Source organism: Pantoea sp. DY-17, assembly GCF_019795975.1.
Lineage (GTDB): Bacteria > Pseudomonadota > Gammaproteobacteria > Enterobacterales > Enterobacteriaceae > Pantoea > Pantoea leporis.
In genome coordinates this window covers 1830869-1888539 of sequence record NZ_JAIMIG010000001.1, presented here as the reverse complement: position 1 = coordinate 1888539, position 57671 = coordinate 1830869, and the positions used below count along the sequence as shown (strand labels likewise).

At 54.8% G+C, this 57671-nt stretch carries 50 protein-coding genes and 1 tRNA gene (2 of these 51 running past the window's edge); 25 read left to right on the top strand and 26 right to left on the bottom strand.

What is annotated here, in order from left to right; all coding sequences use genetic code 11:
* A protein-coding gene (rcsD, locus tag K5Y33_RS08855; protein WP_222233870.1) for a phosphotransferase RcsD crosses the window boundary here: on the bottom strand, nt 1–486 show its 5' portion. 2181 nt of this gene lie to the left of the window's left edge; only the first 486 of its 2667 coding nucleotides appear in the window; its start codon is at nt 484–486; the stop codon falls past the left edge of the window.
* A 23-nt stretch (nt 487–509) separates the two neighbouring features.
* The gene (locus K5Y33_RS08850) at nt 510–1664 is read right to left on the bottom strand and encodes an MFS transporter (protein ID WP_110866581.1); all 1155 of its coding nucleotides are present in this window, start codon (nt 1662–1664) and stop codon (nt 510–512) included.
* 562 nt (nt 1665–2226) lie between these two features.
* On the opposite strand from K5Y33_RS08850, the gene K5Y33_RS08845 reads away from it, so the two are divergent.
* From K5Y33_RS08845 to ompC, 4 genes are all read left to right on the top strand, one after another.
* Nucleotides 2227–4011, top strand: coding sequence for an Ig-like domain-containing protein (locus K5Y33_RS08845; RefSeq protein WP_222233730.1), 1785 nt, complete (start codon nt 2227–2229; stop codon nt 4009–4011).
* Between the two features lie 72 nt (nt 4012–4083).
* Nucleotides 4084–6216 carry a type I secretion system permease/ATPase gene (locus tag K5Y33_RS08840; RefSeq protein ID WP_222233729.1) on the top strand — a complete coding sequence of 711 codons (2133 nt, stop codon included), beginning with the start codon at nt 4084–4086 and terminating at the stop codon, nt 6214–6216.
* Entirely contained in the window at nt 6213–7382 is a 1170-nt protein-coding gene (locus K5Y33_RS08835; protein ID WP_222233728.1) for an HlyD family efflux transporter periplasmic adaptor subunit, read from the top strand. The genes K5Y33_RS08840 and K5Y33_RS08835 overlap by 4 nt, the downstream gene beginning before the upstream one ends.
* A gap of 598 nt (nt 7383–7980) precedes the next feature.
* Nucleotides 7981–9105, top strand: a complete 1125-nt coding sequence (ompC, locus tag K5Y33_RS08830; protein WP_101763675.1) for a porin OmpC — start codon at nt 7981–7983, stop codon at nt 9103–9105.
* Between the two features lie 24 nt (nt 9106–9129).
* Here the strand turns inward: ompC and K5Y33_RS08825 are convergent, their stop codons facing one another.
* Nucleotides 9130–9693 carry a TetR/AcrR family transcriptional regulator gene (locus K5Y33_RS08825; RefSeq protein WP_222233727.1) on the bottom strand — a complete coding sequence of 188 codons (564 nt, stop codon included), beginning with the start codon at nt 9691–9693 and terminating at the stop codon, nt 9130–9132.
* A gap of 93 nt (nt 9694–9786) precedes the next feature.
* Between K5Y33_RS08825 and K5Y33_RS08820 the strand changes: the two genes are divergently transcribed.
* Nucleotides 9787–10242: a nuclear transport factor 2 family protein gene (locus K5Y33_RS08820; RefSeq protein ID WP_217548719.1), complete on the top strand. Its 456-nt coding sequence runs from the start codon at nt 9787–9789 to the stop codon at nt 10240–10242.
* 3 nt (nt 10243–10245) lie between these two features.
* On the opposite strand, the gene K5Y33_RS08815 is transcribed toward K5Y33_RS08820, so the two are convergent.
* Entirely contained in the window at nt 10246–10404 is a 159-nt protein-coding gene (locus K5Y33_RS08815; RefSeq protein WP_168197464.1) for a hypothetical protein, read from the bottom strand.
* 402 nt (nt 10405–10806) lie between these two features.
* Here K5Y33_RS08815 and apbE point away from each other — a divergent pair, with 402 nt between their 5' ends.
* From apbE to K5Y33_RS08795, 3 genes are all read left to right on the top strand, one after another.
* On the top strand, nt 10807–11844 hold the full coding sequence (gene apbE / locus K5Y33_RS08805) for an FAD:protein FMN transferase ApbE (protein ID WP_222233726.1): 1038 nt from the start codon (nt 10807–10809) through the stop codon (nt 11842–11844).
* Nucleotides 11845–11855: 11 nt separating this feature from the next.
* Nucleotides 11856–12497 carry a DNA oxidative demethylase AlkB gene (gene alkB / locus K5Y33_RS08800; protein ID WP_110866590.1) on the top strand — a complete coding sequence of 214 codons (642 nt, stop codon included), beginning with the start codon at nt 11856–11858 and terminating at the stop codon, nt 12495–12497.
* Nucleotides 12498–13011: 514 nt separating this feature from the next.
* Nucleotides 13012–14664, top strand: coding sequence for a multidrug ABC transporter permease/ATP-binding protein (locus K5Y33_RS08795; RefSeq protein ID WP_110866591.1), 1653 nt, complete (start codon nt 13012–13014; stop codon nt 14662–14664).
* 156 nt (nt 14665–14820) lie between these two features.
* Here the strand turns inward: K5Y33_RS08795 and K5Y33_RS08790 are convergent, their stop codons facing one another.
* On the bottom strand, nt 14821–15546 hold the full coding sequence (locus K5Y33_RS08790; protein WP_192233300.1) for a 4'-phosphopantetheinyl transferase: 726 nt from the start codon (nt 15544–15546) through the stop codon (nt 14821–14823).
* 77 nt (nt 15547–15623) lie between these two features.
* Nucleotides 15624–15827: a hypothetical protein gene (locus K5Y33_RS08785; protein ID WP_008105079.1), complete on the bottom strand. Its 204-nt coding sequence runs from the start codon at nt 15825–15827 to the stop codon at nt 15624–15626.
* Nucleotides 15828–16118: 291 nt separating this feature from the next.
* On the opposite strand from K5Y33_RS08785, the gene K5Y33_RS08780 reads away from it, so the two are divergent.
* The 3 genes from K5Y33_RS08780 to arsC are packed head-to-tail and all read left to right on the top strand — an operon-like array spanning nt 16119 to nt 18208.
* Nucleotides 16119–16439, top strand: coding sequence for a metalloregulator ArsR/SmtB family transcription factor (locus K5Y33_RS08780; protein ID WP_101763682.1), 321 nt, complete (start codon nt 16119–16121; stop codon nt 16437–16439).
* A gap of 41 nt (nt 16440–16480) precedes the next feature.
* Nucleotides 16481–17770, top strand: a complete 1290-nt coding sequence (locus K5Y33_RS08775) for an arsenic transporter (RefSeq protein WP_101763683.1) — start codon at nt 16481–16483, stop codon at nt 17768–17770.
* A gap of 12 nt (nt 17771–17782) precedes the next feature.
* A complete protein-coding gene (gene arsC / locus K5Y33_RS08770; RefSeq protein WP_222233725.1) occupies nt 17783–18208 on the top strand; it encodes a glutaredoxin-dependent arsenate reductase in 426 nt (141 codons plus the stop codon).
* 51 nt (nt 18209–18259) lie between these two features.
* Here arsC and K5Y33_RS08765 read toward each other — a convergent pair.
* From K5Y33_RS08765 to K5Y33_RS08755, 3 genes are all read right to left on the bottom strand, one after another.
* Nucleotides 18260–18336: transfer RNA gene (locus K5Y33_RS08765), tRNA-Pro, on the bottom strand.
* Nucleotides 18337–18406: 70 nt separating this feature from the next.
* Nucleotides 18407–20161 carry an LPS biosynthesis-modulating metalloenzyme YejM gene (yejM, locus tag K5Y33_RS08760; protein WP_222233724.1) on the bottom strand — a complete coding sequence of 585 codons (1755 nt, stop codon included), beginning with the start codon at nt 20159–20161 and terminating at the stop codon, nt 18407–18409.
* Between the two features lie 22 nt (nt 20162–20183).
* Nucleotides 20184–20411 carry a YejL family protein gene (locus K5Y33_RS08755; protein ID WP_036648480.1) on the bottom strand — a complete coding sequence of 76 codons (228 nt, stop codon included), beginning with the start codon at nt 20409–20411 and terminating at the stop codon, nt 20184–20186.
* 158 nt (nt 20412–20569) lie between these two features.
* On the opposite strand from K5Y33_RS08755, the gene yejK reads away from it, so the two are divergent.
* Nucleotides 20570–21574 (top strand): nucleoid-associated protein YejK, encoded by a 1005-nt coding sequence (yejK, locus tag K5Y33_RS08750; RefSeq protein WP_101763686.1) that lies wholly within the window; start codon nt 20570–20572, stop codon nt 21572–21574.
* A 35-nt stretch (nt 21575–21609) separates the two neighbouring features.
* Here yejK and K5Y33_RS08745 read toward each other — a convergent pair whose 3' ends face one another.
* The 3 genes from K5Y33_RS08745 to K5Y33_RS08735 all read right to left on the bottom strand — a co-directional run bounded on the left by K5Y33_RS08745 (nt 21610) and on the right by K5Y33_RS08735 (nt 27810).
* Nucleotides 21610–25422 (bottom strand): S6 family peptidase, encoded by a 3813-nt coding sequence (locus K5Y33_RS08745; protein ID WP_222233723.1) that lies wholly within the window; start codon nt 25420–25422, stop codon nt 21610–21612.
* Between the two features lie 217 nt (nt 25423–25639).
* Complete coding sequence (gene rplY / locus K5Y33_RS08740; RefSeq protein ID WP_101763688.1) at nt 25640–25924, bottom strand: 50S ribosomal protein L25; 285 nt, start codon at nt 25922–25924, stop codon at nt 25640–25642.
* A 131-nt stretch (nt 25925–26055) separates the two neighbouring features.
* Nucleotides 26056–27810 carry a DEAD/DEAH box helicase gene (locus tag K5Y33_RS08735; RefSeq protein WP_222233722.1) on the bottom strand — a complete coding sequence of 585 codons (1755 nt, stop codon included), beginning with the start codon at nt 27808–27810 and terminating at the stop codon, nt 26056–26058.
* Nucleotides 27811–27976: 166 nt separating this feature from the next.
* Here K5Y33_RS08735 and rsuA point away from each other — a divergent pair, with 166 nt between their 5' ends.
* The 3 genes from rsuA (at nt 27977) to K5Y33_RS08720 (ending at nt 30569) form a co-directional block, all read left to right on the top strand.
* Nucleotides 27977–28699 carry a 16S rRNA pseudouridine(516) synthase RsuA gene (rsuA, locus tag K5Y33_RS08730; RefSeq protein WP_101763690.1) on the top strand — a complete coding sequence of 241 codons (723 nt, stop codon included), beginning with the start codon at nt 27977–27979 and terminating at the stop codon, nt 28697–28699.
* A 12-nt stretch (nt 28700–28711) separates the two neighbouring features.
* Complete coding sequence (locus K5Y33_RS08725) at nt 28712–29905, top strand: Bcr/CflA family multidrug efflux MFS transporter (protein WP_137386172.1); 1194 nt, start codon at nt 28712–28714, stop codon at nt 29903–29905.
* Nucleotides 29906–30242: 337 nt separating this feature from the next.
* Complete coding sequence (locus K5Y33_RS08720; RefSeq protein ID WP_101763692.1) at nt 30243–30569, top strand: hypothetical protein; 327 nt, start codon at nt 30243–30245, stop codon at nt 30567–30569.
* Here the strand turns inward: K5Y33_RS08720 and yejF are convergent.
* From yejF to yeiP, 9 genes are all read right to left on the bottom strand, one after another.
* Nucleotides 30563–32152, bottom strand: a complete 1590-nt coding sequence (gene yejF, locus K5Y33_RS08715) for a microcin C ABC transporter ATP-binding protein YejF (protein WP_222233721.1) — start codon at nt 32150–32152, stop codon at nt 30563–30565. The genes K5Y33_RS08720 and yejF overlap by 7 nt on opposite strands.
* The gene (locus K5Y33_RS08710) at nt 32153–33175 is read right to left on the bottom strand and encodes an ABC transporter permease (RefSeq protein WP_222233720.1); all 1023 of its coding nucleotides are present in this window, start codon (nt 33173–33175) and stop codon (nt 32153–32155) included. It lies immediately after the preceding gene.
* Nucleotides 33175–34266 carry a microcin C ABC transporter permease YejB gene (locus tag K5Y33_RS08705; RefSeq protein WP_137386169.1) on the bottom strand — a complete coding sequence of 364 codons (1092 nt, stop codon included), beginning with the start codon at nt 34264–34266 and terminating at the stop codon, nt 33175–33177. The genes K5Y33_RS08710 and K5Y33_RS08705 overlap by 1 nt, the downstream gene beginning before the upstream one ends.
* A 10-nt stretch (nt 34267–34276) precedes the next feature.
* Nucleotides 34277–36085, bottom strand: coding sequence for an extracellular solute-binding protein (locus K5Y33_RS08700; RefSeq protein WP_222233719.1), 1809 nt, complete (start codon nt 36083–36085; stop codon nt 34277–34279).
* A gap of 65 nt (nt 36086–36150) precedes the next feature.
* Complete coding sequence (locus tag K5Y33_RS08695; RefSeq protein ID WP_222233718.1) at nt 36151–37716, bottom strand: cyclic di-GMP phosphodiesterase; 1566 nt, start codon at nt 37714–37716, stop codon at nt 36151–36153.
* A gap of 280 nt (nt 37717–37996) precedes the next feature.
* Nucleotides 37997–38572 carry a bifunctional murein DD-endopeptidase/murein LD-carboxypeptidase gene (mepS, locus tag K5Y33_RS08690; RefSeq protein WP_222233717.1) on the bottom strand — a complete coding sequence of 192 codons (576 nt, stop codon included), beginning with the start codon at nt 38570–38572 and terminating at the stop codon, nt 37997–37999.
* 514 nt (nt 38573–39086) lie between these two features.
* Complete coding sequence (locus tag K5Y33_RS08685) at nt 39087–39794, bottom strand: phosphatase PAP2 family protein (protein WP_222233716.1); 708 nt, start codon at nt 39792–39794, stop codon at nt 39087–39089.
* Nucleotides 39795–39838: 44 nt separating this feature from the next.
* Nucleotides 39839–40813, bottom strand: a complete 975-nt coding sequence (locus tag K5Y33_RS08680) for a GTP-binding protein (protein ID WP_222233715.1) — start codon at nt 40811–40813, stop codon at nt 39839–39841.
* 106 nt (nt 40814–40919) lie between these two features.
* On the bottom strand, nt 40920–41495 hold the full coding sequence (gene yeiP / locus K5Y33_RS08675) for an elongation factor P-like protein YeiP (RefSeq protein WP_008105009.1): 576 nt from the start codon (nt 41493–41495) through the stop codon (nt 40920–40922).
* Nucleotides 41496–41647: 152 nt separating this feature from the next.
* Between yeiP and K5Y33_RS08670 the strand changes: the two genes are divergently transcribed.
* From K5Y33_RS08670 to fruA, 4 genes are all read left to right on the top strand, one after another.
* Complete coding sequence (locus K5Y33_RS08670) at nt 41648–41902, top strand: YkgJ family cysteine cluster protein (protein WP_008105007.1); 255 nt, start codon at nt 41648–41650, stop codon at nt 41900–41902.
* 278 nt (nt 41903–42180) lie between these two features.
* Complete coding sequence (fruB, locus tag K5Y33_RS08665; RefSeq protein ID WP_101763701.1) at nt 42181–43311, top strand: fused PTS fructose transporter subunit IIA/HPr protein; 1131 nt, start codon at nt 42181–42183, stop codon at nt 43309–43311.
* Complete coding sequence (fruK, locus tag K5Y33_RS08660) at nt 43308–44246, top strand: 1-phosphofructokinase (protein ID WP_101763702.1); 939 nt, start codon at nt 43308–43310, stop codon at nt 44244–44246. The genes fruB and fruK overlap by 4 nt, the downstream gene beginning before the upstream one ends.
* Before the next feature lie 16 nt (nt 44247–44262).
* Nucleotides 44263–45960: a PTS fructose transporter subunit IIBC gene (fruA, locus tag K5Y33_RS08655; protein ID WP_101763703.1), complete on the top strand. Its 1698-nt coding sequence runs from the start codon at nt 44263–44265 to the stop codon at nt 45958–45960.
* Between the two features lie 54 nt (nt 45961–46014).
* Here the strand turns inward: fruA and nfo are convergent, their stop codons facing one another.
* Nucleotides 46015–46860, bottom strand: a complete 846-nt coding sequence (gene nfo / locus K5Y33_RS08650) for a deoxyribonuclease IV (RefSeq protein WP_101763704.1) — start codon at nt 46858–46860, stop codon at nt 46015–46017.
* Between the two features lie 57 nt (nt 46861–46917).
* The gene (locus tag K5Y33_RS08645; RefSeq protein ID WP_222233714.1) at nt 46918–47961 is read right to left on the bottom strand and encodes a YeiH family putative sulfate export transporter; all 1044 of its coding nucleotides are present in this window, start codon (nt 47959–47961) and stop codon (nt 46918–46920) included.
* Between the two features lie 139 nt (nt 47962–48100).
* Here K5Y33_RS08645 and yieE point away from each other — a divergent pair, with 139 nt between their 5' ends.
* The 4 genes from yieE (at nt 48101) to K5Y33_RS08625 (ending at nt 52604) form a co-directional block, all read left to right on the top strand.
* Nucleotides 48101–48967, top strand: a complete 867-nt coding sequence (gene yieE, locus K5Y33_RS08640) for a DNA-binding transcriptional regulator YeiE (protein WP_101763706.1) — start codon at nt 48101–48103, stop codon at nt 48965–48967.
* Between the two features lie 136 nt (nt 48968–49103).
* On the top strand, nt 49104–50570 hold the full coding sequence (locus tag K5Y33_RS08635) for an amino acid permease (RefSeq protein WP_101763707.1): 1467 nt from the start codon (nt 49104–49106) through the stop codon (nt 50568–50570).
* 166 nt (nt 50571–50736) lie between these two features.
* On the top strand, nt 50737–51819 hold the full coding sequence (locus K5Y33_RS08630; protein WP_370634110.1) for a FecCD family ABC transporter permease: 1083 nt from the start codon (nt 50737–50739) through the stop codon (nt 51817–51819).
* Nucleotides 51819–52604 (top strand): ABC transporter ATP-binding protein, encoded by a 786-nt coding sequence (locus tag K5Y33_RS08625; protein ID WP_222233713.1) that lies wholly within the window; start codon nt 51819–51821, stop codon nt 52602–52604. The genes K5Y33_RS08630 and K5Y33_RS08625 overlap by 1 nt, the downstream gene beginning before the upstream one ends.
* Nucleotides 52605–52771: 167 nt before the next feature.
* On the opposite strand, the gene fghA is transcribed toward K5Y33_RS08625, so the two are convergent.
* The 3 genes from fghA to K5Y33_RS08610 all read right to left on the bottom strand — a co-directional run bounded on the left by fghA (nt 52772) and on the right by K5Y33_RS08610 (nt 55730).
* On the bottom strand, nt 52772–53614 hold the full coding sequence (gene fghA, locus K5Y33_RS08620; RefSeq protein WP_222233712.1) for an S-formylglutathione hydrolase: 843 nt from the start codon (nt 53612–53614) through the stop codon (nt 52772–52774).
* A 12-nt stretch (nt 53615–53626) separates the two neighbouring features.
* Nucleotides 53627–54751, bottom strand: a complete 1125-nt coding sequence (locus tag K5Y33_RS08615; RefSeq protein WP_064739274.1) for an S-(hydroxymethyl)glutathione dehydrogenase/class III alcohol dehydrogenase — start codon at nt 54749–54751, stop codon at nt 53627–53629.
* 67 nt (nt 54752–54818) lie between these two features.
* A complete protein-coding gene (locus K5Y33_RS08610) occupies nt 54819–55730 on the bottom strand; it encodes a LysR family transcriptional regulator (protein ID WP_101763711.1) in 912 nt (303 codons plus the stop codon).
* Nucleotides 55731–55829: 99 nt separating this feature from the next.
* Here K5Y33_RS08610 and K5Y33_RS08605 point away from each other — a divergent pair, with 99 nt between their 5' ends.
* Both K5Y33_RS08605 and folE read left to right on the top strand, forming a co-directional pair.
* Entirely contained in the window at nt 55830–56957 is a 1128-nt protein-coding gene (locus K5Y33_RS08605) for a YbfB/YjiJ family MFS transporter (RefSeq protein ID WP_192411503.1), read from the top strand.
* Nucleotides 56958–57074: 117 nt separating this feature from the next.
* Nucleotides 57075–57671, top strand: the 5' portion of a protein-coding gene (folE, locus tag K5Y33_RS08600; RefSeq protein ID WP_049852430.1) for a GTP cyclohydrolase I FolE. 69 nt of this gene lie beyond the right edge of the window; the window shows 597 of its 666 coding nt (coding positions 1–597); its start codon is at nt 57075–57077; the stop codon falls past the right edge of the window.

The window sequence follows — 57671 nt, the reverse complement described above, 5'->3', positions numbered from 1 at the left end:
TGTCGCCATGTCTTTCAGCGGCAGCGTGGAGATCATAATCAGGCTGTTATCCTGACCATTGAGGAAATACATCGACCAGGTCGGATTTTCCGCGCCCCATAGCGTATCGAGATAGTTGGACATGCGCATGGTCATATCCAGCGTGCTGCTATCGTGCGAACCGAAAATCAGTGCTTCGGTTTTGCGGCGGGTTTTTTCCAGATAATAGACATCCGGGCGCAGGCGGGTTTCCTGAAGATTACTGTTCGGCGACGAACCGGCGGCGCTGGTGGCCAGGTTCTCATAGATCTGCCACGTAGCGAAGCGCGACGCATCGATGCGTTTCTGCATCGCACGCGCCAAATCGGTCATCGCATAGCGCTTCTCTGTCATCCAGGCATTCACGCTGTTGTGCACCATCGCGCCCAGCGCCAGAAAAAGCACCAGGTTAAACACCACGAAAAAGCGCGTTACATTGCCGGATGTCAGAGGAAATTTATAAGGCAGCATAGTGTCTCAGGATCATGGAATTAGCGCGCAACCCGTCGGGCACTGGCAGCGACGGCCAGCAGCAGCAGAGCGATAAGCAAAAATGCACCACTCAGGCTGATCCACTGGGAAATTAATCCGATTAAAGCCGGACCTGAAAGAATACCTGCATAGCCTAACGTTGTCATGGCCGAAATCGCCAGATTCGACGGCATATCGTGTTGATTCCCGGCAGCATTGAACAACATCGGCACCGTATTGGCGAGGCCAAAACCCACCAGCAGGAAAGCCAGCAGCGCAATTTGCGGCCACGGCAGCAACACCGCCAGCGTCATGCCTGCGGCAGCGGCTAACGCACCGGTCAACATCACCGGATAACGGCCGAAGCGCTGAATCACTTTATCGCCGGTCAGACGACCAATGGTCATTGCCACCGAGAACACCGCATAACCTAAACCGGCGTGCGCCGGGCTCATCTCCGGGCTTTGCAGCAGCAATAGCGCGCCCCAATCCAGCACCGCACCTTCGGCAAGAAACAGAATAAAGCAGAGTAAACCGAGGAATGCCACCCAACCGCGCGGAATAACCAGCCACGGCTGATCGGGCTGATGCAGGCGTTCGGTCATCAGCGTCGGCAGGCTCCACACCAGCAGCAGCACAATCAGCACCATCACCGCGCCAACGGCTTGTAACGGCGTCAGGCCGCTGCCGAGTAACAGGCTGACGGAGCCGGCGCCGATAATCCCGCCGAGGCTAAAGAAACCGTGGAAACCGGACATCATCGGCTTGCGTGCGGCTTTTTCCACTTCGACCGCCTGCACGTTCATCGCGACATCCAGCATGCCGAGTCCGGCACCAAACACCATTAAAGTGGCGGCCATCAGCCACATCACATCAAGCGTCGCCAGCAGCGGTAACATCGCCAGCACCACCAGCGTGGAGCACAACATCACCCGACGACCACCGAAGCGCGCAATCAAACCGCCGGTAATCGGCATCGCCGCCAGCGAGCCAATTCCCAGACACAGCAGCAAACCACCCAATGATGCGCCGCTCAATGCCAGACGCTGGCTGGCGAACGGCACCAGCGGTGCCCATGCGGACATGCCCAATCCAGCAATGAGGAAAACGATACGTGTCCCAAGATTGACACGGTGATGCAATTTATTTTGCGGCGCGGCGTCCAGTGCTGTCATAAAGAGTAGTTTTCATTAGCGGGTGAAGCGACGAAGTTTAGCATCAAAGCGCATGTCACACCGCGCATCAGACCCTATCAGATGGCAGCGATTAAACGCCAGAAACAGGCATATTACCGATTTTTTACGCATCGCTGCGCTTTTCCAGAACTTTCCTGGCATGTGCCAATCATTACTGGAGTGACTTAAGTAAAATTTTTTCTGCCGAATGATGCAGTATACTGATGAAAGATTCCGCGCCACATGCGGCCTGGACGTCAATTTTTTGGCGCTGTCGCAAAGCATGCATTTCCGGATTTTCGCCAATAGGCAGCGACCACGTAAAACCGATATGTTAGTCATCCCATCAGCTCCCGATGCGGAATATAGCGAGATCGAGATTATTTCTCCCCCTTTGGGAGAATTTTGCTGTGCCTTATTTTAGTCCTTGTTACCTGCGGGTAACCCGTTTTCATCAGGCGAAGCGGGCCATTGATTAATGGCCTGTATGGCGCACCGGTACGCTTAAAACATTAATAAGCTTAATGACCGTTGCAATACCTTCCCTGTAACGAGGTTACCTATGTCTTCACGTCAATCCGAACAACAATTAGCGGCGATTCTGCACTCTGCGGTCACTCTTTATCCGCTGGCAGACGACACATCATCTTTGCAAACGCGCAGCGTGGATACTACGCCGCCCGCGCCGTTACGTCCTTATGAACCTATTGCACAAGATGGCGTGATTGCCGCATGGGAATCCGGCAGGAATATTCACCTGCGCGGTCGCGCCGAATCTGAGCCAGGCGCCACCGTAACGCTGACCTTTAACGGCGAAGTCTGGCACAGCACGGTAAATAAATGGGGTTACTGGAATGCTTCGATGCCGCCGTCGGTGCTCAACGGATTGTCCGACGGTGCTTATTCGCTGACGCTAACCCTCACCGACAAAGCCGGTAATAGCACCGATACGCAGGTGGGCTTTGGGGTTTACGTGGATAAAACCATCAAGCCTACGCTGACGGTGGATCCGATCAGCGGTGATAACGCGGTCAGCGTGGCAGAAGGCATTTACGGCGTGGAGGTGCACGGCAGCGTTACGCACATGCCGGCGAACAGCCATATCACGGTGATTTTAGCCGGGAAAAAATACTCTGGCGGCGTTAACGATAAAGGCGAATGGACCGCCGCTATTCCTTCACAGGATCTTCAGGCGTTACAGGATGGCGTCTACAGCCTGAAAGTCAGCGCTACCGATCCCAACGGCAAAACCACCGCTTATCTACAGGATGTCACCTTAATTACCCACGTTAGCAGCCTGCCGCACATCAGTTTCGATAAGGTCACGGCAGACAACGTGATCAATAAAGAAGAGAGCCAAAACGATCTCACCTTTAGCGGCGATCTCTCGGTGGTGGTACCGGGCCAGCAGCTGTTGCTGTGCAGTGGAGATGCGGTCTATCACGCGCAGATTGGCAGCGACGGTCACTGGCAGGTAACGATTCCGGCCAGTGAAGTGGCGAGCTTTATTGCACTGGGCGAAATCCGCGTTTATGCGCAGGATGGCGCTGGCAACAGCACTGACGCAATGCTGGAACTGAACGTGGTCACCCAACTGCCAGACATCTATTACGAAATCAATATTGGCGGCGATACCACGCTGAATCAGCAGGAAGCGCAGCACGATCTCAGTTTCTATCTTGAAGGCGTGAAGGAGCTGACGCTCAACGGCAAAAACTACACGCCGGTCAACGGCATGGTCACCATCAGCGCCGAAGATCTGCAGGCGCTGCCGGATGGCGAAGTGTCGGCGCTGGCCACGCGCTGGGATGAGTACGGCAACCACGACACGCAGATTATTGAGAACCTGTTCAACGTTGCCACGCATCAGGTGCCGACCATTACGCTGAATCAACCGTTTGGCGACGGGGTGCTGGATGCGGCGGAGCTGAATAGCTGGCATCTGATTCAGGGCAGCAGTAGCCATCTCGATCAGGGCAGCCTTGTGACGTTGACGCTGGGCGATCAGAGTTACACCGCCACGGTTAAAGCCGACGGCAACTGGGCGCTGACCATTTTGGCGGGTCAGCTGGCACCGCTGGATGATGGCAGCTACCAAATGAAGGTCAGCGCGCAGGACAAAGCAGGCAATGTGGCGACGGCGACGCAGCCGGTGACCATCGATAGCCATGAGGCGGCCGCCAGCGTCAGCAGCGAGCCACTGAATACGCAGCTGGTCGACGCAGGCGACAGCGCCGCCGCTCAACCCAGCGATGCGCGCGCCACGGAGAGTCACTACAACGCCAGCGATAGCAGTTACACCCTCGGCGACCATCTGCAGCAACATCAGGTTCAGAACCTGGCGTAATCCGCCCATCAACCGCTAGCAACATCGGCTAGCGGTTGCCAGCCCACTCTCATTGCTCACGGGACAACAGGGATGACAGCACAACCCTTCAACAGCGACAACGGCATCGCGGCAATGCTGCGCGTGGCGGCACGCTTCGGTAAACCGGCGGACGGCAGCACGCTGCGCCAGCAGATGCGCTGGTTTCAACATCTGGCCCCAACGCAACAGTTAGAACGTTTAGCCGGGCTGCTCGGCCTGCATTTAGTGCTGGTGCCGCACAGCAAACTGCGCTGGCGGCAGGAAATTGTGCCGGTATTGCTGCTGCTGGAAAACGGCAGCGTGGCGTTGATAGAAGAGGTGGATAGTAACGGTGGCGTACGTTACTGGCTGAGTGAAAGTGGCGATGTGGTGCGCGCAGGTCAGCTGCAGGATTTGCTCATGCAGGCGGACATACAGGTTGGCGTCGTTGGTGTGGCGGCGCGGGCGCGTGATGCGCGCATCGATGAGTTTGTGCAGCCGTATCAGCCGCACTGGTTCTGGCATCACTTTCGTGGCATGAAGCGGCGCATTGCGGAAATCAGCCTGGCCTCGCTGGTCGGCAACGTGCTGGCGCTGGCGGGCATTCTGTTTTCCATGCAGGTGTACGATCGGGTGATTCCGGCGCAGTCGCAGCCAACGTTGTGGGTGCTGTTCGCCGGCGTGGTGCTGGCGGCCGCCATTGAGTATCTGATTCGTCTGATGCGCACCCAGGTTTCTGACCTGATGGGCAAACGCATCGATCTGAAAATATCCGCCATGCTGTTTGCGCGGGCGATGAACATCCGCAACGAAGCGCGCCCACGTTCCACCGGCTCCTTTATTGCCCAACTGCGTGAAATTGATCAGGTCCGCGAGCTGCTGACCTCCACCACGGTGAATGCCGCCGCTGACTTGCCGTTTGTGCTGCTGTTTCTGCTGATCATGGCGTCGATTGGCGGTTGGCTGGTGCTGATTCCGTTACTGGCGATCCCGCTGATTGTCATTCCTGGCTTGCTGGTGCAGATCCCGATGGCGCGTCTTGCGCAGGAAGGGTTGCGGGAAAGCGCGCTGCGTCAGGCGGTGCTGGTGGAAACCTTAGAAGGTGTAGAGGATATCAAAGCGCTGCAAGCGGAACCCTATTTTCAACGCCAGTGGGAGCAAACGCACGAAGTTAGCGCGGCCATCAGTAATCAGCAACGTTTATGGGGTGCGCGCCTCACCGGTTGGTCGGCCAGCGTGCAGCAGCTCACCTATGCCGGCATGTTGGTGTTCGGCGTCTATCTGGTGCTCGACAATCAGATCACCACCGGCACGCTGGTGGCGTGCAGCTTGCTCTCATCACGCACCATCGCGCCGCTGATGCAGCTCACCATGGTGTTTTCGCGCTGGCAGCATGCGAAATTGGCGATGAAAGGGCTGGATGAACTGTTAAAGAAGCCGCTCGACCAACCCGATCACGCCACGCTGGCGCACTGTCCGGTGCTCAGCGGCCACTATCTGCTGCAAAACGTGCATTACCGCTACGAAGAGGAGAGCGGTAATAGCGTGCTCAACATACCGCAGTTGCAGATCGCGCCCGGCGAACGCGTGGCGATTCTCGGTAAAGTCGGCGCGGGCAAATCGACGCTGCTGAAGATGCTGGCCGGTCAGGCGCGCGCCAGCCAGGGCAAAGTGCTGGTGGACGGCGTCGATCTCACCTGCATCGATCCGGTCGATCTGCGGCGTCAGCTTGGCTGGCTGTCGCAGGATGCGCGGCTGTTTTTCGGCACGCTGCGCCAGAACCTGATGCTCGGGAATCCGCATGCCAGCGAGCAGGAGATGCTGCAGGCGCTGCGCATCAGCGGCGCGTTAGCTTTGGTGCAGCAGGACGCCGCCAGCCTCGATCGCATTATTCATGAAGGCGGACGCGGCTTGTCCGGCGGTCAGCGGCAAATGGTGCTGCTCAGCCGGTTGATTCTGCGCCAGCCGCAGGTGGTTTTGCTGGACGAACCGACCGCGGCGATGGATGAACAGCTGGAAGCGCAGGTGATTCGTCAGCTGGCGCAATGGGTCACCGGGCGCACGCTGGTACTGGTCACGCATCGTCCCGCGCTGCTGCGCATGGTTGATCGCATCATTGTGATGGATAATGGCCGCATCGTGGCCGATGGCGCGCGCGACGAGATTCTGCGCCACGCCGCCAGTAAAAAAGGAGATGCGGCATGAGCGTGGTGCTGTTGGATAAAGATCTGACGCGGCGTGAGCGTCGCACCTCGGCGATCATCTGGCTGTGCGTGGTGGCGCTGCTGCTATTTCTGCTGTGGGCGTACTTTGCGGTGCTGGACGAAGTCACGGTCGGCATCGGCAAAGTCACGCCTTCCAGCCGCGCGCAGATCATTGATAGCCTTGATGGCGGCATCGTCAAACAGCTCAATGTGCACGAAGGCAATATTGTGCAGCGCGGCGAGGTGCTGGCAACACTCGATCCCACGCGCTTTCAAACCAACTTTGGTGAGGCGATTGCGCGGGTGCGCACGCTGCGTGCCTCCTCTGAACGTTTACAGGCCGAGCTCAGCGACACGCCGCTGAAGTTCAGCGCCGATATCCTGCAACATCCCGAACTGGTGGCGCGCGAAACGCAGCTCTATCAGGCGCGGCGGCAGAATTTTGTCGAGACCATCGGCAATTTGCAGCAATCCCTTGCGCTGGTGCAGGCAGAACTCAACGTGACGGAGCCGCTGATGCTGCGCGGCGCGGCGGGTAAGGTGGATGTGATTCGCCTGCGTCGCCAGGTTAGCGATCTGCGCGGCAAAATCGACGAAGCCCGCAACGATTATTACGTGCGCGCCCATGAAGAGCAGGTGAAGAACAACGGTGAGCTGGATGCGCAGCTGCAGGTGGCGGCAGGGAAACAGGATCTGCTGACGCGCACTACGCTGAGTTCGCCGGTGCGCGGCATTGTGAAGGATGTGCGCGTCACCACCGTGGGCGGCGTGCTGGAGCCGGGTGGCAAGCTGATGGAGATTGTACCGCTGGAGGATCAATTGCTGATTGAGACGCGCATCAATCCACGCGATATCGGCTATATCCGGCCGGGTTTACCCGCGGTGGTGAAGATCACCGCCTACGACGCGTCGATTTATGGCGATCTGCACGGGGAAGTCGAAACCGTCTCGCCTGATACGCTGCAGGACGAAGTACGGCACGACGAGTTTTACTATCGCGTCTATGTACGCACGCAAAAAGCCGAGCTGACCAATAAAAGCGGCCGCAGGTTCGCCATCATGCCCGGCATGGTGGCGAATGTTGAGATTAAAACCGGTCAGAAAACCGTGATGGATTATTTGCTTAAGCCGCTGAATAAAGCCAGGGAATCACTGCGTGAGCGTTAACAATATGCACCGGCTATTATTGCAGCGATCTTTGTTACGTGCCGAAATTAACATTGCCGATTTAAGGCTATGAATTGAACAAAATGTGCGAAAAGAGACAAATAATGCGCGGCAGTTATTGTGGTTAATTTAACCCGCGTAATTAACTTTACGCAATATAAGGCGATGTCTGAATTGCGGGCAAAAAAATGCCGGACCATCTGGTCCGGCGGGAAATTAGGGTAAATCAAAACATTCGGGGTGAATGAAGGTAATAATGAAATAAATGATGATAGCGGGGATAATTGTATGATCTGGATGGGTTTGAGTTTTGTCATTCAGTGCGGAAATGTAACTCATGTAATTTGATGTTTTTAAACAATTAAAATATATGTTGTCAAAAAGTGCTATATTTTTTACCTATCTGTGCTGGTTATTAGTTCCCCTGAATTTACATCCTGAAATAACTATTTAATACACTGAAACAGTTTTGGAAATTTAGTAGCATTTTCGTGATAGATTATTGCCCAACATAAAATAACAATGGCTTGCCGGCTGAATTTTTAATCATTCAGTTCGCAGTGGCAAAAATAAAGGCACATTAAAGAGGGTAATAAAAATGAAACGTCGCGTTCTCTCCCTGATGATTCCTGCATTGCTGGTGGCAGGATCAGCAAGCGCAGCTGAAATTTACAATAAAGATGGCAACAAATTAGACCTCTACGGAAAAGTGGACGGTCTGCATTATTTCTCTGACAACTCTGGCTCAGACGGTGACCAGTCTTACCTGCGTTTTGGCTTCAAAGGTGAAACTCAGGTGACCGATCAGCTGACCGGTTACGGCCAGTGGGAATACCAGGCTGCACTGAACACCGCAGAAAGCGAAGGCACCGCGAACAGCTATACGCGTGTTGGTTTTGCCGGTCTGAAATTTGGTGATGCAGGTTCATTCGATTACGGCCGTAACTACGGCGTGATGTACGATCTCGGCGCATGGACTGACGTTCTGCCAGAGTTCGGTGGCGATACCTACGGCGCGGACAACTTCCTGTTCCAGCGCAGCAACGGCCTCGCTACCTATCGTAATACCAACTTCTTCGGTTTAGTGGATGGCTGGAACTTCGCGGTTCAGTATCAAGGCAAAAACGATAACCCAACCGAATCTACTGGCTCTGGTCGTGATGTGTTGGGCGAGAACGGTGACGGCTACGGTCTGAGCACCACTTACGATCTGGGTTCAGGTTTCGGTATTGGTGCAGCGATGTTCCAGTCTGACCGTACCAATAACCAGAACGGTAACAATCCACGTACCGCCAACATCCTGGGTCGCGGTGATAAAGCCGAAGCTTACAGCGGCGCGCTGAAGTATGACGCTAACAACGTTTACCTGGCCGCAATGTACAGCCGTTCATACAACGCAACGCGTTTCGGCGCCAGCGATAGCGGCACCGTTTACGGTTACGCCAACAAAGCGGATAACTGGGAATTGGTGGCGCAGTACCAGTTCGACTTCGGCCTGCGTCCATCTCTGGCGTTTGTCTCTTCTCGCGGCTCTGACATCGAAGGTTACGGCAGCCAGAACCTGAAGAAATACATTGATGTAGGCGCAACCTACTACTTCAACAAAAACATGTCGACCTACGTTGATTACCAGATCAACCTGCTGGACGACAACAACTTCACCGACGCAGCCGGTATCAATACCGATGACGTCGTAGCACTGGGCTTGGTTTACCAGTTCTAAGGGTGATGGAGCGTGACTTGCCGGTCACGCTCCCGTTTTCAGCAGCGCATCCAGCGCGGCACGCAGCACGTCGACCACCCGTTCCGCCTCCTCGCCAATCTGTACCTGCACAATCGCGCCCTCAACCAGCAACACAATCTGCGCCGTTTTGACCTGCTGATCGGGCATCAACTTGTCGCTGATCGCCTGCGCCATCTCACGCTTATGTTGACAAATCAGTTCGCTGGCTTCCGCTAACGTGTCGCCCAGCTCCGCAGCGGTATTGATAAACGCGCAGCCGCGATAATCGTCATCCCTGAACCAGCTCAGTAACGCCGCGGGCAGCGCATCGATCAATGCCGCATGTTGATTCAGCGCATGGCGAAACGCCAGCATCCAGCGCTGATGGCGCTGCTGTAAAAACGCCAGCACCAGCGCATTCTTCGCTGGAAAGTGACGATAGAAAGTCACTTTGGTCACGCCCGCTTGCGCAATCACCTTATCCACACCGGTGGCGCGAATGCCTTGTTGGTAAAACAGCTGCTGCGCGCATAGCAAGATACGATCGCGCGCGGAGGCGGTGGCATCAAAGATCAGAGGCTCAAGCATAAAAATTCCTGTGTTTGCATGTAGACAGAATTGTCTACATACGGCAGGATGAATCAAGTAGACAGACCTGTCTACATCATAGGGAGAAATAACATGCTGGTGCCACCGTTCAATCAACAAACCGCATTACAGAAAGTCCGCATGGCGGAAGATGCCTGGAACAGCTGCGATGCGCAGCGTGTTTCGCGGGTGTACAGCGAAGATACGCGCTGGCGTAATCGCAGTGAATTCGTCAATGGACGCGCAGAAGTCGTTACCTTCCTGCAACGTAAGTGGATCAAAGAGTTGGATTATCGACTGATCAAGGAGTTATGGGCGTGGCATGAAGATAAGCTGGCGGTGCGCTTTGCCTATGAATGGCATGATGACAGCGGTAACTGGTTTCGCAGCTATGGCAATGAGAACTGGCACTTTGGTGCCGATGGTTTGATGATTCAGCGATTCGCATGCATCAACGATCTGCCGATCAGCGCAGATCAGCGTCTTTTCCACTGGCCAGCCGGCACGCGCCCGGACGATCATCCGGGCCTGAGTGAGTTGGGACTGTAGCGGTTACTGCATACCACGCCATTTTTTGGCTTTGGGTGCCGGTTGCGGCGGCGGGTTGGTGATGGCGCTCAGGCTGCCTTCCATCGCGACACCCGCCAGCGTAAAGGCCGAGAAGCTCAGCCAGTGCTGCCATTTACTGTTTTGTGTTTTGCTATTTTCCATTCTGCACCTCGCTGAAGTTCAACTCATCTTCAACAATGCAGCATTCATGCCAGCGCACCGCTCTCAGCGCCACGCGGCTTGTAGCGACTTTGCTACACTGCGCCAGCGCTGAAGCGGTGCAGAAGGGTGATTTTCTGGTGCAATAATTTAACGTCGGCGTGCAGGATAGTGCTGAATCAGGCGATGGCGGTAAGTCTGCCAACATTTGAAACTGCCATAAATGAACAGCCCGGCGGTTACGGCAATAATCATATAAATCATCTGATGCTCCTGTAGGCATAACGTTGCAGGAACCGGTTATCCTGTGTCAGCGTTTATCGAACATCAAGCAGCTTTAGACTGCTTTACAAGCGAGTTATGCTTTGTAATTGGCTGTAGTAATGGGTTACAGATGAGGAATTGATGCGTTTTCAGAACATTCTGCTAATTAGCCTGCTGGCATTAGGTTTCAGCGGTTGCGAAAAAAACAGCAGCCAACCTGCGATGGTACTGGAAGGCAAAACCATGGGCACCGTGTGGCGCGTCAGCGTCGCCGACGTTGATCCGCAGCGTAAAGCGGCGTTGCAACAGCTGATCCAGCAACAGCTGGATCGCGATGACGGCGAACTCTCGACGTGGAAAAGCGATTCGGTGCTGTCGCACTTTAATCAGTATCAAGGCAACGCACCGCAGCCGGTAAGCGCTGACATGGCGGACATCGTCACTGAAGCGCTGCGAATCGGGCATAAAACGTCGGGTGCGATGGATATCACCGTGGGCCCGCTGGTCAATCTGTGGGGTTTTGGCCCGACGAAGCAACCGGCGCATACCCCCAGCGAGGCTGAAATCGCCGCTGCTAAAGCGCGGACCGGTTTGCAGCATCTGCGCGTGATTCAGGGCGTTAACGGTCAATGGCTGCAGAAAGATCTGCCCGGCCTGTATGTCGATCTCTCCACCATGGGCGAAGGCTATGCCACCGATCATCTGGCGCGTCTGATGGAGCAGCAAGGCATCACTGATTATCTGGTTTCAGTGGGCGGCGCAGTATTGAGCCGTGGCGTCAATGCTAATCAGCAGCCGTGGCGCGTGGCGATCCAGAAACCCACCGATCGCGAAAACGCGGTGGAAGCGCGCGTCGATCTGCAAGGGCATGGCATCAGCACCTCCGGCAGCTATCGCAACTATTATGAACTGGATGGCAAACGCATTTCGCACGTCATTGATCCGACTACCGGAAGACCGATTGAGCACAAGCTGGTGTCGGCAACGGTGATAGCCACCACCGCGCTGGAAGCGGATGGCTGGGATACCGGTTTGATGGTGCTCGGCAGCGAACGCGCTAAAGCGTTAGCGGTGAAAGAGCATCTGGCGGTCTATTTGATCAGCAAGCAGGGCGACGGCTTTACTCACTGGATGTCGCCGCAGTTTAAAACCTTCCTCATCGATCAGGCATCTCAATAAAGGAGGCGCACATGCTGGATTTATTTAGTGACGAAGCGCCGTGGCAGGAACCGCTAGCGGATGGCGCGGTGATTCTGCGACGTCGTGCCCGCGAACAGGCCGACGCGCTGCTGGCGGCGATTCACGATATCGCCGCGAAAAATCCCTTTGCCCATCGCATCACGCCCGGTGGCCATCGCATGTCGGTGGCGATGACCAACTGTGGTGATTTTGGCTGGTCCACCGATTCGCGCGGCTATCAATATACCGAGCAAGACAGCAACAGCGGACACCATTGGCCGCCGATGCCCGCGCTGTTCCGCGAGCTGGCGCAGCAAACTGCGCGCGAAGCGGGCTTTGCCAGTTTCAACCCGGATGCCTGCCTGATTAACCGCTATGAACCCGGCGCAAAACTGACGCTGCATCAGGATAAAGATGAGAAGGATCTGCGCCAGCCGATTGTGTCGGTTTCACTGGGATTGCCTGCGGTATTCCAGTTCGGCGGTTTCGAACGCGGCGACGCCACCCAGCGCGTGCTGCTGGAACATGGCGATATCGTGGTGTGGGGCGGGCCATCGCGCCTGCGTTATCACGGCATTCTGCCGCTCAAACCTGGTATTCATCCGCAGGCAGGCGCGTTCCGCTACAACCTGACCTTCCGCCGTGCTTTTTAGCGCATTTTCGTCTCGGCGCAATTAATTTGGAATGCATGTTGTTAAGCCATTGATGAAGGCGCTGGCCGGTGCCACTTTTGGTCCGGCGGTCCTCGCGCCGCTTACGCGGTACCTTCACTTCGCTCGTCTGCCTGACGGACCGGCGGAGACGGGACTTCCATGTCCCGGCTCCGCCTTTCGCCCGCGTCCTGCGGGCTCTCCTGGCTTCCTCGCTTCGTTCAGCGCTGCGGATTGCCGGCCCAAAAGCGGCCCCGGCCTGCTCATCAACTTCAGTGCTTATTATTGAAAAGGGCTCATTTGCCAGAGGCGCAGACGTGTCAGAGCCCGCACAGATAATGCATTTTCAAAACAAAATACCTTCTTATCTGACAAGCATTTCGCAATAAATCGCGCCGCTACCAAACGAGCGGCGAGAAACATTTTACTCAGGCAAATTTGAGATGAGAATTATTCTTGCTATCAGCCAAGCCGACATTAAACTGCAGGCTGCTTTATTGACCGCTGGAACCCTTTGATGGCATTGCTGCAAGTCGTTTTTCGCCAGTACCGCTGGCCTTTTATTGGCGTCATTCTTCTTACATTGTTAAGCGCCGTGCTTGGTATTGGTTTGATTGCCTATATCAATAATGAGCTGATCGTCGCGGTGAATACTTCGATTTCGGTGCTGCCGAGTTTCCTTGGCCAGCTGTTCCTGCTAATGGCGGTGACGCTCGGCTCCCAGCTGGCGCTGACTATGCTCGGCCATCACTTTGTCTGGCGGCTGCGCGGCGAATTCATCAAACGGATTCTTGATACGCGCGTGGAGCGCATCGAACAGATTGGCAATGCCCAGCTGCTGGCCGGACTCACCAGCGATGTGCGCGCCATCACCATCGCCTTCGTGCGTTTACCCGAGCTGATTCAGGGCATCATTATTACGCTCGGTTCGGCGCTTTATCTCGCCTGGCTCTCGCCAAAAATGCTGTTGATCACCTGTCTGTGGCTGGTGGTGACGCTGGTTGGCGGCTGGCTGCTGGTATCACGCGTTTATCAGCACATGGCTAAGCTGCGTGAAATCGAAGATGACCTGTATCGCGATTTCCAGACCATTATCGAAGGGCGTAAAGAGCTGCAGCTTAACCGCGAACGTGCGCAGCTTATTTACGACAGCGTTTATCAGGAGAATGCCAAAAGCTATCGCCACCACATCGTGCGCGCCGATACCTTCCACCTCAGCGCGGTGAACTGGTCGAATATCATGATGCTCGGCGCGATTGGCATCGTGTTCTTTATGGCGAACGGGCTGGGCTGGGCAAATACGGCGGTGGCGGCAACTTATTCGCTGACGCTGCTGTTCCTGCGCACACCGCTGCTGGCGGCGGTCGGCGCCTTGCCAACGCTGCTCAGCGCGCAGGTGGCGTTTCGCAAGCTCAACAGGTTTGAACTGGCGCCCTATGAAGAAACGTTCAAGGCGCTGCCAAAAGTCAGCGACTGGCAAACGCTGGAGCTGCGCGACGTCTGCTTCCACTACGGTGAGCACGGATTCCAGGTTGGGCCGATCAATTTGACGCTGCGCCGCGGCGAGCTGGTGTTCCTGATTGGCGGCAACGGCAGCGGAAAATCGACGCTGGCGATGCTGCTCACCGGCCTCTATCAGCCGCAATCGGGCAGTTTGCTGCTGGATGGCAAGGTGGTGGATTGGCAAAACCTCGATGCTTATCGCAAACATTTCTCGGCGGTGTTTACTGACGTGCATCTGTTTGATCGCCTCATCGGCGATCAAGGGCAGCCAGCCAATCCTGCGCTGGTGCAGCAGTGGCTGGAGCGTCTGAAGATGCAGGACAAGCTCAAGCTGGAAGGCAATAGAGTGCTTAATCTGCAACTGTCGAAAGGGCAGAGCAAACGTCTGGCGCTGCTGCTGGCAGCCGCCGAAGAGCGCGATATTCTGTTGCTCGACGAATGGGCGGCGGATCAGGATCCGCATTTCCGTCGCATCTTCTATCGTGAGCTGCTGCCATGGTTACAGGAATCGGGTAAAACGGTGTTCGCTATTAGTCATGACGATCACTACTTTATTCACGCCGATCGCTTGCTGGAGATGCGCGAAGGTCAACTAAGTGAGTTAACCGGTAACGAACGCGAGATGGCAACGCTGGATGCGGTGCAACGTACCGATACCGGCCATTAACGCCAGCCGGGAAAGCTTAGCAAAAACCCTTATTGGGCAAGAAGTTGCGGAGTGAGTAAAGTCACTCCCAGCAGAAATCCTCGTTTCTGCGTCCCTGGAACACTTTTCTGTCGTCTTATGTTGTCACCGGCTCAGGTTTATTTCTGAGCCGGTTTTTTATTTTGTCGGGAGCGGATGCGTCAGCAGCGTAATCACGCGATCTCCAGCCAGCCAAAAACGCGCCTGCAGCAGCGCTTTGGTGGTGAAATACTCATCAAAATCTTGACACAACCGCAGCGTTGCACGGCCTTGCTGCACGTCCAGTTCCAGCACTTCCGCCTGAAGAAAATCCATTGGCTGATGCAATTGCGGCCACAGCGCTTTGTACACACTCTCTTTCAATGAAAACAGCAGTGTAGCGGCCTGGGCAAAGGGCATAGGCCGCGCCAGCAGGCGCTGTTTTTCCGCCGGGCTCATCAACATCCCAGCGGTTTCATCGGCGGTTTCCTCCGCCATAATCTGCTCAACATCCACACCCACGCACAGTGGCTCGCGCGTCGCAGCCATCACCGCAACGCTGTGCGTATGCGACAGCGACGCCTGAATGCCGGCGGGCCACAACGGTGAGCGATCGGGCGCATTACACAAAACAAAGTGCGGTAAACCGAAGTGCGCAAAGTTTTGCTGCACCAGCCAGCGACTCGCCAGATGCTCGGCTTTGCGTTTCGTCACCGCGCTCTGAAGCGACGCGGGCAGCGGCAGTTGCCACGCCTGGTGCAATTCAGCATGCCAGTGATGTTGATCGAATTCGCACCAGGCGATCGGCAATGTATCCAGCGACATGCCAGCAGCGCGGATAAACGGGGAAGAGGGCAGGGCAAGCGGCGTTTCAGAGGCGAACATAAAAAATCACGGCTGACGGAAAACGTAGTTTTACCAGCCAGCCGGATGGAGAGCAAGCCAAAGGGGCTCGCCTACTTTTAGTTATTTGGCGGAATAGCCATGCCTTTAATCTGCACCACGAAGTGCTGATGGCCTTTGGTGATGCGCGCACCGCGATCGCACCAGCGCGAGGCGAGACGGAAGAAATCGTCGCTGCCGATATCGTAAGCCAGTTCAACTTTATTGATACCCGAGTGCAGGAGTTCTTCCGCATCCTGCAGGTTTTTTGCTTTGATGACCATAATGGTTTCCATCGAAAAAACAAGAGCTGTAAGAGTAAGAGAAGTCTGTGACAGTTTTGTTTCAATTTGATGAAGCGCTGTAACATTTATCCAGAAATGTGATCTGGCTCGGGTTGAGTTGCTTTCGGTAAGTTACTGATTAAAAGCCAATAATCAGCATTTCTTTGGCGATAATCTGAGAATGCTTTATTGCATGGAAAACATATGAAATCGCCAGACTTTATATTCTGCCTTTACTTCCAACACATATGAATTACCATATGTAATAGATTTTTACTGGAACCTGGCCCAATGCTCCCTGTTCAACTTTTCAAACTGCTTGCCGACGAAACGCGTACGACGATCGTTTTATTATTACGAGAAGCCGGAGAGCTGTGTGTCTGCGATCTCTGCACCGTTACCCAACAATCACAGCCAAAGATTTCACGCCACATTGCTTTGCTGCGCGATGCTGAGCTGATTCTGGATCGACGTGAAGGCAAGTGGATACACTATCGCCTTTCTCCGCATATGCCGGCCTGGGCTGCATCGATTATCGATACGGCCTGGAATAGCCAGCGTGAGGAAGTGCGTGAGTCGCTGAAGAACGCCGCTGCTACGGGTTGTGAATAATCATTAAACACATTCGATTATTCGAATGCATTGGAGGCGTGATGTTTCTGGCAGGCGCAATATTTGTTTTGACCATCGTGTTTGTCATCTGGCAGCCGCGCGGCCTGAGCATTGGCTGGACAGCAACGATAGGGGCTTTACTGGCGCTGGTGACCGGCGTTATCCAGTTAAACGATATTCCCGCTGTGTGGCATATCGTCTGGAATGCGACAGCGGCTTTTATCGCCGTCATTATCATCAGCCTGTTGCTGGACGAATCCGGTTTTTTTGAGTGGTGCGCTTTGCACGTAGCGCGCTGGGGAAGTGGGCGAGGGCGGCTGCTTTTCACCTATATCGTGTTGCTCGGTGCATGCGTTGCCGCGCTTTTCGCCAATGATGGTGCGGCTCTGATATTGACGCCGATCGTCATCGCAATGCTGCTGGCACTGGGCTTTAGTAAAGGTGCAACGCTGGCTTTCGTCATGGCAGCAGGATTTATCGCCGATACCGCGAGTTTGCCGCTGATCGTATCCAATCTGGTTAACATCGTTTCCGCAGATTTCTTCAAATTGGGATTCAACGCTTACGCGGCGGTGATGGTTCCGGTTGATATTGCCGCTATTATCACCACGCTGATAGTGCTGCACCTTTTCTTTCGCAAAGACATTCCCGCCAGCTATGAGGTTTCACGCCTCAAACTACCAGCTGAAGCCATAAAAGATCCCGCTACCTTTAAAGCCGGTTGGCTGGTGCTGTTGTTGCTATTGGTGGGATTTTTCCTGCTGGAACCGCTGGGCATTCCAGTCAGTGCTATCGCCGCACTGGGCGCGTTAATTCTGTTTATCGTTGCCAAAAGAGGTCAGGCGATTAACACCGGTAAAGTGTTACGCGGCGCGCCCTGGCAGATCGTGATTTTTTCGCTCGGCATGTACCTGGTAGTTTATGGCCTTAAAAATGCCGGGCTGACGCAACATCTCTCTGACTTACTCAACCTCATTGCCAGCCACGGCTTATGGGCCGCCACCTTGGGTACCGGTTTGGTGACGGCGCTGCTTTCTTCAGTAATGAATAATATGCCAACGGTGCTGATTGGTGCGCTGTCGATTGATGCCAGCAGCGCGCAGGGCGTGATAAAGGAAGCGATGATTTATGCCAATGTTATTGGTTGCGACCTGGGGCCAAAAATTACGCCGATTGGCAGTCTTGCCACATTGCTATGGCTGCACGTACTCGACCAGAAGAACATCAACATTAGCTGGGGTTATTACTTCCGCGTGGGTGTCGTGATGACATTGCCCGTGCTGCTCGTCACCCTTAGCGCGTTGGCCCTGCGCCTAACGTTGTCCCATTAGGAAGAGAGCACCATGACTGACATCACCATTTATCACAATCCCGCTTGCGGCACTTCGCGCAACACGCTGGCGTTAATACGCAATAGCGGCGTTGAACCTACCGTTATTCTTTATCTTGAGACGCCGCCAAATCGTGAGCAACTTAAGGCGTTGATTAGCGCGCTGGGGATCGATGCGCGCGCTTTATTACGCAAAAATGTCGAACCCTACGAAAAATTGGGTTTGGCTGAAGAGCGTTTTAGTGACGAGCAACTCATCGAGGCGATGTTGAATTATCCCATCCTGATTAACCGTCCGATTGTTGTCTCCCCGCTGGGAACGCGTTTGTGCCGGCCTTCAGAAGCCGTGCTCGATATTCTTCCCGATGCGCAGCAGGGCGCATTCAGCAAGGAGGATGGTGAGAAGGTGATAGATCAGCAGGGTAATCGAATCGTTTAGACCGAATTAGAAACAATAAAAAAGCAGCCATAAGGCTGCTTTTTTGGATTTTGGTCGGCACGAGAGGATTTGAACCTCCGACCCCGGACACCCCATGACCGTGCGCTACCAGGCTGCGCTACGTGCCGAACGTGGAAGAATATTACTGTTTCTACGCACGATTGCAATATGAGCAGCATTTAACTGCCTCATAATTAATCAGTTTGCGACGAAACGCTTCTCTTCCGTCAGCACCTGCAGCAACAACGCCAGCTGCGGTTTATGATCTTTCAGTTTGTTACCCTGTGCATCGTAAGCGCTGTAGCTGCCATTGTTATTCAGCACCAGCGTCACGGTTGGCGTGGTCACTACCAGCTTGCCATCTTCGCTGCTCGCCACCCAATCGTGGCTGCGTTGTGCGGCAAACAGATCTTCACCCTGCGAGAAGTTAGCGGGATTAGTGCGCACGTGCAGCAGGCGCTGCATCAGCGTGGTCATCACATCCTGCTGATCGGTCAGACGATCGATGGTTTGCGCTGGCGTATTCGGCCAATGCACCACCAGCGGCACCTGCAACGTCGCACGGTTACCTGGATTGTCATCGTTGCTATCCAGATTGACCGCACGCTGCGCCGTGATCACCACCACGGTATTTTTCAGCAAATCGCGATCCTGCAAAGTTTGCAGCACAGCCTTGATCTGCTCGTCGACACCGCTTGCCTGACGCATATAGCTTCGCTGGCGCGCTTTCAGGTTGTCGCCATTGACCGTCACACCGTTAAGGGCAATCCACGAGAACCACGGCGCATTGTTTGATTTGTGGCCATTGAGCCAGTTCTGCCACTGCGTCACCGTGGTGCTATTCGGTTGGGTATCGGCCTGCGGCAGCGAGTAATCGGCTAACAAAGCCTGACGATACAGCGGTTGGCTGAAGCCGTCCGATGAGAACAAGCCAAACTGATAGCCTTGCGCGTTCAGCGCATTCAGCAGCACGGAAGGCGTACGCGACGCTAACACGCCATCCATATAGCTGGAAGAGATGCCGTAGAACAGGCCAAATAACCCTTTTTCCGGCTGTAGCCCCGCGCTGAAGTGCTGGGTGAAGCGCACGTTCTCACTGGCGAATTGATGAAGCGACGGCAGCGCTTTTTCCACCGTGGCGTTGTTCAGACCATCAACAGTTAGCACCAGCAGATTGTGGCGCGTACCGCCATCGCGGAAGGTAATGTCACTCAGTGGATACTGCACTGACAACGCTTCCGGATCACCCTGTTGCACCAGACGGCGCTGATACTCTTGCGCATCCAGCAAACCGTGACGCTCAAGGAAGCGACGCGCGGTCATTGGATAGGAGAGCGGCAGGTTGGCGCGCTGCATGGTAATTGGGCGATAGAAATTGGCATCGGCCCAGATATAGAGCAGATGACTGGCGAAGAAGGCGCTGATAAACAGCGCAGCCAGCGGCTTACCGAACGAGCGCCGATTAAGGCTGCGCAGCTTTTGCCAGCTCCAGGTCGCGAACAGCATTTCAACGAGGAAAATCAGCGGCACGCTGATAAACATCAGTTGCCAGTCGCGCGCCATCTCGCTTTGATCAGGGTTTATCACCAGCTCCCACACCACCGGATTGAGGTGCAAGTGGAAGCGGCTGAACACCGCGCTGTCGACCATAATCAACGTCAGCCCGGCGGTGGCGACAATCGCCGACAACACCCTAAGCAATCGCTGTGACATCACCACGAAAGTGAGCGGGAAGATGATGAGCAGATAACCGGCGAAGACGATGAAACTGAAATGACCGATCCAGCTGGTATAGGCATAGATTCGTCCCGCGAGTGACGCGGGCCAGTCGGCAACCAACAGGTAACGGCTGCCTAAAATTAACGCGAAGATAATATTAAACAGGGCAAACCAATGCCCCCAGCTGATCATCTGGGAGACTTTTTCACGGTAGCGCTGCCGGTTGGTTACCATATTATGAGGTCAAATCTGCATATTAATGAGCGTTATCATCGCGTACGGATGACTGCAACGCATCCGCGAAAGATCGAGCCAGTGTGCGGCGTTGAGCCGGTGAAACGCTGGTATTGATCAAGTTAGTTACCATGTTACCCAATACCATCAGGGAAAGGTCGGTTGGCGCTTTGTCTTTTTCAAGAATCTGCGCCATCTCTGCGAGGAGCTTTTCCACGCGTTCGTCACTGTAACGGGATGATTGTGGCATATCGTCGTCTAATCAAGGGTGAAAAGGCGGTATATTACCGTAACAACGCATTTTTTTCCGCAATTTTATCGCAAGCAGAGCGATCAGTTTGTGCTGGCAGTTGAAAGCGGCTGCGGGCGGTGTTTGAATACGCGCCTGAGCTAAAAGGAGAGTCTACCATGAGTCTGGATATCGACCAGATTGCCCTGCATCAGTTAGTTAAACGTGATGAAAACCAGCTTGAACTGGTACTGCGCGACACCTTGCTGCCTGCTACCCGCGCGGTTGAAGAGATGGCAGAAGAGCTGCACCGGGTATATAGCGCCAAAAGCAAAGCTTACGGACTGTTTAACGAAGATAGCGAACTGGCCGATGCGTTGCGTAACTGCCGCAAAGGGGAAGATGACTTTCTGGCGTTTAGCCGTGCGGCAACCGGACGTTTGCGTGATGAACTGAGCAAATATCCGTTTGCGGAAGGCGGCGTGGTGCTGTTTTTGCACTATCGCTATCTGGCCGTGGAATATTTGCTGATTGCGGTTCTCAACAGCCAGTCGAGCATGCGCGTCAACGAGCAACTGGATATCAGCAGCACCCATTATCTCGATATCAATCATGCGGATATTGTGGCGCGTATCGATCTCACCGAGTGGGAAACTAACCCGGAATCCACCCGTTATCTGACCTTCCTGCGCGGTCGCGTGGGGCGTAAAGTGGCGGATTTCTTCATGGATTTCCTTGGTGCTAGCGTCGGTCTGGACACCAAAGCGCAAAACCGTGGGCTGCTGCAAGCGGTTGATGATTACTGCGCCGAATCGGATCTCGATAAAAACGAGCGTCAGAACTATCGTCAGCAGGTTTACAGCTACTGTAACGATCAGCTGCAGGCCGGCGAAGAGATTGCGCTACACGATCTCTCCAGTGAATTACCGCCGCTGGGAGAAAAAACGTTTCAGGCCTTCACCCAGGAGCAAGGTTACGAGCTGGAAGAGACCTTCCCAGCGGATCGTAGCACCTTGCGCCAGTTGACCAAGTTTGCGGGTAGCGGCGGCGGATTAACCCTGAACTTTGATGCCATGCTGCTCGGCGAGCGTATCTTCTGGGATCCCACCACCGACACGCTGACCATTAAAGGCACGCCACCGAATTTGCGCGATCAGCTGCAACGCCGCACCAGCAGTAAATGAAAAAAGCCGGGTCACCAAAGTGCCCGGCTTTTCTATCAGAACGAATAGTTTATGCCACTGCTGATGAGGGAATCGGTGCGGAACTTGCCACCAAAGCTATGCTTCGCGCCAATATTCGCTGACCAGTTGTCGCTGATTTTCCCTTCTAAACCCAGATGAACCCGATAACGATCGTCGTCCAGCGCGCCATAAACGCGTCGGCTGTGGCGATCCTCAAGGGTTAATGAAGAGCCAGAACGGCCCGGTGAAAATTGTTTTTCAACGGTGGCGCTGAATCGCACGCGTGGCAGCAGCGTACCGAGCCCCTGCTTGCTGACTTCAATACCCGGCGCGAGTCCCCACGGCATGGCTGAACTCAGGGCAATGCTGGCCTCTCTGCTTTCCAGCGTGTAACCCGGTAAATAGCCTGCGCTGGCTTTCAGGTAAGGCGATAGCGTGAAAGACGCATCCAGCAGAGGGTAGGATTTACCCCATTTTGCACTGCCTGCCAGCATATGGCTGGTTTTTGAGGTGCTTTTTACTCCCAATACCGGGTCAAGGTGAATGTCCTGACGCAGATGCAGGTAGCTGGCAGCAAGATCCATAAACCATCCTTCATCGCTCATTCCGCTTGCATACAGGCCCAGAGTGCTCAGTTTATGGCTAATGCTGGCTTCGTCCCCGGCATTTCCCTGGCTGTAACTGGCGGTCACGCCATAAAGCCAGGCATCCGCTTGCGCATCGGCACCGATCTCTAGCCTGCTGTCTTTTAACGTTACGCTATCCATTCTGCCGCGATTTTGGCTGAGGCTGGCCCATGCGCCGCTATTTTCATGGTTACCGCGCAGGAGCTGAGCGCGATCGGTCAGCATATTGCTGATTTCACTGAACAGGTAGTGGCGCGAAGCGAGCAGGGCGCGAGTACTCTGCACCAGCGGCTGATTATCAATGACCTCAAACCAGTCTTCTGCAGTACCCGGATTTGGCGTGATCTCGGGCTCAGGTTTCACTTCTGGTTCAGGCTTAACTTCCGGTTCGCGCGTAATGTCGGGTTCGGGATGAGTCTCCGGATCGGGGTCGATTACCGGATCGGGTGGTAACACCGGATCCGGCGTTTTGGCAATGATCCATTTCACGCGACCATTCTCTTCCACAACCTGATAATCAGCGGTATAGAGCGAGAACCCGCGTTCGACCGGAGGTAGCGTGAAATAGTCGTGCGCGGTTCCGGCGGGCGCGTTCACCAGCACGATCTCTTTCGCGATGCGGTTGGGGAAGGTTTCACCCAGCATAAAACCAAGATCGAGGGTGTTGCTGCCGCCCTGCACGCTGGACCCAATGTATAAACTGTCGCTAATGGCGGACTGCGGCGCGATGCCGAAACCAAGCTGCAGATGATTTGCCGTCAGATGTTCCACAGAGAGCAGCTTCGGCGTCCAGGCCATTTCATCTGCAGCAAGAAGCGAGATGATACCGCCTTTACCTGCATCCATCCGATGCAAGCGGCTGTTACCATTCATGTTCCAGAATGTTTCACTGCTCAGGGTGACTCTCGCTGAGTGACTGTCGTTGATGTGGCCGTGGTAATCGACTTTGCCAAGATGAAGCAATGCGTTATCGCCCAGCGTGATATTGCCCTCAACCGAGCTGGCGGGAAGGAAACGTAACTCTTCCGCGTTTCGCTGTGCAACTTTGCAGCTGCCCTTAGTGCTTTGCACCGGCGAGGTGCAGCGTAAAATTTGCTGCTCATCAGCAGCGTCGGGATGGTAGCCAAGGATCACCTGGCTGTTGTCGCCCGCCTGGATATCGGCTTTAACCTGCGCGTATTCACCGACCTGTAAACGTGCATTGTCATTGACTACAATGTTATTGGCGGTGAAAGAGGAAGTGTACCAATCGTTGTCAATGATCAGGCCGCCGGCATGAGGAACGGGTTGCCCGGACAGCAGAAGAGTCCCCTTATTGACGTTGATATTTCCATTTAAATGGATATTACCGCTCAGTGCGAAATGTGTATTTCCACTCTCCGGAGATAAATTCACATCTAATGCACCATTATTTTTATCCGACGAGCGCGTGCCAATGTCTCCGCGGAAAACTAAATCATTTAACTGCGATAGTCGATAATCGACGGCCTGAACCAAATCATACCCCAAATACTTCCAGTCTTCATTGTCCTGCTGATTTGTGGGGAAGTACCAATACTTCTCTTTTTTTAATTGAAAATACTCTTTACGTTGCGTTCTCGAATTATAATATTCATAAATATCACCAATATTACCAATGTCGACACTGCTCCAGGTGTTAATGTTGATATCGCTACGTGAGTACCCTGTAAGCGTTAGACTGGCCGAGGTTAACTCACTCTGATTGATCACTGCCGCACCGCTATCCGTGTGATTAATCTTTCGCATTATGAGATTATTACCATTAAGATCCAATGTCCCCCCACGATAACCAAAATAAATGTTATCAGGATTAACCTGGTCTTCGCTCGCTAAAATAACGGTAGGCCGACCGCTCGCTAAATACAGTCGAGAAAATGCCTGACGATTTCCTTGCGCATCTTTTTGTTGATCCAGAATAACGGTGCCATCGCCGATATTCAGTCCGCCTTCATTGACACCTGTAGCATTAATATGTAAGACGCCACCGCCAATTTTGTGTAAATCATCATCTTTTAGTCCATTCACTTGCCAGATGACTTTTTTCCCTTCATCGATTTCAACGCCGCCGCCCACCCAGGTTGCGCCCACATTCTCTGCAGATTTCAGGGTGTAGTTATTAGAAAACTGTAGTTTGCCTGCTCCCAGATTAACGGCCTCATTAAGAATAATGTCTCCGCCCGCGCCGTTAAAGCGAATATCTTTGGTTGCATCAAGTTCAATAAGGCTGGCTTTGCCTGGCGCCAAATTACGATATGTGTTGTCTAAACCTTGCCAACCCCAGTTTTTACTACCCTGGACCAGCTTATCTGCATTCCAGTAAATTGGGCCATTATTCGCAAAATCAGTGACATCGGGAGAGATATTGTTGGCAATAATCCCATTAAAATACTCTTCATTAAAACGTGTTGAGATAACTTTGCGACCATAAGGCGTTGCGCTACCATAACCACCATAATGTACACCAGCAAGTTTCCATTTTTTATCAACATTGTCGTAGACATAAATAGGGCTGCCACTGTCACCGCCGCCGGTTGATATTGATAAAGCGGATGAATATTGATGGCCAGGTTCATATTGAATCCAATAGAAATCGTCATTTTTTTCTTTGTTGAAGGTAATGGTGTCAATATTAATTGTTCCACCCGCTAACCATTTATAGGCACTGGCCAGGAACTCTTTCTCAGTGAGGTCATTTGTGACCTGTGTCATTTCACCAGCACCCGCGCGCACATAAGCAATATACCGAGAGCCATGTCCTTTCTGAAGCTCATTACGTTCCACATAATCTATTGGCGCTACTTCGGTTACAACTTTGTTTAACCGTGGCAGAATATTATCCTGAACGGCGGATTGATTGCGGTTAATAAAAAGATAACGGGTGGAATAAGCAGAAGGACCGCCAAAATAAACGCTACTCAAAGCGGTTACGTGCCGTGTGGTGGTTACATAGGATGGATTAATTAATGTGGCAAACCCGCGACGAGAGACACTGCTAAGGTCGGGCATGGCAAAATCAAGATAACCACTCAGCTCGCCATCTTTCTTAAAAATGGGAATATTGCTTAAGCCGACACGATATTTACCCATATTTTCGGCAAAATCGCGATATTCTTGCACGTTAATGTCATGACGCATTACGCCCGCATAGCCAGAAAATGAGATGAGTATGATGCCATAGCCCAAGGCAGTTATTTTTTTCACTTGAAGTCCTTGCAGACAAATTCTGGAGAAATGTTAAAACGGCATTCTCCATGGTTTGTGCAAGCTTCATGGTAAAGAACAGTCTCAAATAAACGAAGGCAGAGAGAAATGAAAAACAGGGGTTTTTAGGAAGGGAAGATGTCGGGTTATTTTTTTATGCCTAAAATAGAAGGGCCGGTTTCGCAACCGGCCCTTCTACCTTCAACTCATTCAGCGATTAAGCGCGAACGAAGTCGATGTGGAAAAGTTTTGGCTTGAACGGATGACGCTGTACCGCCTGAGCTTTAACTTTAACTTCTTTGCCATCAACCGCGATGGTCAGCACTTCGCTGTAGAACTCAGGTTTAACCTGTACGTTCATCACTGCATCGTGGTCGAGTTCGATAGCAATTGGTGCTTCATTTCCGCCATAGATGATGGCTGGGAATTTGTTTGCTACACGCAGGCGGCGGCTCGCACCCTTACCCTGGTCTTTACGTACTTCAGCGTTAATAGTGAACATTTGATGTCTCTTCAATAGTTCCTGCTACAGGCGACCCAGCAACAGGACGGTTATTCAAACTGCTTTTACGGATGCAAAAGCGGGCGGCATTATAGCCCCAATGATGCTGCAGGGGCAAATGATTCCGCCGCTTAACGCAGCTCATTGGCACGGCGATAACGGCCCTGATAATCAAACATTTTTTCGCGAATCTGCCAGAAATGGCCTTTTGCGCGTGCCACCACAAAGTCCGGATGACGCAATAAAGGCTGTAAGGCGATGACATCCGCTGCGGTTTGCCAGCCAAGTTCCACGCCCGGCGCGCGCTGATGCGGGCGCATAAACAGCTGCTCAAAGGCTTTACGTTGTGCTGGCGTTTGCAGGCGAAAACGCTCGCTGACGCTGGTGCCGTCTTCATCGAAATAGGTGGCTTTCAGCCATTCGCCTTTATCATCGCGTCCTTGCTCCAGCGTCATGCCGGCGCAGCGCAACACGCGCGCATCTTTCAGTTTCAGCGCCGCTTTCAGCATGTCATCCGGGTCGACCAGAATTTTGTCGCATTGATGGCAGCGCCGCGCGGCGATGTCATTCTCGGCGCCGCAATCCGGGCAGCTTTTGAAGCGAAAGCGATAATCACACTGTTCGCGCTCGCCTTCATCATCTTCCAGTACGCCCTGACAGCGGCGGCCAAAATGCTCGATGATGTGTCCATCTTCGGTGGTTTTGCCCCAAAAGGTATTGGCGAAACCGCAGGCGGGACAAAACACCTGCACCGGCTGATTGTCGCTGGCCCCTTTCGGCGCGCCGACTTCGGGGGTGAAAAGATCGTGTGGATTACCGGCGTAATCCAGCACCAGACAATCGGTTTTGCCGGGTGACAAGCGTAAACCGCGACCGACGATCTGCTGGTAGAGGCTAACGGATTCGGTAGGGCGCAAAATGGCGATCAAATCCACGTGGGGCGCGTCAAAGCCAGTGGTCAGAACGGCAACGTTGACCAGAAACTTCAGCTGCTGCGCTTTAAATGCACCAATCAAGCGGTCACGATCCTTTACTGCCGTTTCCGCCGAGACCAGCGCGCTGTTTTCAGGCAGCAGCGTGAGGATTTCACGGGCATGTTCCACGGTGGAGGCAAACACCATCACGCCACGGCGATCTTCAGCAAACTCAATAATCTGGCGAATAATATGCGGCGTTACGCGATGCTGTTGTTTCAGCTCGCGGTTGAGATCGACTTCGCTAAACAGGCCATTATTTTGCGGGATCAGGCGGCTGAAATCGTACTGCACCACCGGCATATCTAAGCGCTCCGGCGGCACCAGAAAGCCGTGTTTGATCATATAGCGCAGCGGCAGCTCATAAATGCAATCGCGGAACAGTGCTTTCTCATCGCCGCGCACCATGCCGTGATAGTGGAATTGGTAGATCCAGCCTTTGCCGAGTCGGAAGGGCGTGGCGGTCAAACCCAACAGGCGCAACTGCGGATTGTGCTGCCGCAGGTGGGCGAACAGCAGCTGATACTGGCTCTCTTCGTTATCGCTGATGCGGTGACACTCATCAACGATCACCAGTGAAAAGGCGCTATCGAAGCGGTTGAGATTGCGTGCTACCGACTGCACGCTGCCAAACACCACTTTGCTTTCGCTCTGTTTGCGCTGCAAACCCGCGGCGAAGATGTCTGCTTCAAGTCCATAAGCCTGATATTTGCTGTGATTCTGCTCCACCAGCTCTTTGACGTGGGCCAGCACCAATACCCGTCCACGCGCTAGCCGCGCCAGTTCAGCAATCACCAGACTCTTACCCGCACCGGTCGGCAGCACAATCACCGCAGGCGTGGTATGGCGACGAAAGTGGTTGAGGGTGGCGTCAACCGCCTCTTGTTGGTATGGGCGCAGAGTGAATGACATCGGGGCAAACTTTTTTCTGGAACGGACGCGCATTATGCCATGAAAGCCAGTTAAACGCAGGTTCACTACTGTTAGCACTCTAAGGATCAAGCTATACTGCCCACACTTTCTTAACGGACAAAAACACCGTTTCAGTTTCCCCCGCAGTAACAGGCAAAACGAATTCATGCGACTCGAAAAATTCATATCTCAGCAACTGGAAGTTAGCCGTGCTATCGCCGGACGCGAAATCCGCGCCAAAAAAGTCACCATCAACGGCGAAGTTGTGCGCGATGCGGCATACAAAGTACAGCCAGACGATGAAGTCGAATACGACGGCAATCCGCTGGTGGTGCAGCAAGGACCGCGCTATTTCATGCTGAACAAGCCGCAGGGTTACGTCTGCTCAACCGACGATCCCGATCATCCCACCGTGCTGTTCTTTATCGAAGAACCCGCAGCGTTCAAGCTGCATGCGGCGGGCCGTCTGGATATCGACACCACTGGTTTGGTGCTGCTGACCGACGATGGCCAATGGTCCCACCGCATTACCTCACCGAAGCATCACCTGGAAAAAACCTATCTGGTGGAAGTGGAGGAGCCAATCGATCCTGTCCTGGTTGAGAAGTTCGCTGCGGGTGTACAGCTGCACAATGAAAAAGAGCTCACCAAGCCGGCCGTGCTGGAGATTCTCGATGAGAAAGCCGCCCGTTTGACCATCAGCGAAGGGCGTTACCATCAGGTCAAACGCATGTTTGCGGCGATGGGTAACCATGTCTCAGCGCTGCATCGCGAACGTATTGGTGACATTGAGCTGGATGAAGATCTCGGCGAAGGTGAATATCGTGAACTGACCCAGCAAGAGGTCGACAGCATCGGCCTGCCAGAAGAACTCAAACAACGTAAATAGCGGGAGAACGCGGTGCGCAAGGAAAAGAATTCACCGGTCGGTTTAGTGGTCATCCTCGGATTGCTGGCAATGCTGATGCCGCTCTCTATCGATATGTATCTGCCGGCCATGCCGCAAATCGCCCATGAGTTTGCGGTTTCGGCGGGCAGCGTGCAGATGACGCTCAACCTTTACATCCTCGGTTTCGCCATTGGCCAGTTGGTTTACGGTCCACTGGCAGACAGCTACGGACGTAAACCGGTGATTGTGCTGGGAACGCTAATTTTTGCCTGCGCCGCCGCGGCTTGCGCGCTGTCACAAACCATCGATCAGCTGATCTTTATGCGCTTCCTGCACGGCTTATCGGCCGCCGCTGCCAGCGTGGTGATCAACGCCTTGATGCGCGACACCTACTCGAAAGAGGACTTCTCGCGCATGATGTCATTCGTGATGCTGGTGACCACCATCGCGCCGCTGCTGGCACCGATTATCGGTGGCTGGCTGCTGTTGCTGTGGAACTGGCACGCCATTTTCTGGACGCTGGCGGGAGCTGCGCTGATCACCACGGTTCTGGTGGTGACGCAAATTCGTGAAACGCTTAAGCCCGAACAGCGCCAGCGCTTTCATCTGCGGACCACGTTGGGCAACTTCGTGGCGCTGGTGCGCCACAAGCGCGCCTTCAGTTACATGCTGGCGAGCGGTTTCTCCTTTGCCGGATTATTCACCTTCCTCAACGCCGGTCCGTTTGTCTACATCGAAGTGAACCACGTTTCCCCGCAGAACTTTGGCTATTACTTTGGCCTGAACGTGGTGTTCCTGTTCGTGATGACGTTGATCAACAGCCGCGCCGTGCGCCGTTTTGGTCCGGTGAAAATGTTCCGCATGGGATTGTTGATTCAGTTCGCGATGGGCGTTTGGCTGTTGATTTCCAGCGCGCTGGATTTAGGCTTCTTGTCGCTGGTGTTTGGCGTGGCGATGTTTATTGGCTGCGTCTCGACGGTGTCGTCGAACGCGATGGCGGTGATTCTGGATGAGTTTCCGCATATGGCGGGCACCGCTTCTTCGCTGGCGGGAACGCTGCGTTTTGGCGTCGGTGCTTTAGTCGGCGCGCTGCTCTCATTAGTCAGCATTAACAGCGCCTGGCCGATGGTTGCCACCATTGCGCTGTGCGCCACAATTTCGATTGTGCTGTTCACCTATGCTTCGCGGCCTCAACAGCCGGCGTGACATCCCCAGGGTCGTCACAAATGGCGACCTGGCCTCTCTTAATTCTTCTCCCTCACTCGCTAATCCCCATTCATTCGTTATGCTTAATGTTTCCATTATGTGAAAATTTAGAGATAAAAAAGTAACGATAATGCGTCTAAAATGATTGTTAACCGCAGCCGAACACGGTAAACATAGGCATAAATGTGAGAAGCCTCGCAAATTATAAATTGGCTACACGCTTTGTGTTTAAAACGAGAAGGCAGACTGAATTGGTATTCAGAGCTAATCAGGTTGGGATTCACCACGTTGTGCCGTCGTCGTGAATAAAGTTAACGTCTCTGGGGGCCGTATAACTATGCTGCAACTTTCCGTTGTGCATCGCTTGCCACAACATTATCGCTGGTCGCTGGAACATGCGGGTGAAATTGTGCGTCAGGAAGCAGCGAATGGCGTGCATGCCGAAGATTTGGTGGTGCTGCGCCTGCTGAGTCATGATGGTCATCCGGCGCTGGAAATTCTGCACCAGCTGAAGGAGACGCTGGCGCAGATTCAGGTCGAGTGCAAAATCGCCGAGTGTGAAGGGCAGCCTTGCCTGCTGATTCAACGTGATGACGAAAGCGCGACCAACTGCTGCCTGAAAAATCAGGGTGTAGCTATCGCCGAAACCTTTGATGGTCACTGACTTAGATCTTTTCCCTGCGCAGACGCCAGTAGCTGCCGCGTGTAATCGGCTGCTGGTGCGTTAAACAGCGTTTCGCAATCACCTTGCTCCACCACTTCACCCTGACGCAGCACAATCAGCTGATGACAGAGCGCGCGCACCACCTGCAAATCATGGCTGATAAACAGATAGGCGAGCTGATGCTGCTGCTGCAAACGGCGCAGTAGGGTGAGAATTTGCTTCTGCACCGAGCGGTCCAGCGACGAGGTGGGTTCATCCAGCACAATCAGCTGCGGCTCCAGGATCAACGCGCGGGCGATCGCGATGCGCTGGCGCTGACCGCCTGAAAACTCCGCCGGATAGCGCGAGCGGCTGTCGGCATCGAGCCCCACTTCCTGCATCACCGCAATCACTTTGGCTTCCTGCTCCGCACTGCTCAGTTCTGGGCGATGCACCGCTAAACCTTCTGCAATCACCTGTTGCACCGTCATGCGCGGATTGAGCGACGAATTGGGATCCTGAAACACCACCTGAATGCGCTGGCGCAGCGGCAATAACTGCTTTGGCGACAGCTGATGCAGCGGCTGATCGTCAAACCAGATCTCACCGCGCGCGCTAATTAAACGCAGCAGCGCCAGGCCTGTTGTGCTCTTGCCCGAACCCGATTCGCCCACCAGTCCGAGGCTTTCGCCACGCCGCAGGGTAAAGCTAAGATCCTTCAGCGCCATCTTCTCTGCCACGGTGCGACGCAGCAATCCCCGCCGGATCGGGAAACCAACCTGTAAATTCTTCACCTGCAACAGCGATTGCGCATCCAGCAGCGGCACCGGTTCGCCATCCGGCTCGGCGGCGATCAGTTCGCGCGTATAGGGCTGCTGCGGCTGGCTGAACAGCATATCGCAGCGATTGTGTTCCACAGCGCGGCCATTGCGCATCACCGTGACGCTATGCGCCAGCTGACGCACAATATTCAGGTTATGGGTGATGAACAACATGCCCATGTTGAGTTCACGCTGCAGTTCGCGCAGCAGTTGTAGAATCTGCGCCTGAACCGTCACATCCAGCGCGGTGGTCGGTTCATCGGCGATCAGCAGCTTCGGCTGGGTTAGCAGCGCCATGGCGATCATCACGCGCTGTCGCTCACCACCAGAAAGCTGGTGCGGAAAATCCTGCAAACGCGATGCCGCATGGCGAATGCCGACGCGATCCAGGCAGCTCAGCATTTCGCCACGCGCGGCTTCGCGCCGCATGCCGCGATGCACCGACAGCACTTCATACAGCTGCTTCTCCACGTTATGCAGTGGATTGAGCGACACCATCGGTTCCTGAAAAATCATCGCCATCTGGTTGCCACGCAGCCCGCGCAAGGTGCGTTCGCTGGCCTGCAAAATATCCTGGCCGTTAAACAATATTTCGCCTTGCGGATAGTTGACCGGCGGTTGCGGCAATAAGCGCATGATCGACAGCGCAGTCACGCTTTTACCTGAACCGGATTCGCCCACCAGCGCCAGCGTTTCGCCGGCGTCAATCTGCAGCGAAATGTCTTCTACCACGCGGCGATCCTGAAAGGCCACCGCCAGATGATTCACCGTTAACAGGCTCATTTAGCGTCCTCGGCTCGGGTCAAAGGCATCGCGTACCGCTTCGCCGATAAATATCAGTAACGACAGCAGCAGGGCGAGGGCAAAGAAGCCCGCCAATCCCAGCCACGGCGCCTGTAAATTGTTTTTGCCCTGTAACAGCAGCTCGCCAAGCGATGGCGATCCCACCGGCAAACCAAAACCCAGGAAGTCCAGCGAAGTTAGCGTGGTGATTGAGCCGCACAGGATAAACGGCAAAAACGTCAGCGTGGCGACCATGGCGTTGGGCAGCATGTGGCGCAGCATAATGCGGCTATCGCTGACGCCGAGCGCGCGCGCCGCACGGATATAATCGTAGTTACGTGCGCGCAGGAATTCGGCGCGCACCACGCTCACCAGGCTCATCCAGCCAAACACCACTGTCACCAGCAGCAGCCACCAGAAGCCGGGCTGAATCACGCTGGAGAGCAGAATCAGCAGGAACAGCGAAGGCATGCCGGACCACACCTCAATCAGGCGTTGAACCACCAAATCGATGCGGCCGCCAAAGTAGCCTTGCACCGCGCCAACCACGATGCCAATCACGCTGGAGAACAGCGTCAGCATGATGCCGAACAGCAATGAGATGCGCGTGCCATACAGCAAGCGTGCCAGCACATCACCACCGTTAGCATCGGTACCGAGCCAGTTTTGCGCCGAAGGTGGCGAAGGGAAGGGCACATCGGTGGCGAAGTTGATGGTGCTGTCGCTGAAGCGAATCGGTGCCCAGATCGCCCAACCTTGTTGATTGATGCGCTGCTTCAGCCAGGGATCCTGATAATCGGCAGGCGTAGAGAAATCACCGCCGTAATCACTTTCGCTGTAGTTGAACAGCAGCGGCACATACCAGCGCTGCTGATAATGCACCAGCAGCGGTTTGTCGTTAGCCAGCAGCTCAACGCCCAGTGACAGAACAAAAATGATCAGGAAAATCCACAGCGACCAGTAACCGCGACGGTTATGGCGAAAACGCTGCCAGCGCTGCTGGTTAACTGGAGATAAGCGCATCAGCGTCCCTCAAAATCAATGCGCGGATCGACCAGCGTGTAGGTCAGATCGCTAAGAATGTTCATCAGCAGGCCAATCAGCGTGAAGATATAGAGCGTGCCGAACATCACCGGATAGTCGCGCTGAATAGTGGCGTCATAGCCGAGCAGGCCCAAACCATTGAGTGAGAACATCACCTCTATCAACACCGAGCTGGTGAAAAACATGCTGATAAAGGTGGCGGGGAAACCGGCGATCACCAGCAGCATGGCGTTGCGGAACACGTGGCCGTACAGCACGCGCTTCTCATCCAGCCCTTTGGCGCGCGCGGTGACCACATATTGTTTGCGGATCTCATCAAGGAACGAGTTTTTAGTCAGCATGGTCAGCGTGGCGAAACCGCCAATCACCGTAGCCAGCACCGGCAGCGTGATGTGCCACAGGTAATCGCTGATTTTGCTGTACCACGGCAGCGCATCAAACTGCGGTGACGTCAGGCCGCGCAGCGGGAACCAGTCGAAATAGCTGCCGCCAGCGAACAGCACAATCAGCATGATGCCGAACAGGAAGGCCGGGATCGAATAGCCAATGATGATAAAAGTGCTGCTCCAGATGTCGAAAGCGCTGCCGTTACGCACCGCTTTTTTGATGCCCAGCGGAATCGACACCAGATAAATGATCAAGGTGCTCCACAATCCCAAACTGATGGAGACCGGCAAACTCTCTTTGATCAGCTGCAGCACCGATGCGCTGCGGAACAGGCTGTCGCCGAAATCAAAACGGATATAGTTCCACAGCATTTCACCGTAACGCTGCAGCAGCGGTTTATCGAAGCCATAGCGATGCTTAATTTCCGCGATCACTTCCGGATCGAGTCCGCGAGCGCCGCGATATTGGCTGTCGCCGGGATTGTCACGCATCAGCGCACCGCGCGCGCCGCTGTCGCCGCCGCCTGAGCCAGGAATGCCGGTGCTGTGACCAAACTGCACATTGGCTAACGCCTGATCCACCGGGCCGCCCGGCGCAATCTGCACAATAAAGAAGTTCAGGGTGATGATCGCCCAAAGTGTCGGGATGATCAGCAGTAACCTGCGAAGAAAATAGGCTGCCAAACCGTGCTCCTCAGCGTCGATTGGCCGGCAATCGCCCGGCTTTGTTCACATCGTACCACCAGTTTTCCAGACCGGTAGCAAACGCGGGTTTAATCTCGGGATGGGAAAACTTGTCCCAATACGCCATGCGATCTTCCGCGCTGTACCACATCGGAATCATGTAGGCATTCCACAGCAGGATGCGATCCAGCGCTTGGCCGAGCGGCAGCAGCGCTTTCTCATCGCCCTGATGCTCAACGATCTGCTGCACAAAATGGTCGACTATGGGATCTTTCACGCGCGGCCTGTTCCAGGAAGAGTCAATAAATTGAGATTGCCAAATCGTTTGCAAGCTGGTCGAGGGCCATGGCATGGCGTAATAGAGCGATGGGATCATGTCGTAGTCGCCTTCGCGCATACGGCGGAGATATTGCGAGCTGTCAATCTGGCGCAGCGAGACCTGGATGCCAAGCCGTTGCAAGCTGTGCTGGAACGGCAACGCCCAGTCGTTTTGCGTACCGCTGCGCATCAGTAATTCGAAACGGAACGGCTGGCCGGATTTCACATTCACCAATTGCTGATTTCTGATTTCCCAACCCGCCGCTTTCAGCAAGTTCATGGCTTGCAACAGGTTGCCGCGATCGAAACCGCTGCCGTCAGAACGTGGCGGGGCATACTCATTGTTGAACACTTCGGACGGCAGCTGCGCTTTGTAAGGCGCCAGCAGGATCAACTGCTCGGCTTTGGGATAGCCAAGCGCGGCATATTCAGTGTTCTGGAAATAGCTGCGCGTGCGTTTATAAGCGCCATAGAACAAGGCTTTGTTCATCCACTCGAAATCGAACGCCAGCGTGATGGCTTCACGCACGCGACGATCGGCGAACAGCGGTTTTTCGTTGTTAAATGCCAGCCATTGCGTGTCGGTGGAAACGGTGTTGGGAATGGTCGATTTGACGATGGCGTGACTGTCAAAGTTGCGGCCGCGATATTGTGTCGCCCATTTCTTCGCTGAACCCTCTTCGCGCAAATCGTAAGCGCCGGCTTTAAAGGCCTCAAACGCCACGTTGTCATCAAGATAATAGTCATAACGCAAAGTATCGAAGTTAAAACGCCCGCGATTCACCGGCAGATTGGCGGCCCAGTAATCTTTCACCCGGCTGTACTGGATAAACTGACCCGATTTATAGGAGGTGACGCGATAAGGCCCGCTGGCCAGCGGCGGATAACCAATCGGCTCGTTAAACTTTTTGTTTTGCCAGAATTTTTCCGGGATGACCGGCAGCGTTAGCCAGCTGAGAATCCGATCTTTGTCCGGTTTCGGCATGTCGATACGCACGGTGAGACGGTTTAGCGCTTTCACTTGCACGTCACGAAACGCCACGCGGAACTGCGGCACACCTTCCGTCATGAATTTCTGGAAGGTGAAAGCCACATCCTGCGCGGTAATCGGTGTTCCGTCCTGAAACTGTGCATGAGGATTGATCGACACTTCCATCCAGCGATAGTCGTCGGGATAGCGCGCTGATTCCGCGATCAGCGGATAGTAGCTGCCAGGTTCATCATCGGAGGTGGTGAACAAGCCGTCATACAGCGTATCGGTACCAATGCCGGGATTGCCGCGCGAGGCGAAACGATTGAAGTTGTCGTAGGTGCCCACCACCGCCAGCGTGATTTTGCCGCCTTTGGGCGCGGCGGGATTGGCGTAATCGTAGTGAGTGAAATTCACCGCATATTTCGGCTCGCCCAGCTTAGCGAAGGCATAGCTTTCATTGATGGTGGCGGCATGCAGCGGCGCAATGGCGCTACAAATGAACAACGCTGTGACAAGACGCAGCAGCATAAGTGGGGCGATCTCCTGTGGTGTTCCGCACTTTATGGTAGCAGTTTCATGGGGTTCGCGTGATGTTAACTCAGTGCGCGCTGGCGTTGATAATAGCTGACGAGGTTTTCGGGGCGTAACGGACGACTAAACAGATAGCCTTGTAAATGCGTCACGCCGCGATTCACCAGCCACGCCGCCTGATCGCCCGTTTCGACCCCTTCAGCCACGGTTTTGAGATTGAGTTTTTTCGCCAGTAGCAGAACTGCATCGAGCACCGGTGAGGTGACAGTTTCTGTACCAATGCTTTGCACAAAGCCGCGATCGATTTTCAGGTAATCGAACGGATATTTTTCCAGATAGATCAGCGCGCTATGCCCGGTACCGAAATCATCAATCGCTATTTTAAAATTGTTCTCATGTAGCCAGGCGAAGATTTCTCCCGCGCTTTTTTCACCGACCATGCTGCGTTCGGTAATTTCAAACACATAGTTGAAGTGATCGGTAGGCATGATGTTAATCCATGCCTGGACATCGCGCCGGAAGCTCTCTGAGGCGAGATGCAGCGGCGAGAGATTGAGGCTCAGGCGCGTGCCGCGCGGCAGCTGTTTACAGAGAAACTGGGCATCGCGCGCCACCAGCGTGAACAGATGCTGAGTGAGCGGAATAATCAGGTTTTGCGCTTCGGCGTAGCTGATAAAGGCATCCGGCGGAATCATGCCTTCAGTGGGATGCGTCCAGCGCAGCAGCGCTTCCACGCCGTAGGGTTGTCCATCGTGCGCAGTGACCAGCGGCTGGTATTCAACATGAAACTGGCCACGTTTAATGCCCTGCATGATCTCTTTGCCCGGCCGCTGATGTCGCGTCAGCAATAACCCGCTTAGCGCGGAAATCAGCAGTGAGAAGAGTATGCCGGTCAGCAACGTCAGTGAGTAATCGCGTGGCGCTAAGGTGGTGCCAAACAGCACGAATCGTAGATCGCTGTTATTAAAGGCTATTTCATGTAGCGATGCCGGTAAATCACTCGCGCGTACCACGTTGTTGCTGCCGCTCAACAGCGCTTTGTTGCCGACCACCAGCGCCATGCCAGTGATTTCGGGATGATAAGAGGCCAGCAGCTGATAAGGCGTCAGGCTGATGTTCATGGTGGCGAAAAGGCCGGTCTCGGCTGAACCTGGATTTTTCACCCATAGCACCAGCGCCGGTTTCTTCGGTAGCAATGGCGTGCCTTCCAGCAAGCGCATATCGCGATCGCGTTCCAGTTCAGACTCAGGAGAAATATCGTTGGCTGGCATCAGAAAAGCGCCGGTGGCAGAAGAGCAGTAAGCGTTGCCATCACGCACCAGCAGGATGGCGCGGATATTACCGGCAAAGGCGGCGCGAGAAGTGAGCTCACGACTGACGTTGTTGCAGGCTAACTGGGTGTATTGCTGTAAGGGATAAAGTGTATCGACCAGGCTTGCTATCACCTGTTGTAAATCGTCGCGGCTGTGTGCCAGAAGCTGTTCGTGTTGTTGTACGCGTTTTTGCCAGGTGAGTGTTAATAGCACGGTGACAAAAAGCAGAAAGAATGCCGCGCCGATAATCGCGCTATGCCAGGCGATACGGCGTGAATAACTGCTGTGGTGTTTTAATGTCCCTGACAGTGGCATGGAGTGCATTCCCCTTGTCTTGCCATTTTTTATTATGTTTATCGTTTGGTCACTACCCACTTCAGACCGCAGCCACGGTGATAACGGTGTCTGCAGCGCAATATCTGGGTATCAGGAAGTCAACGAGAATATAACGAGAGCGCGAAGAATGTCTCGTTATATTTTTGATTCTCAATTACTTTTTATCGGTTGGATTTGAGTTAAAAACTACGGGCGAAAAAAAACGCTGCCGGGGCAGCGTTTCTGATTCTCTGGCTGAGAGGATCATCAAAGAAATACGTTAGCTTGGGTTTTTAGCAAGAACCCGACGCGCTTCGCGGTAACGATTTTTCCAATAACTGTCATTCAGGTTGGAAATCATTACGCCACTGCTGGTGGACGCGTGAACAAAGTTATCGTTGCCAAGATAGATGCCCACGTGGCGACCGGTAGAACCGGCGCGGAACAGCACTAAGTCACCTGCGCGCAATTTATTGCGTGAAATCTCTTTGCCGGTGCCTTGCTGTTCAGACGTTGAGCGTGGCAAATCTAAACCGAACTGCTCGCGAAAGGTGCGCTGAACAAAAGCAGAACAATCAATGCCGCGTTTGGTGTCGCCGCCTAAGCGATAACGTACACCTTTCCAGTCACTGTACTGTTCCATGATGCGGGACTTAACGTCCACGTTCTGCACCATCTGTTCAAATTCGTCCTGAGACGCTTGAAGTAAAAAACCATTCTGGTTGTTAACTTCATGATTCTCGTTATTCGCGTTCTGACCGTTATGGGTACTGCTGCATGCTGATAAAAGTGTTGCGAGTGCTACCGCGGGAATGATCCGCCTGAGGTATCTCAGAATTGGTTGAGACTTGACCATTGTACGTGTTTTCCTTCGATTTCCTTACGACAGAATGTCGTCAGCCAGATGACAAAACGGGTTGAGATTAATAAGTACGACCGTCTAAGACAAATCCTTAATTACTAAAATGTGTTAATGCACACATTTTTGTCGCTTTCAGCACCGCATTTTATGCTGTTGCTTACTAATCGGATTTGAGGTTAACCGATTACAGACCGCGTGGCGAGTGCTTTTATATAAATATTCAAAGGTTTTTTCGATGTGAAATCAATCTGTAACACAATGGCGAGTTTATCAACAATTGGCAGCGATTTAATAGCCAAACAGCGGTGCAATAAGGGGGTAATTCTGGCGCTAAGGCCGATTTTAAGAGGGTTCGGGCTGGACAACTTAGGATTAAGGCTATTGTTCCGCGTTTTTCATCATAATCTTTTCTTTTACCTGAATAATGTTAGTTTGCTAATAGTTTATTCAGGTTTTAAATAAGCGCGAGCGACTGACTTTTTGTTCTATGATCACTCGCGCTTAACAATTACGTGCGCGGCTTATATTTGCCCGGCAACGAACGGTTCAGCCAATTCACCAGCTTGTCGCTGAAGGGCGTTAACAGGCACCAGCTCATGCCAACCAGCATCACTGACAACGAACCCACAGCGATATCAGTAAACCAGTGCGCACCCGCCATCACACGTGGCAGAGCAAACACCACGGTAATCATCAACCCCACCAGAAACGCGCGGAAGCCGAAATAGCGCCACATAAAGCAGGTGAAGATCATCAGCATCATGCCGTGGTCGCCAGGGAAGCTATCTTTCGAGGCATCTTTGGCCGGGATGCCGGTCAGTTCGCTTACGCGATGCACATTCTCAAAGAACAGTGTTGGGCTGGAGTGCTGTACCGGCAGCAGATGACCGAGTTGGTTCAGTACTACCGCGCTCAGCAGCATCGTGATGCCAATGGCCAGCAAACGGCGGCGACCTTGCGGCGTCTCGCGACGCCAGTAGCTTAAATAGAGCAAACCCATAGCCAGCAGCGAAACCACATCGAAACCGCGGAAGTTAGTGATGGCCACTAACAGTGCGAAACCGTGATGATCAACCATCTGGTCATTGAAGCCATAAAAGATGGCTTTATCGATACCAAACCAGAACCCGTGATCCGGCGGCAGGTACCATGAAAGGAAAAGCATCACACCCAGTGCATTCAGCAGCAGGATGGTGACTAATCGAGAAGCGCGCATAGAAAATAGACTCAAAGTGAAAACAACGGGGCAACCTAACGCATCTAATATAAACGAATCTTCAACAAAGCGGTCTGCAAAAGGTTCCAGTCAGCAGGCTGATGATGAATCAATTCGATGCGGCTATCAGGCGGTGTAGTAGGGCGGGTTTCTATAAACAAATCGTCGCCCTGGCGATTGATATTCACTAAACCATCGGCAGTGCGCAACACACCTTTAACGCGATCAACCGGCGCATGCCTTGCCCACTCTAGCGCTTTGATCGTATCAAACACGGTTTCACCATCGAAAATCCAGCCACAGGAAGCATAGCCCTGACCTTCATTTAGCGCACGACGCCAGCGCGCCTGGCCATCCAGTTTCAGTGCGGCCAAGCCTTGTGGACGTGAATTATGGTGGTGATGTGCTGCATCGGGAACCGCACGATCCGCCAAGGCGAGTTGAGTCAACAACGCGGGATCGATGTGTCCCCACGCTGCTTCCACCAGCTGACGCTCGCCCAAAAATTGCTGTTGCCAGGTCTGTAACCGCTGACGATCATCATCGTTCCAGCGGTCGCTTTTGTTCGCCACGATGATATCGGCCGCCACCAGCTGATCGCGGAAGTTCTCATTCTCCACCACGCGTGCGTCGGCAAGCTGGCGCGGATCGAGCAGCGTTAAGGTGGCATCCACCTGAATCCAGGGTTGATAAACGGCAGCACGCAGCATATTCAGCAGCTGTTTGGGATGGCCAAGGCCGGTGGGTTCGATAATCAGACGATCGGGTTTAGCCTGTTTTAGCAGCATGTTCAGCCCCACCTGCAGCGGCAAGCCGTTAACGCAGCACATGCAGCCGCCGGGAATCTCTTTCAGCGTGGCACCGCGATCGGCGAGCAGTGCGCCGTCGATGCCAATTTCGCCAAATTCGTTGACCAGAATCGCCCAGTTTTCATCCGCGGGTTTATTGGCTAACAGATGCAGCAGAGTGGTGGTTTTTCCGCTGCCGAGAAATCCGGTGATGAGGTTTACGCGCGTCACAAAAGGGCTCCCAAAAAAAGAGAATAAATCGCGCGTGGATGAGAGGCATCCGGCGCGCACGGCCTTGTTATACTATAACAATCACCGGCCGCCGGACGGAAGCACGTTATGAATCAGCGCGTCCCATATAACGACGTTCCGCAATATGAATGCGGATGCGATCGCCATTGCTCAGGTATTCCGGCACCTGAATGGATAAGCCGGTGCTCATGCCTGCGGGTTTGGAGCGAGCGCTGGCGGAGGCGCCTTTAATGCCCGGCGAGGTATCAACAATTTCCATATCGACGGTTTGTGGCAGTTCAAGCGCCAATACCTGGCCATCCATCGTCAGCACCTGAATGCCGGGAATGCCACCTTCAGGAATAAACAGCAGCTCTTCTTCAATTTGCTCTTTTTTGAAGTTGTACGGCGTGTAGTCTTCGTCATCCATAAACACATACTCATCGCCATCTATATAAGAGAAGGTGACGGCGCGGCGACTGAGCGAAATGGCGTCAATAATATCGTCGCCTTTGAAGCGCTCTTCCACTTTCAGGCCGGTGCGGACATCGGTAAAACGCATTTTATAGAGCGTCGCGGCACCGCGAGCACTTGGGCTCTGTACATCAATGTCTTTCACCAGCAACAGTTTGCCGTTCCAGGTGACAGCCATCCCTTTTTTGATTTCATTTGCCTTTGGCATGGTGGTTTTCTCGCTGACAGGAGGTTAATGCGCGTCACGTTACTCGCGCGGCGAAAAACTGGCAAGTCAGCCAATGTAAAATTGTTGCCGGTGCATGGCATTCGCGGTCTGGGACTGTTATTGTCGCGGCGAATTGTCTGCAGGAGCGCATGATGTTTTGTCGTGACCAGTGCGGTGCCTGTTGCACAGCCCCCTCAATCTCGTCCCCGATTCCTGGCATGCCGCACGGCAAGCCGGCCAACACGCGTTGCGTGCAGCTTGATGAGCAACAGCGTTGCAAAATCTTTGGTTCACCGCTGCGTCCGGCGGTCTGTGCCGGCTTACAGCCCAGCGCCGAAATGTGCGGCAGCAGCCGTGATAGCGCCATGACATTTCTGCTTAAACTGGAAGCCGATACGGCGCCCTGAAGCACTGCTGACGCATAGCTGAAGAATTGGGCTTAGTGCCGTTGGTCTGTACAGCAAAAGCATCAGCCTGCCTGCCGGTAAAAATCTTAAATCCAACATGAAGTGTGCGGAACGTCAAAAATCTGCTACTCAGATCGCGCATTTTCTTGCCTGCTGTACGTGGCTGTACCATATTCCCTGAAACGTTTCAGCGTTGTCACTCCGGCTAAGTCCGCGATGCACAGCAGCTTTTTTCACCATCTAGCTGAAACGATTCAATACAGCAAGCGAGGAGAGATATGTTCCAGCTCGAAGTTCAGGCCATTCATACCGGTGCTAGCGCACAGAATAAAGAAGAGGCCATTCGTCAGGTTGCCGCTGCGTTAACCGCTGCAGGCAATGTGGCCGAAGGCTACGTTAACGGCATGCTGGCGCGCGAACAGCAAACCACCACTTTCCTGGGTAACGGCATCGCCATTCCGCACGGCACCACCGACACCCGCGACCTGGTGCTGAAAACCGGTGTCCAGGTTTATCAGTTCCCGCAGGGCGTGGATTGGGGCGAAGGGCAAACGGCGTATGTGGCGATCGGTATTGCCGCTAAATCGGATGAACACCTCGCGTTGCTGCGCCAGCTCACTCACGTATTAAGTGATGACAGCATTGCTGAACAGCTAAAAACCGCCTCGGCGGAAGATCTGCGTGCGCTGCTGATGGGTGAAAACCAGGCGGCAGAATTCAAATTCGATACCTCGCTGATTGCCGTTGATGTGGCGGCCAGCGATTTAATCACGTTACAGGCACTGAACGCCGGACGTCTGCAGGCTGCAGGCGCGGTGGACGCGTCATTTATTGCTGACGTGATTTCCCGCGCCCCGCTGAGCCTCGGTCAGGGCATCTGGCTGAGCGACAGCGCCAACGGCAATCTCGGCAGCGCAGTGGCCGTAAGCCGCGCGGCAGCGCCATTCCAGCATCAGGGCGAAAACGTCGCGCTGCTGCTGACCGTGGCGGCTAACGATCAGCGTCCGCTGGAAGTGCTGGGCTATCTCAGCAACCTGCTGCTGAGCAACAAAGCTGAACGTCTGCTGAAGGCCGATGCCGCCGGTATTCTGGCGCTGCTGACCAGCGAAGTCGATGAAGCTGCCGAGCTGCTGACCGCTGAATTCACCATCCGCAACGAACACGGTCTGCACGCGCGTCCGGGCACGGCGCTGGTGACCGTTATCAAACAGTTCAACAGCGACATCACCGTAACTAATCTCGATGGCAGCGGTAAGCCTGCTAACGGCCGCAGCCTGATGAAAGTCGTTGCGCTCGGTGTGAAAAAAGGCCATCGCCTGCGCTTTACCGCCAGCGGCGAAGATGCACAGCAGGCGCTGAACGCAATTGAAGAAGCGATCAATTCTGGTTTAGGCGAGGGGGTTGCATGAGCCGTCGTGTCGCAACAATTACCTTAAACCCGGCTTACGATCTGGTCGGATACACGCCAGAAATTGAGCGCGGCGAAGTTAACCTGGTGAAAACCACCGGCCTGCACGCGGCGGGTAAAGGCATCAACGTTGCCAAAGTGCTGAAGGATCTCGGTATCGATGTCACCGTCGGCGGTTTCCTCGGCAAAGAGAATCAGGACGGCTTTCAGCAGCTGTTCAGCGAACTCGGCATCGCCAACCGTTTTCAGGTGGTGCAGGGCCGTACGCGTATTAACGTTAAGCTGACCGAAAAAGACGGCGATGTGACCGACCTGAATTTCTCTGGCTTTGAGGTCACCGCGCAGGATTGGGAGCGCTTCACCGCCGATTCTCTCACCTGGCTCGGACAGTTCGATATGGTGTGCGTCAGCGGCAGCTTGCCAGCCGGCGTGGCACCAGAAGCGTTCACTAAATGGATGAGCGATCTGCGCACGCTTTGCCCGTGCATCATCTTCGACAGCAGCCGCGAAGCGCTGGTCGCCGGTCTGAAAGCCGCGCCGTGGCTGGTGAAACCGAACCGCCGCGAGCTGGAGATTTGGGCTGGTCGCAAACTGCCTGCGCTGCAGGACGTGATCGGTGCTGCACATGAACTGCGTGAGCAAGGTATTGCGCACGTAGTGATTTCTCTCGGTGCGGAAGGTGCGCTGTGGGTGAATGCCTCCGGCGAATGGATCGCCAAACCGCCTGCCTGCGAAGTGGTCAGCACCGTCGGTGCCGGCGATTCGATGGTCGGCGGCCTGATTTACGGCTTGCTGATGCGTGAATCCAGCGAGCACACGCTGCGTCTGGCGACGGCAGTGGCGGCGATGGCCGTCAGCCAAAGCAACGTTGGCGTGAAAGATCGTACCCAGTTGGCCGCGATGATGGCGCGCGTCGACTTACAACCCGTTAACTAACAGCAGGAGAGCGATAATGAAAACGCTGCTGATAAAAGATTCTTTACTGGGACTGGCGTCAGGACATCTGGCGCTGGAACGTTTACGCGCGACGGCGGCACAAGCTGGCCTGACGCTGACCGACAATGCCGCCGAAGCTGAACTGGTGCTGGTTGCTGGCCACAATGTGCCGCAGGACGCAGAGCTGGCCGGTAAATCGCTGGCGCTGGTTGATGTGCAGCAAGCGCTGCGCGATCCGCTGGCGGCAATCAATCAAGCCAAAGCGAGTGCCAAAACCTGGCAGCCTGCTGCTGCAACCGCTGCCGCGCCAGTAGCTGCGCAGAGCGCTGCTCAGAAACGCATCGTGGCGGTGACCGCCTGCCCAACCGGCGTGGCGCATACCTTTATGGCTGCTGAAGCTATTCAGGCCGAAGCGACCAAGCGTGGCTGGTGGGTGAAAGTTGAAACCCGTGGTTCTGTGGGCGCAGGCAACGCGATTACCCCAGAAGAAGTGGCGGCGGCCGATCTGGTGATCGTCGCGGCTGATATCGATGTGGATCTGGCGAAATTTGCCGGTAAGCCGATGTACCGCACCTCAACCAGTCTGGCGCTGAAGAAAACTGCGCAGGAGCTGGATAAAGCCCAGGCCGAAGCGAAAACCTATCAGCCGAGCGGCAATCAGGCTGCCAGCGCACAGGGCGACAGCAAAGAGAAAGCCGGTGCCTATCGTCACCTGCTGACTGGCGTTTCGTACATGCTGCCGATGGTGGTTGCCGGTGGTTTGAGCATCGCGCTGTCATTTGCCTTTGGTATCACCGCATTTAAAGAGCCGGGCACCTTAGCGGCGGCACTGATGCAGATCGGTGGTGGCAGCGCCTTCGCGCTGATGGTGCCGGTGTTAGCCGGTTTCATTGCCTTCTCGATTGCGGATCGTCCGGGTCTGACGCCTGGTTTGATTGGCGGTATGATCGCCACCAGCATTAACGCCGGTTTCCTGGGCGGTATCATCGCCGGTTTCATTGCCGGTTACGCCGCGAAAATGCTCAGCAGCAAAGTGAAACTGCCGCAGAGTATGGAAGCGCTGAAGCCGATTCTGATTATTCCGCTGGTGGCGAGTTTAATTACCGGTTTGCTGATGATTTACGTGGTAGGTAAGCCGGTGGCGGGCATCATGACTGGCCTGACAACCTGGCTGGCCAATATGGGTACCGCGAACGCAGTGCTGTTGGGCGCAATTCTCGGTGGCATGATGTGTACCGACATGGGCGGTCCGGTGAACAAAGTGGCCTATGCGTTTGGTGTTGGTCTGCTGAGTTCACAAACCTACGCACCGATGGCGGCCATTATGGCAGCCGGTATGGTGCCACCGCTGGCGATGGGCCTGGCGACGCTGGTTGCGCGTCGTAAGTTCAACAAAGGTCAGCAGGAAGGTGGTAAAGCGGCGTTGGTGCTTGGGCTGTGCTTCATCTCTGAAGGTGCGATTCCGTTTGCGGCGCGTGATCCAATGCGTGTGCTGCCGTGCTGTATCATTGGCGGCGCGGTAACCGGTGCGATTTCCATGGCGATTGGCGCGAAACTGATGGCACCGCACGGTGGTCTGTTCGTCCTCCTGATTCCAGGCGCGATTACCCCAGTATTGGGTTATCTGCTGGCGATTGTGATTGGTACTGCGGTAGCGGGACTTGGCTACGCCATCCTGAAACGTCCGGAAGAAGAGCTGGTTAAAGCCGCGTAATCTTCGTCAGACATAAAAAAGGGAGCTGCGGCTCCCTTTTGTTTAATCAGATAATTAACCCTGCTGCTCCGACTTCAACCACGCAATCTCATCCTTCCAGATATCCGGATTAATGGTTTCCAGAATCATGGGAATGCCGTCAAAACGTTTATCTTTCATCAGCCAGCTAAACGCGGTTTTACCGATATTGCCTTCACCCAGACTGTGATGGCGGTCGACGCGACTGCCCAGCGTGCTCTTGGCATCATTCAGGTGCATACCGCGCAAATACTGGAAACCAACGATGCGCTCAAAGTCGCTGAAGGTCTCGGCGCAGGCTTCTTCGGTACGCAGATCGTAACCGCCCGCAAAGGCGTGGCAGGTATCAATGCACACGCCAACGCGCGACTTATCTTCCACGTGCTCAATAATGGTGGCGAGGTGCTCGAAGCGAAAACCGAGATTGCTGCCCTGACCGGCGGTGTTTTCGATCACCGCCACTACGCTGCTGGTTTTATCCAGCGCGATGTTGATCGATTCGGCGATACGCTTCAGGCAGGCTTCTTCTTCAATCTGCTTCAGATGGCTGCCCGGGTGGAAGTTCAGCAAGGTCAAACCCAACTGCTCGGCACGCTGCATCTCATCGAGGAAAGCCTCGCGCGATTTCTCCAGCGCTTCCATCACCGGATGGCCGAGGTTAATCAGATAGCTATCGTGCGGCAGAATCTGCGCGGACGTGAAGTTGTAACGATCGCAGGCGGTTTTGAACGCATCGATCACTTCTCCTGACAGCGGTGCGGCTTTCCACTGGCGCTGATTTTTGGTGAACAGCGCAAAGGCTGTGGCTTCGAGTTCGTGGGCACGGATAACTGCCTGGTCCACGCCGCCTGATGCACTGACGTGTGCGCCGATATATTTCATGCCGCTCTCCTGATTGGGCGATTGCTGCTGCAAAGCTGCCCATCATAGCGGATGCGGTTACGCCATGAAATGTTGCACCAGCACATTGAGTGCTCCGCCGCCGAGAATTAACCAGCCAAACATCACCAATCCCAGCAGCAACGGTTTACAACCGGCCTGTTTCAGGGCGCTGAAGCGCGTAGTCAAACCCAGCGCGGCCATCGCCATCGCCAGCAGCAGATTGGCCAGCTGATTCAACGTGCCAACAATATTGGCAGGCAGCAGATGCAGCGAGTTAAACAGCGCCACCACAATAAACAGCAGCGCGAACCAGGGAAAACTAATCGCTTGTTGCTGTGCGTTGTGGCTAGGCTGACGTTTCAGCCAGCTTCCCAGCATCAGCAAGAAGGGCGCTAACATCATCACGCGCAGCATTTTGGCAATCACGGCGGTGTTTTCGGCCTCGGTACCCATCGCGTGTCCTGCCGCGACAACCTGCGCCACTTCATGCAACGTCGAACCCGTGAAGATTCCGAAATGTTCCGCGCTGACCGTTGGCAGCAGCGACCACAACATCGGATACAGCACGATGCCAACGGTACCAAACAGCACCACAGTCGCAACAGCTACCGCCACTTTTGACGGCGCAGCCTTAACGATAGGTTCACTCGCCAGCACCGCCGCCGCGCCACAAATGCTGCTGCCCGCCCCAATCAGCCACACGGTTTCGCGATCCATCTTCAGCAGACGAATGCCGATAAAACAGGTCAGCAGGAAAGTGGAGCTGAGAACCATCACATCAATCAATACGCCGCTAAGACCGACATCAGCAATCTGCTGCACGGTAATACGAAAGCCATACAGGATGATGCCGAGGCGCAGCAAGCGCTGTTTCGCCAGCATTACGCCGCTGTCACAGGCGCCGGCCATCTGCGGATAAAGGGTGTTACCGAGCACGATGCCCAAAATAATCGCTAACGTCAGCGCACCGAATCCGGCCCCGGCCAACCAAGACTGATTGCTTAACCACGCCGCGGTACCGGCAATCGCCACGGTCAACAGCAAACCCGGCAGCCAGTGATGTAGATGAAACGGGGTTTTATTCACGCTTAACTCAGCCATACTTTTCTCCTGTAGGGGCACCATTTCTGGCGACCTTCTAACATTCAATCTCTGCCTCAAGCCTGCGCTGCGCTGGTATAAAAGTAAAATTGATAATATATTTATAATTAACCAGAATAAGTAATATAAAGAGAACCGCATGCACATCACGTTGCGCCAGATTGAAGTGTTTACCGAAGTGCTGAAGAGCGGCTCGACGACGCAGGCCTCGCAGGTGCTGGCGCTGTCGCAGTCGGCGGTGAGCGCCGCGTTAGCAGATTTGGAAAACCAACTCGGTGTGCAGCTGTTTGACCGCGTCGGTAAGCGGCTGGTGGTGAATGAGCATGGCCGTTTACTCTATCCGCGTGCCGTGGGTTTGATGGAGCAGGCGGGCGAAATCGAACAGCTGTTTAAGGAAGATAACGGGGCGATTCGCCTGTTCGCCAGCAGCACCATTGGTAATTACCTGCTGCCGGGCATGATCGCCGCCTATCGCCGCGATTTCCCGGCGTTGCCGCTGGAGCTGAGCGTCGGTAACAGTCAGGATGCGATTAATGCGGTGGCGGATTTCCGCGTCGATATCGGTTTGATCGAAGGTCCGTGCCACGAGCTGGATATTATCAGCGAGCCGTGGCTGGAAGATGAGCTGGTGGTGTTTGCCGCGCCGGATGCCGCCATCCTGCAGCAGCCGATTACGCTGGAAGCGCTCGCCGCCGCGCCGTGGATTCTACGCGAGCGCGGTTCAGGCACGCGCGAGATCGTTGATTATCTGCTGCTGTCGCATCTGCCACAGTTTCAGCTCGGCATGGAGTTAGGCAATTCAGAGGCGATTAAACACGCGGTGCGTCACGGCATGGGCATCAGCTGTTTGTCGCGGCGGGTGATTGAGGATCTGCTGGAAGCCGGCACGCTGGTGGAAGTCGCGATCCCATTGCCGCGCCTGACGCGCACGCTGTATCGCATCCATCATCGACAGAAGCATGTGTCCAAAGCGTTGAGCCGTTTCCTGTCGTATTGCCGTGAATAATCACAGCGCTGATCACGCTGCGGCTAATAATTCCCGGCCGATCATGAAGGTAACTAATAACCCGACGTGAATGCTATACAGCTTGGGGCTAGCTGCTACAATCTCGCCTCATTTTTATCCAGCATAGCGTTTACACATGCATAATGACTCAAAAACAACACAACAACCTGGATTGCGCCGTGAATTAAAAGCGCGTCATCTCACCATGATCGCCATTGGTGGTTCCATCGGTACCGGCCTGTTTGTCGCCTCGGGTGCCACCATTTCTCAGGCCGGACCCGGCGGCGCGCTGCTCTCCTATGCGCTCATCGGCCTGATGGTTTACTTCCTGATGACCAGCCTCGGCGAACTCGCGGCCTTTATGCCGGTTTCTGGCTCCTTCTCCACCTACGGTTCAAAATATGTTGAAGAAGGCTTCGGCTTCGCGCTGGGCTGGAACTATTGGTACAACTGGGCGGTGACCATCGCCGTTGACCTCGTCGCCTCGCAGCTCGTCATGAACTACTGGTTCCCGGACACGCCCGGCTGGATCTGGAGCGCACTGTTCCTTGGCCTGATGTTCCTGCTCAACTACATCTCAGTCAAAGGCTTCGGCGAAGCGGAATATTGGTTCTCGCTGATCAAAGTGACCACCGTCATCATCTTTATTGTGGTTGGCGTGTTGATGATCACCGGCATCATGCGCGGCGCAGAAAACGCCGGCTGGCATAACTGGACCGTGGGCGAAGCGCCGTTCGCCGGTGGTTTTGCTGCGATGATAGGCGTGGCGATGATCGTTGGCTTCTCCTTCCAGGGCACCGAGCTGATCGGTATCGCGGCCGGTGAATCTGAGGATCCGGCGAAGAACATTCCGCGCGCGGTGCGTCAGGTATTCTGGCGAATTCTGCTGTTCTATATCTTCGCTATTCTGATCATTAGCCTGATTCTGCCGTACACCGATCCGAAGCTGCTGCATAACGATGTCACCGATATCGCCATCAGCCCGTTCACGCTGGTGTTCCAGAATGCCGGTCTGCTTTCGGCGGCAGCGGTAATGAACGCAGTGATTCTGACGGCGGTACTGTCGGCGGGTAACTCCGGCATGTACGCCTCAACGCGTATGCTGTTCAACCTGGCACGCGAAGGTAAAGCGCCACGCATTTTCGGCAAGCTGTCGAAAGGTGGCGTGCCGCGTAACGCGCTGATTGCTACCACCGTGGTGGCGGGATTGTGCTTCCTGAGCTCGAAATTTGGTAACCAGGAAGTTTACCTGTGGCTACTGAACACCTCAGGCATGACCGGTTTTATTGCCTGGTTGGGTATCGCCATTAGCCATTACCGTTTCCGTCGCGGTTATATCGCTCAGGGTCACAACCTGGCCGATTTGCCGTACCGTTCGGGCTTCTTCCCGCTGGGACCGATTTTCGCCTTTATTCTGTGTTTGATCATCACACTGGGTCAGAACTATCAGGCGTTCCTTGCTGACCGCATTGATTGGTATGGCGTGGCCGCAACCTATATTGGTCTGCCGCTGTTCCTGATTATTTGGTTGGGCTACAAGCTGACACGCGGTTCGCGCTTCGTGAAATACAGCGAGATGGAATTCCCGACGTTTAAAGAGTAGTCATACCCTTGCGCGATAAATCGCGCCGCTACGAATAAGGTGCACGTGTAGTAGCGGCGCAATTTATTGCGCATTGTTTTGGATTTTGTTACTCAGATTGAATTGATAATTATTATCACCTGCACTATTGTGGCTGCCGTTATGATTTCGACAAGAAACGGGTAGAATAATGCGCACCACCGACGCCACGCTGCTGGCGGAAAACGGCCTCGAAACCGACACCATGACGCGTTATCGTCAGGTACTGCGCCAGCGACTGATGTTAATTGGCGTGCTGGCGCTGGCGATATTAGCGTCAGTGATTCTTGATTTCACCCTCGGCCCGGCAGGGCTCTCCCTCGACACCTTATGGCAAACGCTGACGCATCCCGATGCGGTCGATGCGGGCACCCGCGTGATTGTCTGGGATATTCGTTTACCGTACGCCTTGATGGCGGTGGTGGTGGGCTTCTCGCTCGGCCTCGCCGGTGCAGAGATGCAAACCATCCTGAATAACCCGCTTGCCAGCCCGTTTACGCTCGGCGTTTCGTCGGCGGCGGCCTTTGGTGCGGCGCTGGCCATCGTTCTTGGTATCGGCATTCCTGGCGTGCCGGATCAGTGGTTTATCTCCGCCAACGCGTTTGTGTTTGCGCTATTTGCCGCCTTGATGCTGGATGGCGTGACGCGCTGGACCAAAGTTTCGACCTCTGGCGTGGTGCTGTTTGGTATCGCGCTGGTGTTCACCTTCAACGCATTAGTCTCAATGATGCAGTTCATCGCCAGCGAAGATACTTTGCAGGGCCTGGTGTTCTGGACCATGGGCAGCCTCGCGCGCGCCTCGTGGGAAAAGCTCGGCGTATTAACCGCCGCCTTTGCCATCCTGATTCCGTTCTCGATGCTCAGCAGCTGGAAGCTGACCGCGCTGCGCCTCGGTGAAGATCGCGCGGTGAGTTTTGGTATCGACGTGCGCCGTCTGCGCCTGGCAACGCTGCTGCGCATCAGTATTCTCTCTGCGCTGGCGGTGGCGTTTGTCGGCCCAATTGGTTTCATCGGTCTGGTCGCGCCGCACATTGCGCGCATGATGTTTGGTGAAGATCACCGCTATTACCTGCCAGCCAGCGCGCTGGTCGGTGCGCTGGTGCTGTCGCTGGCTTCGGTGGCGTCGAAAAACCTGATTCCCGGCGTGATCATTCCGGTGGGAATTGTGACGTCGCTGGTCGGCGTGCCGTTCTTCCTCAGCATTATTCTGCGTCATCGGGGGACGGTGTAATGGAGCAGGGATTACGTCTCAAGCATTTCTCCGCCGGTTATCCGAAGCGCAAGGTGATTGACGATCTCAACGTGCCGGAGCTGCCGCAGGGCAAAATCACCGTGTTGCTTGGCCCCAACGGCTGCGGCAAATCGACGCTGTTGCGCGCGCTGGCTGGTTTGGGCAAAGGGCAGGGCGAGCTGTGGCTGAACGGTGAAGAGCTGATGAGCCAGCCGTTTGCGCGCCGGGCGCAGCGTGTGGTTTATCTGCCGCAAAGTTTGCCGGCGGGCGTGCATCTGCACGTGCTGGAGTCGATTATCGTGGCGCAGCGTGCGTCGGGTGGCTTGCACAGCGCCTCGAGCGAAGCGGAGATCATGCATCTACTCGAGCAGCTCGGCATCGCGCATTTAGCCATGCGCTATCTCGATCAGCTATCGGGCGGGCAGAAACAGTTGGTGGGTCTGGCGCAATCGCTGATTCGCCGTCCGGAACTGTTGCTGCTGGATGAACCGCTCAGCGCGCTGGATCTTAACTACCAGTTCCACGTGATGGATCTGGTGCGTCGTGAAACCCGGTTGCGCAATATTGTGACGGTGGTGGTGGTGCACGATATCAACATCGCGCTGCGTCATGCGGATCACGCGCTGATGCTGAAGGATGGCAATCTGCTGGCGGACGGCGAGCCGTCGCAGGTGATTACGCCTGAGACGCTGGCGCAGGTGTATGGCGTGCGCGGCCGTATCGAGCACTGCTCACACGGCATGCCGCAGGTGATGATCGACGGGCTGGCGGAGACGTTGGTGTAGTTAGGTGCACGCTGTCCCCCATCCCGGCCTTCCCCCGCTAGCGGGGGAAGGAGACGCTGCCACATGCAGCTTCATCGCTGACATGTGGCAGCATCTTCCTCCCCCATTTATGGGGGAGGACCGAGGAGGGGGACAGCCAGCACATACCCAGAGGCCAGCCAGCACCATCACACCAACAAATGCTTCGCGTGGAAACGCAGATGATCTTCCACGAAGCTGGCGATAAAGAAGTAGCTATGGTCATAACCTGGCTGAATGCGTAGCTCCAGCGGGAAACCTTGCTCACGCGCCACCGCTTCCAGTCGCTCTGGACGCAGCTGATCGGCGAGGAACTGATCGCTATCCCCTTGATCAATCAGAATCGGCAAGCGCTGTTCGACGTCACGCATCAACAGGCAACTATCCCATTCACGCCACGTCTGACGATCTTCACCCAGGTATGCGGCAAAGGCCTTCTGGCCCCACGGCACTTCGGTAGGATTGACGATTGGCGCGAAGGCAGAAGCAGACGCAAAACGTCCGCCGAGACGCAATGCCAACACCAGCGCACCGTGACCGCCCATTGAATGACCCATCACCGACTGACGATCGCTCAGCTTAAAGTTATCCGCCACCAACTCCGGCAGCTCCGCGCTGAGGTAATCGAACATGCGGAAGTTCGCCGCCCACGGCTGCTGGGTGGCGTTGAGGTAGAAACCTGCGCCCTGGCCGAGATCGTAACCGCTGTCGTTTGCCACATCGTCACCGCGCGGGCTGGTGTCTGGCATAATCAGCACCAAACCCAGCTGCGCAGCCACGCGCTGGGCGCCGGCTTTGGTGGTGAAGTTCTCATCGCTGCAGGTCAATCCGGCGAGAAACCACACCACCGGCGGCGGTGCGTCACTCTGCGGCGGCGGCAGAAAAATGCTGAAGGTCATCGGACAGTTCAGTACGGCCGACTGATGACGCCAGCGCTGCTGCCAGCCACCAAAAATGCGATGCTCTTCTAACAGCTCCAAAGTGGAAGCCATAACGTCTCCTGATTACTTAGTAAAATGCACCACCGTACGGATGGATTTCCCTTCATGCATCAGATCAAAGGCGTCGTTAATCTCTTCCAGCGGCAGGTTGTGGGTGATGAAATCGTTCAGAGCGAATTTACCGTCGAGGTAATCCTGCACAATGCCTGGCAACTGTGAACGGCCTTTGACGCCACCAAAAGCGGAACCACGCCATACGCGACCGGTCACCAGCTGGAATGGACGGGTAGAAATCTCCTGGCCCGCGCCAGCCACGCCGATAATCACTGATTCGCCCCAACCTTTGTGGCAGCACTCCAGCGCCGAACGCATCACGTTAACGTTACCGATGCACTCGAAGGAGAAATCGACGCCGCCGTCGGTCAGTTCAACGATCACATCCTGAATCGGCTTATCGTGATCTTTTGGGTTGATCAGATCGGTGGCACCCAGTTTGCGCGCCAGATCGAATTTACTGGTGTTGAGATCGATACCGATGATGCGACCGGCTTTCGCCATCTTCGCGCCGATAATCGCCGACAAACCAATGCCGCCGAGGCCGAAGATCGCCACGGTGTCGCCTTCTTTTACTTTGGCCGTGTTCATCACCGCGCCCATGCCGGTGGTGACGCCGCAGCCCAGCAGGCACACTTCTTCCAGTGGCGCTTCTTTGCTGATCACCGCCAGCGAGATTTCCGGTACCACGGTGTATTCAGAGAAGGTTGAGGTGCCCATGTAGTGGAAAATCGGCTTGCCGTCTTTGAAGAAGCGGGTGGTGCCGTCTGGCATCAAACCTTTGCCCTGGGTGGCGCGAATCGCCTGACACAGGTTGGTTTTGCCCGAAAGACAGAACTTACACTTGCCGCACTCTGGGGTATAAAGCGGGATCACGTGGTCGCCGACGGCCACGCTGGTCACGCCTTCACCCACCGCTTCCACCACGCCGCCGCCTTCGTGGCCGAGGATCGCCGGGAATACGCCTTCCGGATCTTGTCCCGACAAGGTGTAAGCATCGGTGTGGCACACGCCAGTAGCCACGATGCGCACCAGCACTTCACCTTTTTGCGGTGGCATCAGATCCACTTCTTCGATTTTCAGCGGTTCGCCAGCTGCCCAGGCAACGGCGGCGCGGGTTTTAATCATGTTCATGCAATCCCTCTTCCTGTAGATGCGGGGTAAGTGGCCCCGATGGTCGTGATGTCGATAAAACAGAAACTCACTCGGCAACGTGCAGCGGATGCCGCAACTCGTCGTTAACCGGGCGATCGTCAAACAGTTCAATAATCAAGTATTTCAGCGCTTCCACATTGGGTGTAAACGCATCGCGCCGCCACATCAGCCAGGTGGCGGTATCGCGGTAAGCAGGCGGTAACGCATGCTCCTGCACGCGGGCGCGGGCTGGCATTTGCGCCAGCACCGAGGCGGGAATCATCGCCACGCCCGCGCCGCCGGCCACACACGCCACCATCGCGTGGTAAGACTGTATCTCCATCACGCTGCTCGGCGCGGTCTGGCTTTCGCGATACCAGGCTTCCAGCTTGGTGCGGTAGGAACAGCTGTTGCGAAAAGCAAACAGCGTGTCGCCTTGCACATCGCGCGCGCTGGCAATCGGCGCATGTTCCGGGCTGGTGATCAGCACCATCTGCTCATTAAAGGCAATGCAGCCATTGAGATCGTCGTGCGCCACCGGACCATCCACCAGCGCGGCGGCCAGCGTGCCTTCCCGCACTTTGTCGATGATTTCACCGGAAGTATTGGTGATCAGCGACAGTTCCACGGCGGGAAAACGCTGGTGATAGGCCGCCAGGAGGGCAGGGAGGCGCGTCGCGGCGGTGCTCTCCATCGAACCGAGCGCGAAATTACCGCCCGGCTCACCGGCGCGCGCCATGTTCAGCGCTTCATCGCTCAATGCCAGGATGCGCTGCGCATAGTTAAGAAAATTGTGGCCCATCGGCGACAGGCGAATGCGTTGCTTCTCACGAATAAACAGATCAACGCCAATTTCATCTTCCAGCTGGCGCAGACGCGTGGTGAGATTAGAAGGTACGCGATGGAGTTGCTCGGCGGCACGCGCCAGCGAACCGGATTCGGCGACGGAGCAAAACATGCGGAGCTGTACTAAATCCATATTCTCTTCTCGTAAGCAACTTGGTTAGTATTATTCACTTTCCGTGAGTTTAAACGTCATGCATGCTAGTGACAAGTGATAAAACATTCTGAGGTCGGTATGGCGTTTCGTGTCGCGCTTAGCGCGTTCTTAAGTTTAGTGGTTGCGATGGGGATTGGGCGATTTGCTTTCACGCCGCAGGTTCCGCTGATGATTCAGGACCATCAACTGACGCTCACCAGCGCCAGTCTGGTGGCGGCACTCAACTATCTCGGCTATCTGTTTGGCTCGTTTGATGCGATGCGTGCGCGCAACCGCGTCGAGTGGCGTTTACAGGCGGGCGTGTGGGGCGCAGTGATTTTAACGCTGCTCTCGGCCTGCGTCAGCGGTCCGTGGTTACATGGCCTGATTCGTTTCCTGATTGGCTGGGCCAGCGGCTGGGCGATGGTGTTGCTGGCGGCATGGGCCAGCGACCAGCTACATCATCACGGACGTCCCGGCTTGCTGGCGGCGGTGTTTGCCGGACCCGGCACCGGCATCTTTATCAGCGGCATGCTGGCGGTGGCGCTGCACGCCAGCGGTGTCAGCGCGGCCTTTGCGTGGGCGGCTTACGGTTTGCTGGCGCTGTTGTTGATTGCCGCGATTGCGCGATTCCTGCCGCGCACCGGCCAGTTACATCGCCCCGATCACGCTGCATCGCCGCTGGTGCTGAATGGCAATCTCAAGCGCCTGGTGCTGAGTTACAGCCTCGCCGGCTTTGGCTACATTCTGCCCGCCACTTTTCTGTCGCAAATGGCGGCGGCGCGTTTTCCTGACAGCGCGTTTGCCCAGTTTGTCTGGCCGGTGTTCGGTGGCGCGGCGGTGATCGGCATCGTGTTAGGCATCCTGACGCGTCACTGGGGCAGCAGCCATCTGCGGCTGGCCATAGTGTTGTGGGCGCAGGCGCTGGGCGTTATCGCCGCGATTGTGCTGCCCGGCTTGAATGGCCTGATGCTGGGCGCAGCGCTGATCGGCGGCGGCTTCCTGTGTGTGGTGCAGCTGACGCTGCAATATGGGCGCGAGCTGGCACCGCAGCATGCGCGCTATCTTGCCGGTTTGCTCACCACCGGTTATGCGGTCGGGCAATTGGGCGGTCCGCTGCTGTCGTGGATTTCCAGCATGCTATGGCATCAGCTGGAACCCGCGCTATGGGTAGCGGGCGCCAGCTTAATCCTTGCGGGAATGCTGGTTTTACGTCGCCGTACGTGATGAAAAGCTTATCAGAATGATTACTGGATTAAGGGCGCGGAGTATTTCACAATACGCGCTCAGAATTTCCCCCGTGGGCGAAAACCCGCGGGCGCATCACCTGTCGGAGAAGAGTAAATGAGCACCTTAAGTCAGGAAGCCGCCCTGGTTCACGAAGCGCTGTTGGCGCGTGGTCTGGAAACACCGTTACGTGCCCCGGTGCGTGAAATGGATGACGCCGCGCGCAAACGCGAAATTGCCGGTCACATGACGCAAATCATGCAGCTGCTGAACCTGGATCTGGAAGATGACAGCCTGATGGAAACGCCGCACCGCATCGCCAAGATGTATGTGGATGAGATTTTCTCAGGTCTGGATTACGCCAACTTCCCGAAAATCACCGTCATCGAAAACAAGATGAAAGTGGATGAGATGGTAACGGTGCGTGATATCACGCTGACCAGCACTTGCGAACACCACTTTGTGATTATCGATGGCAAAGCCACCGTGGCCTATATCCCGAAAGAGAAAGTGATTGGCCTGTCGAAAATCAACCGTATTGTGCAGTTCTTTGCTCAGCGTCCGCAGGTGCAAGAGCGCCTGACGCAGCAAGTGCTGGTAGCGCTACAAACGCTGCTCGGCACCAATAACGTTGCGGTGTCGATTGATGCAGTGCATTACTGCGTGAAAGCGCGTGGCGTAAAAGATGCTACCAGCGCCACCACCACCACCTCG

Excerpts from the sequence above, each read along its gene's own strand:
- K5Y33_RS08850 (WP_110866581.1), bottom strand. The coding sequence starts at position 1,664 with ATGACAGCACTGGACGCCGCGCCGCAAAATAAATTGCATCACCGTGTC.
- K5Y33_RS08845 (WP_222233730.1), top strand. The coding sequence starts at position 2,227 with ATGTCTTCACGTCAATCCGAACAACAATTAGCGGCGATTCTGCACTCT.
- K5Y33_RS08840 (WP_222233729.1), top strand. The coding sequence starts at position 4,084 with ATGACAGCACAACCCTTCAACAGCGACAACGGCATCGCGGCAATGCTG.
- K5Y33_RS08835 (WP_222233728.1), top strand. The coding sequence starts at position 6,213 with ATGAGCGTGGTGCTGTTGGATAAAGATCTGACGCGGCGTGAGCGTCGC.
- ompC (WP_101763675.1), top strand. The coding sequence starts at position 7,981 with ATGAAACGTCGCGTTCTCTCCCTGATGATTCCTGCATTGCTGGTGGCA.
- K5Y33_RS08825 (WP_222233727.1), bottom strand. The coding sequence starts at position 9,693 with ATGCTTGAGCCTCTGATCTTTGATGCCACCGCCTCCGCGCGCGATCGT.
- K5Y33_RS08820 (WP_217548719.1), top strand. The coding sequence starts at position 9,787 with ATGCTGGTGCCACCGTTCAATCAACAAACCGCATTACAGAAAGTCCGC.
- K5Y33_RS08815 (WP_168197464.1), bottom strand. The coding sequence starts at position 10,404 with ATGGAAAATAGCAAAACACAAAACAGTAAATGGCAGCACTGGCTGAGC.
- apbE (WP_222233726.1), top strand. The coding sequence starts at position 10,807 with ATGCGTTTTCAGAACATTCTGCTAATTAGCCTGCTGGCATTAGGTTTC.
- alkB (WP_110866590.1), top strand. The coding sequence starts at position 11,856 with ATGCTGGATTTATTTAGTGACGAAGCGCCGTGGCAGGAACCGCTAGCG.
- K5Y33_RS08795 (WP_110866591.1), top strand. The coding sequence starts at position 13,012 with ATGGCATTGCTGCAAGTCGTTTTTCGCCAGTACCGCTGGCCTTTTATT.
- K5Y33_RS08790 (WP_192233300.1), bottom strand. The coding sequence starts at position 15,546 with ATGTTCGCCTCTGAAACGCCGCTTGCCCTGCCCTCTTCCCCGTTTATC.
- K5Y33_RS08785 (WP_008105079.1), bottom strand. The coding sequence starts at position 15,827 with ATGGTCATCAAAGCAAAAAACCTGCAGGATGCGGAAGAACTCCTGCAC.
- K5Y33_RS08780 (WP_101763682.1), top strand. The coding sequence starts at position 16,119 with ATGCTCCCTGTTCAACTTTTCAAACTGCTTGCCGACGAAACGCGTACG.
- K5Y33_RS08775 (WP_101763683.1), top strand. The coding sequence starts at position 16,481 with ATGTTTCTGGCAGGCGCAATATTTGTTTTGACCATCGTGTTTGTCATC.
- arsC (WP_222233725.1), top strand. The coding sequence starts at position 17,783 with ATGACTGACATCACCATTTATCACAATCCCGCTTGCGGCACTTCGCGC.
- yejM (WP_222233724.1), bottom strand. The coding sequence starts at position 20,161 with ATGGTAACCAACCGGCAGCGCTACCGTGAAAAAGTCTCCCAGATGATC.
- K5Y33_RS08755 (WP_036648480.1), bottom strand. The coding sequence starts at position 20,411 with ATGCCACAATCATCCCGTTACAGTGACGAACGCGTGGAAAAGCTCCTC.
- yejK (WP_101763686.1), top strand. The coding sequence starts at position 20,570 with ATGAGTCTGGATATCGACCAGATTGCCCTGCATCAGTTAGTTAAACGT.
- rplY (WP_101763688.1), bottom strand. The coding sequence starts at position 25,924 with ATGTTCACTATTAACGCTGAAGTACGTAAAGACCAGGGTAAGGGTGCG.
- K5Y33_RS08735 (WP_222233722.1), bottom strand. The coding sequence starts at position 27,810 with ATGTCATTCACTCTGCGCCCATACCAACAAGAGGCGGTTGACGCCACC.
- rsuA (WP_101763690.1), top strand. The coding sequence starts at position 27,977 with ATGCGACTCGAAAAATTCATATCTCAGCAACTGGAAGTTAGCCGTGCT.
- K5Y33_RS08720 (WP_101763692.1), top strand. The coding sequence starts at position 30,243 with ATGCTGCAACTTTCCGTTGTGCATCGCTTGCCACAACATTATCGCTGG.
- yejF (WP_222233721.1), bottom strand. The coding sequence starts at position 32,152 with ATGAGCCTGTTAACGGTGAATCATCTGGCGGTGGCCTTTCAGGATCGC.
- K5Y33_RS08710 (WP_222233720.1), bottom strand. The coding sequence starts at position 33,175 with ATGCGCTTATCTCCAGTTAACCAGCAGCGCTGGCAGCGTTTTCGCCAT.
- K5Y33_RS08700 (WP_222233719.1), bottom strand. The coding sequence starts at position 36,085 with ATGCTGCTGCGTCTTGTCACAGCGTTGTTCATTTGTAGCGCCATTGCG.
- K5Y33_RS08695 (WP_222233718.1), bottom strand. The coding sequence starts at position 37,716 with ATGCCACTGTCAGGGACATTAAAACACCACAGCAGTTATTCACGCCGT.
- mepS (WP_222233717.1), bottom strand. The coding sequence starts at position 38,572 with ATGGTCAAGTCTCAACCAATTCTGAGATACCTCAGGCGGATCATTCCC.
- K5Y33_RS08685 (WP_222233716.1), bottom strand. The coding sequence starts at position 39,794 with ATGCGCGCTTCTCGATTAGTCACCATCCTGCTGCTGAATGCACTGGGT.
- yeiP (WP_008105009.1), bottom strand. The coding sequence starts at position 41,495 with ATGCCAAAGGCAAATGAAATCAAAAAAGGGATGGCTGTCACCTGGAAC.
- K5Y33_RS08670 (WP_008105007.1), top strand. The coding sequence starts at position 41,648 with ATGTTTTGTCGTGACCAGTGCGGTGCCTGTTGCACAGCCCCCTCAATC.
- fruB (WP_101763701.1), top strand. The coding sequence starts at position 42,181 with ATGTTCCAGCTCGAAGTTCAGGCCATTCATACCGGTGCTAGCGCACAG.
- fruK (WP_101763702.1), top strand. The coding sequence starts at position 43,308 with ATGAGCCGTCGTGTCGCAACAATTACCTTAAACCCGGCTTACGATCTG.
- fruA (WP_101763703.1), top strand. The coding sequence starts at position 44,263 with ATGAAAACGCTGCTGATAAAAGATTCTTTACTGGGACTGGCGTCAGGA.
- nfo (WP_101763704.1), bottom strand. The coding sequence starts at position 46,860 with ATGAAATATATCGGCGCACACGTCAGTGCATCAGGCGGCGTGGACCAG.
- K5Y33_RS08645 (WP_222233714.1), bottom strand. The coding sequence starts at position 47,961 with ATGGCTGAGTTAAGCGTGAATAAAACCCCGTTTCATCTACATCACTGG.
- yieE (WP_101763706.1), top strand. The coding sequence starts at position 48,101 with ATGCACATCACGTTGCGCCAGATTGAAGTGTTTACCGAAGTGCTGAAG.
- K5Y33_RS08635 (WP_101763707.1), top strand. The coding sequence starts at position 49,104 with ATGCATAATGACTCAAAAACAACACAACAACCTGGATTGCGCCGTGAA.
- K5Y33_RS08625 (WP_222233713.1), top strand. The coding sequence starts at position 51,819 with ATGGAGCAGGGATTACGTCTCAAGCATTTCTCCGCCGGTTATCCGAAG.
- fghA (WP_222233712.1), bottom strand. The coding sequence starts at position 53,614 with ATGGCTTCCACTTTGGAGCTGTTAGAAGAGCATCGCATTTTTGGTGGC.
- K5Y33_RS08615 (WP_064739274.1), bottom strand. The coding sequence starts at position 54,751 with ATGAACATGATTAAAACCCGCGCCGCCGTTGCCTGGGCAGCTGGCGAA.
- K5Y33_RS08610 (WP_101763711.1), bottom strand. The coding sequence starts at position 55,730 with ATGGATTTAGTACAGCTCCGCATGTTTTGCTCCGTCGCCGAATCCGGT.
- K5Y33_RS08605 (WP_192411503.1), top strand. The coding sequence starts at position 55,830 with ATGGCGTTTCGTGTCGCGCTTAGCGCGTTCTTAAGTTTAGTGGTTGCG.